Source organism: Streptomyces atroolivaceus (assembly GCF_000717025.1).
Classification (GTDB): Bacteria; Actinomycetota; Actinomycetes; order Streptomycetales; family Streptomycetaceae; genus Streptomyces; species Streptomyces atroolivaceus.
Window position 1 is genome coordinate 57,672 of sequence record NZ_JNXG01000017.1, and the last position, 57,117, is coordinate 114,788.

52 protein-coding genes, 1 pseudogene and 1 riboswitch (2 of these 54 running past the window's edge) are annotated in these 57,117 nt (G+C 71.3%); of the genes and pseudogenes, 11 read left to right on the forward strand and 42 right to left on the reverse strand.

The genetic code is table 11. The annotated features are described in order from the left end of the window. Positions 1-1,161: the 3' portion of an AAA family ATPase gene (locus OO67_RS27215; protein ID WP_033304258.1), read on the forward strand. 747 nt of this gene lie to the left of the window's left edge; 1,161 of the gene's 1,908 nt are visible here — the last part of the coding sequence; the start codon falls outside the window, past its left edge; the stop codon is at positions 1,159-1,161. A gap of 60 nt (positions 1,162-1,221) precedes the next feature. Here OO67_RS27215 and OO67_RS27220 read toward each other — a convergent pair whose 3' ends face one another. The 11 genes from OO67_RS27220 to OO67_RS27270 all read right to left on the reverse strand — a co-directional run bounded on the left by OO67_RS27220 (position 1,222) and on the right by OO67_RS27270 (position 11,359). Then, a complete protein-coding gene (locus OO67_RS27220; RefSeq protein ID WP_033304259.1) occupies positions 1,222-2,307 on the reverse strand; it encodes a hemolysin family protein in 1,086 nt (361 codons plus the stop codon). Next, positions 2,304-3,680, reverse strand: a complete 1,377-nt coding sequence (locus tag OO67_RS27225) for a hemolysin family protein (RefSeq protein WP_033304261.1) — start codon at positions 3,678-3,680, stop codon at positions 2,304-2,306. Before OO67_RS27225 ends, OO67_RS27220 begins: the two co-directional genes overlap by 4 nt. 188 nt (positions 3,681-3,868) lie before the next feature. Then, positions 3,869-4,348, reverse strand: coding sequence for a PH domain-containing protein (locus OO67_RS27230; RefSeq protein ID WP_033304262.1), 480 nt, complete (start codon positions 4,346-4,348; stop codon positions 3,869-3,871). A 38-nt stretch (positions 4,349-4,386) separates the two neighbouring features. Next, positions 4,387-5,235: an ATP phosphoribosyltransferase gene (gene hisG / locus OO67_RS27235; protein WP_033304264.1), complete on the reverse strand. Its 849-nt coding sequence runs from the start codon at positions 5,233-5,235 to the stop codon at positions 4,387-4,389. Positions 5,236-5,288: 53 nt separating this feature from the next. Then, positions 5,289-5,561, reverse strand: coding sequence for a phosphoribosyl-ATP diphosphatase (locus OO67_RS27240; protein WP_033304265.1), 273 nt, complete (start codon positions 5,559-5,561; stop codon positions 5,289-5,291). Positions 5,562-5,596: 35 nt separating this feature from the next. After that, positions 5,597-6,082: a 6,7-dimethyl-8-ribityllumazine synthase gene (ribH, locus tag OO67_RS27245; RefSeq protein ID WP_033304266.1), complete on the reverse strand. Its 486-nt coding sequence runs from the start codon at positions 6,080-6,082 to the stop codon at positions 5,597-5,599. A gap of 41 nt (positions 6,083-6,123) precedes the next feature. Beyond that, positions 6,124-7,410 carry a bifunctional 3,4-dihydroxy-2-butanone-4-phosphate synthase/GTP cyclohydrolase II gene (locus OO67_RS27250; RefSeq protein WP_033304268.1) on the reverse strand — a complete coding sequence of 429 codons (1,287 nt, stop codon included), beginning with the start codon at positions 7,408-7,410 and terminating at the stop codon, positions 6,124-6,126. Then, positions 7,407-8,051: a nicotinamide mononucleotide transporter family protein gene (locus OO67_RS27255; RefSeq protein ID WP_033304270.1), complete on the reverse strand. Its 645-nt coding sequence runs from the start codon at positions 8,049-8,051 to the stop codon at positions 7,407-7,409. Before OO67_RS27255 ends, OO67_RS27250 begins: the two co-directional genes overlap by 4 nt. Further along, positions 8,048-8,668: a riboflavin synthase gene (locus tag OO67_RS27260; RefSeq protein WP_033304273.1), complete on the reverse strand. Its 621-nt coding sequence runs from the start codon at positions 8,666-8,668 to the stop codon at positions 8,048-8,050. The genes OO67_RS27255 and OO67_RS27260 overlap by 4 nt, the downstream gene beginning before the upstream one ends. Next, on the reverse strand, positions 8,669-9,769 hold the full coding sequence (ribD, locus tag OO67_RS27265; protein ID WP_033304274.1) for a bifunctional diaminohydroxyphosphoribosylaminopyrimidine deaminase/5-amino-6-(5-phosphoribosylamino)uracil reductase RibD: 1,101 nt from the start codon (positions 9,767-9,769) through the stop codon (positions 8,669-8,671). 161 nt (positions 9,770-9,930) lie between these two features. After that, a riboswitch (FMN riboswitch) is annotated at positions 9,931-10,061 on the reverse strand. 89 nt (positions 10,062-10,150) lie between these two features. Further along, positions 10,151-11,359 (reverse strand): ROK family transcriptional regulator, encoded by a 1,209-nt coding sequence (locus OO67_RS27270; protein WP_033304276.1) that lies wholly within the window; start codon positions 11,357-11,359, stop codon positions 10,151-10,153. 142 nt (positions 11,360-11,501) lie between these two features. On the opposite strand from OO67_RS27270, the gene OO67_RS27275 reads away from it, so the two are divergent. After that, positions 11,502-12,731, forward strand: a complete 1,230-nt coding sequence (locus OO67_RS27275; protein ID WP_033304278.1) for an MFS transporter — start codon at positions 11,502-11,504, stop codon at positions 12,729-12,731. A 222-nt stretch (positions 12,732-12,953) separates the two neighbouring features. Next, positions 12,954-14,345, forward strand: coding sequence for a uracil-xanthine permease family protein (locus tag OO67_RS27280; RefSeq protein WP_033304279.1), 1,392 nt, complete (start codon positions 12,954-12,956; stop codon positions 14,343-14,345). 150 nt (positions 14,346-14,495) lie between these two features. On the opposite strand, the pseudogene OO67_RS37250 reads toward OO67_RS27280, so the two are convergent. Continuing rightward, positions 14,496-15,053, reverse strand: a pseudogene (locus OO67_RS37250) (glycoside hydrolase family 6 protein); the annotation flags it as partial. On the opposite strand from OO67_RS37250, the gene OO67_RS27285 reads away from it, so the two are divergent. After that, a complete protein-coding gene (locus OO67_RS27285) occupies positions 15,052-15,762 on the forward strand; it encodes a DUF5995 family protein (RefSeq protein WP_033304280.1) in 711 nt (236 codons plus the stop codon). The pseudogene OO67_RS37250 and the gene OO67_RS27285 overlap by 2 nt on opposite strands. A gap of 29 nt (positions 15,763-15,791) precedes the next feature. On the opposite strand, the gene OO67_RS27290 is transcribed toward OO67_RS27285, so the two are convergent. The 5 genes from OO67_RS27290 to OO67_RS27310 all read right to left on the reverse strand — a co-directional run bounded on the left by OO67_RS27290 (position 15,792) and on the right by OO67_RS27310 (position 22,332). Continuing rightward, positions 15,792-17,483: a flavin monoamine oxidase family protein gene (locus tag OO67_RS27290; RefSeq protein ID WP_033304281.1), complete on the reverse strand. Its 1,692-nt coding sequence runs from the start codon at positions 17,481-17,483 to the stop codon at positions 15,792-15,794. Positions 17,484-17,532: 49 nt separating this feature from the next. Further along, a complete protein-coding gene (locus OO67_RS27295) occupies positions 17,533-18,330 on the reverse strand; it encodes a carbon-nitrogen hydrolase family protein (protein WP_033304283.1) in 798 nt (265 codons plus the stop codon). A gap of 308 nt (positions 18,331-18,638) precedes the next feature. Next, on the reverse strand, positions 18,639-19,094 hold the full coding sequence (locus OO67_RS27300) for an Lrp/AsnC family transcriptional regulator (protein ID WP_033304285.1): 456 nt from the start codon (positions 19,092-19,094) through the stop codon (positions 18,639-18,641). A gap of 111 nt (positions 19,095-19,205) precedes the next feature. Beyond that, complete coding sequence (locus OO67_RS27305) at positions 19,206-20,666, reverse strand: aldehyde dehydrogenase family protein (RefSeq protein ID WP_033304287.1); 1,461 nt, start codon at positions 20,664-20,666, stop codon at positions 19,206-19,208. Between the two features lie 199 nt (positions 20,667-20,865). Then, the gene (locus tag OO67_RS27310; protein ID WP_033304289.1) at positions 20,866-22,332 is read right to left on the reverse strand and encodes a GuaB1 family IMP dehydrogenase-related protein; all 1,467 of its coding nucleotides are present in this window, start codon (positions 22,330-22,332) and stop codon (positions 20,866-20,868) included. Between the two features lie 294 nt (positions 22,333-22,626). Between OO67_RS27310 and OO67_RS27315 the strand changes: the two genes are divergently transcribed. Continuing rightward, positions 22,627-23,679 carry a terpene synthase family protein gene (locus OO67_RS27315; protein WP_033304291.1) on the forward strand — a complete coding sequence of 351 codons (1,053 nt, stop codon included), beginning with the start codon at positions 22,627-22,629 and terminating at the stop codon, positions 23,677-23,679. Positions 23,680-23,784: 105 nt separating this feature from the next. Here OO67_RS27315 and OO67_RS27320 read toward each other — a convergent pair whose 3' ends face one another. Next, positions 23,785-24,777: a sugar-binding transcriptional regulator gene (locus tag OO67_RS27320; protein ID WP_051709906.1), complete on the reverse strand. Its 993-nt coding sequence runs from the start codon at positions 24,775-24,777 to the stop codon at positions 23,785-23,787. Positions 24,778-24,906: 129 nt separating this feature from the next. Then, on the reverse strand, positions 24,907-25,590 hold the full coding sequence (rpe, locus tag OO67_RS27325) for a ribulose-phosphate 3-epimerase (protein ID WP_033304293.1): 684 nt from the start codon (positions 25,588-25,590) through the stop codon (positions 24,907-24,909). A gap of 671 nt (positions 25,591-26,261) precedes the next feature. Here rpe and OO67_RS27330 point away from each other — a divergent pair. The 4 genes from OO67_RS27330 to OO67_RS27345 all read left to right on the forward strand — a co-directional run bounded on the left by OO67_RS27330 (position 26,262) and on the right by OO67_RS27345 (position 30,161). Then, a complete protein-coding gene (locus OO67_RS27330) occupies positions 26,262-27,146 on the forward strand; it encodes an ABC transporter permease (protein WP_033304294.1) in 885 nt (294 codons plus the stop codon). Between the two features lie 75 nt (positions 27,147-27,221). Continuing rightward, complete coding sequence (locus tag OO67_RS27335) at positions 27,222-28,277, forward strand: taurine ABC transporter substrate-binding protein (protein WP_033304295.1); 1,056 nt, start codon at positions 27,222-27,224, stop codon at positions 28,275-28,277. Next, the gene (locus OO67_RS27340) at positions 28,261-29,163 is read left to right on the forward strand and encodes an ABC transporter ATP-binding protein (RefSeq protein ID WP_382056226.1); all 903 of its coding nucleotides are present in this window, start codon (positions 28,261-28,263) and stop codon (positions 29,161-29,163) included. The genes OO67_RS27335 and OO67_RS27340 overlap by 17 nt, the downstream gene beginning before the upstream one ends. A 62-nt stretch (positions 29,164-29,225) precedes the next feature. Beyond that, a complete protein-coding gene (locus OO67_RS27345) occupies positions 29,226-30,161 on the forward strand; it encodes a TauD/TfdA dioxygenase family protein (RefSeq protein WP_033304299.1) in 936 nt (311 codons plus the stop codon). A gap of 32 nt (positions 30,162-30,193) precedes the next feature. Here the strand turns inward: OO67_RS27345 and OO67_RS27350 are convergent, their stop codons facing one another. Both OO67_RS27350 and fmt read right to left on the reverse strand, forming a co-directional pair. Further along, positions 30,194-31,627, reverse strand: coding sequence for an RsmB/NOP family class I SAM-dependent RNA methyltransferase (locus OO67_RS27350; protein ID WP_033304301.1), 1,434 nt, complete (start codon positions 31,625-31,627; stop codon positions 30,194-30,196). 79 nt (positions 31,628-31,706) lie between these two features. Continuing rightward, complete coding sequence (fmt, locus tag OO67_RS27355; RefSeq protein WP_033304302.1) at positions 31,707-32,639, reverse strand: methionyl-tRNA formyltransferase; 933 nt, start codon at positions 32,637-32,639, stop codon at positions 31,707-31,709. A gap of 259 nt (positions 32,640-32,898) precedes the next feature. On the opposite strand from fmt, the gene OO67_RS27360 reads away from it, so the two are divergent. Next, positions 32,899-33,411 (forward strand): hypothetical protein, encoded by a 513-nt coding sequence (locus OO67_RS27360; protein WP_033304303.1) that lies wholly within the window; start codon positions 32,899-32,901, stop codon positions 33,409-33,411. 200 nt (positions 33,412-33,611) lie between these two features. Here OO67_RS27360 and OO67_RS27365 read toward each other — a convergent pair whose 3' ends face one another. The 14 genes from OO67_RS27365 to pyrR form a co-directional block, all read right to left on the reverse strand. After that, positions 33,612-35,750, reverse strand: coding sequence for a primosomal protein N' (locus OO67_RS27365; protein ID WP_033304305.1), 2,139 nt, complete (start codon positions 35,748-35,750; stop codon positions 33,612-33,614). A 120-nt stretch (positions 35,751-35,870) separates the two neighbouring features. Then, positions 35,871-37,079: a methionine adenosyltransferase gene (gene metK / locus OO67_RS27370; RefSeq protein ID WP_033304307.1), complete on the reverse strand. Its 1,209-nt coding sequence runs from the start codon at positions 37,077-37,079 to the stop codon at positions 35,871-35,873. Between the two features lie 240 nt (positions 37,080-37,319). Continuing rightward, on the reverse strand, positions 37,320-38,522 hold the full coding sequence (coaBC, locus tag OO67_RS27375; protein ID WP_033304309.1) for a bifunctional phosphopantothenoylcysteine decarboxylase/phosphopantothenate--cysteine ligase CoaBC: 1,203 nt from the start codon (positions 38,520-38,522) through the stop codon (positions 37,320-37,322). A gap of 177 nt (positions 38,523-38,699) precedes the next feature. After that, on the reverse strand, positions 38,700-38,972 hold the full coding sequence (gene rpoZ, locus OO67_RS27380) for a DNA-directed RNA polymerase subunit omega (protein ID WP_003970369.1): 273 nt from the start codon (positions 38,970-38,972) through the stop codon (positions 38,700-38,702). 102 nt (positions 38,973-39,074) lie between these two features. Next, entirely contained in the window at positions 39,075-39,692 is a 618-nt protein-coding gene (gmk, locus tag OO67_RS27385) for a guanylate kinase (RefSeq protein WP_051709907.1), read from the reverse strand. Between the two features lie 38 nt (positions 39,693-39,730). Continuing rightward, positions 39,731-40,054 carry an integration host factor gene (locus OO67_RS27390; RefSeq protein ID WP_014157387.1) on the reverse strand — a complete coding sequence of 108 codons (324 nt, stop codon included), beginning with the start codon at positions 40,052-40,054 and terminating at the stop codon, positions 39,731-39,733. A 244-nt stretch (positions 40,055-40,298) separates the two neighbouring features. Next, the gene (gene pyrF, locus OO67_RS27395) at positions 40,299-41,138 is read right to left on the reverse strand and encodes an orotidine-5'-phosphate decarboxylase (RefSeq protein ID WP_033304313.1); all 840 of its coding nucleotides are present in this window, start codon (positions 41,136-41,138) and stop codon (positions 40,299-40,301) included. Further along, entirely contained in the window at positions 41,135-42,244 is a 1,110-nt protein-coding gene (locus tag OO67_RS27400) for a quinone-dependent dihydroorotate dehydrogenase (protein WP_033304315.1), read from the reverse strand. Before OO67_RS27400 ends, pyrF begins: the two co-directional genes overlap by 4 nt. 56 nt (positions 42,245-42,300) lie before the next feature. Beyond that, positions 42,301-45,609: a carbamoyl-phosphate synthase large subunit gene (gene carB, locus OO67_RS27405; RefSeq protein WP_033304317.1), complete on the reverse strand. Its 3,309-nt coding sequence runs from the start codon at positions 45,607-45,609 to the stop codon at positions 42,301-42,303. Continuing rightward, positions 45,602-46,744 carry a glutamine-hydrolyzing carbamoyl-phosphate synthase small subunit gene (carA, locus tag OO67_RS27410; RefSeq protein WP_033304319.1) on the reverse strand — a complete coding sequence of 381 codons (1,143 nt, stop codon included), beginning with the start codon at positions 46,742-46,744 and terminating at the stop codon, positions 45,602-45,604. The genes carB and carA overlap by 8 nt, the downstream gene beginning before the upstream one ends. Continuing rightward, entirely contained in the window at positions 46,741-47,364 is a 624-nt protein-coding gene (locus OO67_RS27415; RefSeq protein WP_033304321.1) for a PH-like domain-containing protein, read from the reverse strand. The genes carA and OO67_RS27415 overlap by 4 nt, the downstream gene beginning before the upstream one ends. Next, positions 47,361-48,647 (reverse strand): dihydroorotase, encoded by a 1,287-nt coding sequence (locus OO67_RS27420; protein ID WP_033304322.1) that lies wholly within the window; start codon positions 48,645-48,647, stop codon positions 47,361-47,363. Before OO67_RS27420 ends, OO67_RS27415 begins: the two co-directional genes overlap by 4 nt. 2 nt (positions 48,648-48,649) lie before the next feature. Next, positions 48,650-49,666 carry an aspartate carbamoyltransferase catalytic subunit gene (locus OO67_RS27425; protein WP_051709910.1) on the reverse strand — a complete coding sequence of 339 codons (1,017 nt, stop codon included), beginning with the start codon at positions 49,664-49,666 and terminating at the stop codon, positions 48,650-48,652. 90 nt (positions 49,667-49,756) lie between these two features. Next, positions 49,757-50,341, reverse strand: a complete 585-nt coding sequence (gene pyrR, locus OO67_RS27430; protein ID WP_033304324.1) for a bifunctional pyr operon transcriptional regulator/uracil phosphoribosyltransferase PyrR — start codon at positions 50,339-50,341, stop codon at positions 49,757-49,759. Between the two features lie 221 nt (positions 50,342-50,562). Between pyrR and bldD the strand changes: the two genes are divergently transcribed. After that, positions 50,563-51,063, forward strand: a complete 501-nt coding sequence (gene bldD / locus OO67_RS27435) for a transcriptional regulator BldD (protein WP_014157378.1) — start codon at positions 50,563-50,565, stop codon at positions 51,061-51,063. Between the two features lie 153 nt (positions 51,064-51,216). Here bldD and nusB read toward each other — a convergent pair whose 3' ends face one another. The 7 genes from nusB to aroC form a co-directional block, all read right to left on the reverse strand. Next, positions 51,217-51,648: a transcription antitermination factor NusB gene (gene nusB / locus OO67_RS27440; RefSeq protein WP_031097763.1), complete on the reverse strand. Its 432-nt coding sequence runs from the start codon at positions 51,646-51,648 to the stop codon at positions 51,217-51,219. Positions 51,649-51,650: 2 nt separating this feature from the next. Beyond that, positions 51,651-52,217 (reverse strand): elongation factor P, encoded by a 567-nt coding sequence (efp, locus tag OO67_RS27445; RefSeq protein ID WP_007453234.1) that lies wholly within the window; start codon positions 52,215-52,217, stop codon positions 51,651-51,653. Between the two features lie 73 nt (positions 52,218-52,290). After that, on the reverse strand, positions 52,291-53,397 hold the full coding sequence (locus tag OO67_RS27450) for a M24 family metallopeptidase (protein WP_033304326.1): 1,107 nt from the start codon (positions 53,395-53,397) through the stop codon (positions 52,291-52,293). Positions 53,398-53,466: 69 nt separating this feature from the next. After that, positions 53,467-54,285, reverse strand: a complete 819-nt coding sequence (locus OO67_RS27455) for a Pro-rich N-terminal domain-containing protein (protein WP_033304327.1) — start codon at positions 54,283-54,285, stop codon at positions 53,467-53,469. Between the two features lie 108 nt (positions 54,286-54,393). Next, on the reverse strand, positions 54,394-54,837 hold the full coding sequence (gene aroQ / locus OO67_RS27460; protein WP_033304329.1) for a type II 3-dehydroquinate dehydratase: 444 nt from the start codon (positions 54,835-54,837) through the stop codon (positions 54,394-54,396). Further along, the gene (aroB, locus tag OO67_RS27465; protein ID WP_078598311.1) at positions 54,834-56,480 is read right to left on the reverse strand and encodes a 3-dehydroquinate synthase; all 1,647 of its coding nucleotides are present in this window, start codon (positions 56,478-56,480) and stop codon (positions 54,834-54,836) included. Before aroB ends, aroQ begins: the two co-directional genes overlap by 4 nt. Further along, positions 56,477-57,117: the 3' portion of a chorismate synthase gene (aroC, locus tag OO67_RS27470; RefSeq protein ID WP_033304331.1), read on the reverse strand. 544 nt of this gene lie beyond the right edge of the window; 641 of the gene's 1,185 nt are visible here — the last part of the coding sequence; its start codon lies off the right edge, out of view — the gene reads right to left on this strand; it ends in the stop codon at positions 56,477-56,479. Before aroC ends, aroB begins: the two co-directional genes overlap by 4 nt.

Below are 57,117 nucleotides of genomic sequence, written 5' to 3' on the forward strand. Positions count from 1 at the left end.
ATCTCCGAGGGGGACGGCTACGACGAGGCCGCCGACCTGGCCGCTTTCTCACTGGCCGGCATCGGTTCGGACGGCACGGGCGTGGAGACCCGGACGGACGGGGACACGGCGCTCGGCACCGACCTGGTGGACGGCCGTGAGCCCTGGCTGGGCGGCGACCCGCAGGCCCTGCCCGGGGCCGTGGTGCCACCGTCCGGGCCCGGTGGTGACGGGGCGCGGACGAAGCCCGGGGCGCCGAGGGCCACCGCCTTCCCGGCGGGACCGAGCGACCCGGTGATGCTGGAGGAGGCCTTGGCGGCACTCGAGCGCATGGTCGGACTCGAACCCGTGAAGCGCCAGGTCAAGGCCCTGTCCGCACAGCTGAACATGGCGCGTCTGCGTGCGGAGCAGGGGCTCCCGGTGCAGCCGCCGAAGCGCCACTTCGTCTTCTCCGGCCCGTCCGGGACGGGCAAGACCACGGTCGCCCGCATCCTGGGCAGGGTGTTCTACGCCCTCGGGCTGCTGGGCGGCGACCATCTGGTGGAGGCCCAACGGTCGGACCTGGTGGGCGAGTTCCTCGGTCAGACAGCGGTGAAGGCCAATGAGCTGATCGATTCGGCGCTCGGCGGGGTGCTGTTCGTGGACGAGGCGTACAGCCTCTCCAACTCCGGTTACAGCAAGGGCGACGCGTACGGCGACGAGGCCCTGCAGGTCCTTCTCAAGCGGGCCGAGGACAACAGGGACCATCTGGTCGTCATCCTCGCCGGTTATCCCGAGGGCATGGACCGGCTGCTCTCCACCAACCCGGGGCTCTCCTCGCGCTTCACCACGCGGGTCGACTTCCCGAGCTACCGCCCTCTCGAACTCACCGCGATCGGCGGGGTGCTGGCCGCCGAGAACGGCGACGTGTGGGACGAGGAGTCCCTCGACGAGCTGCGCAGCATCAGTGGCCACGTGGTCGACCAGGGCTGGATCGACGAGCTGGGCAACGGCCGTTTCCTGCGCACCCTCTACGAGAAGAGCTGCGCCTACCGTGATCTGAGGCTGTCCGGCTACGCCGCCGCGCCGACCCGGGAGGATCTGGCCACCCTGCGGCTGCCGGATCTCATGCAGGCCTACGGCGAGGTGCTGTCGGGGCGGGGGCCGGTCGACCGGGGGAAGCAGGAGCCCGGGGCCCTGTGACGTCGCCGGCGGACGGCCCCGGCGGGGCCGCCCGGCGGCGCAGTGGATCCCCCCCGGTGGTCACCCCAGGGGAGCCATGGCCTTCGGCGCCTCCACCGTGCGGCGGGGCACCGTGACACGGTGGGCCGGGTCGCGGACCTCGCCCACGAGCTTCTCCAGGACGTCCTCCATGGCGACCAGGCCGAGCACCCTGCCCGACGCGTCGGCGACCTGCGCCAGATGCGTGGCAGCGCGGCGCATGACCGTCAGGGCGTCGTCCAGAGGGAGTTCGGCCCGTACGGTCGCCATCGGGCGCCAGATCTGCTGCGGGACCGCACGATCGCCGTCCTCCAGCTCCAGCACGTCCTTGACGTGCAGATAGCCCATGAACGGGCCGCCTCCCTCCGCGCGGACGGGAAAGCGCGAGTAGCCGGTCCGTACCGTCAGCTCCTCCACCCGGCGAGGGGTGACGGAGGGGCCCACCGTCACCAGGGACGCCCGGTCCAGCAGGACGTCGGTGACAGGCCTGCTGCCCAGTTCGAGGGCGTCCCCGAGACGCTCCTGCGCCTCGGGTTCCAGCAGGCCGGCCAGGCCCGCGTCCTCCACCAGACGGTTGAGCTGCTCACTGGTGAAGACGGCCTCGACCTCGTCCTTCGGCTCGACCTTGAAGAGCCGCAGCACGAGCCTCGCGCAGGCCCCGAGGGCGGAGGTGACCGGCCGGCAGAGCCGGGCGAAACCGACCAGTCCGGGGCTGAGCCACATCGCGGTCCTCTCGGGGGCCGCCATCGCCAGGTTCTTCGGGACCATCTCGCCGATGACGAGGTGGAGGAAGACCACGGAGACGAGCGCCACCGCGAAGCCGAGCGGGTGGACGAGCCCTTCGGGCACGTGCGCCGCGTGGAAGACCGGCTCCAGGAGGTGGGCGACCGTCGGTTCCGCGACCGCGCCGAGCGTGAGGGAGCAGATGGTGATGCCGAACTGGGCGGCGGCCATCATCTGTGGCAGGTTCTCGAGCCCGTGCAGGACCTGTCCGGCCCGGCTCGACCCGGCTGCCGCGAGAGGTTCGACCTGGCTGCGCCGTACGGAGACGAGCGCGAACTCGGCTCCGACGAAGAAGCCGTTCGCCAGCACGAGGAGGCCGGCGAACACCAGCTGTACGAGGCTCATCGCACGGCCTCCAGCAGGTCCTGGGTGAGCCGCTCCGGCCGTGCCACCGAAGACGCCGACGGGTCCGTCAGACGGACGAAACGGACCTGCTCGGCCCGGTAGTGGCCGACCTGACGGACGGCGATCCGCCAGCCGGGCAGTTCGGCCCGGTCACCGGGTGCGGGGATGCGCCCCAGGAGGTCGGCGACCAGACCCGCCACGGTCTCGTAGGGCCCTTCGGGTACGTCGAGGCCTATCCGCCGCAGGGTCAGTACCCGGGTGCTGCCCTCCACGTCCCAGCCGGCCCTTCCGTCGTCGGCGACGACGGGTGTCAGCTCGGGACGGTCCGCGCCCTCCGCGTCGTGCTCGTCGCGGACCTCGCCCACGAGTTCCTCGACGATGTCCTCGAGGGTGACGACACCGGCGGTGCCGCCGTACTCGTCGACCACGACGGCTATCGGCTGCTCGCTGCGCAGCTGCTGGAGCAGCTGCTCGACGGGCAGGGTCTCCGGCACCAGGAGCGGCGCCACCGCGATCCGGCTCACCGGGGTCCGCTGCCGGTCCTGGGAGGGGACGGCCAGGGCGTTCTTGAGGTGGACCATGCCGACCACCTCGTCGATGCGGTCCCGGTATACGGGAAAGCGGGACAGGCCGGTGGCCCGCGTGAGGTTGAGGACGTCCGCGGCCGTCGCCGACGCCTGAAGCGCGCTGACCTTCACCCGGGGGGTCATGACGTGCTGTGCGGTGAGACCCGCGAGGGAGAGGGTCCGCACGAAGAGGTCGGCGGTGTCCTGCTCCAGGGTGCCGGCCTCGGCGGAGTGCCGGGCCAGCGAGACCAGCTCGCCCGGCGTCCTGGCGGAGGCGAGTTCGTCCGTCGGTTCGACGCCCAGCAGCCTGACCAGCCGGTTGGCGACGGCGTTGAGGGCGGTGATCACCGGTCGCAGAAGGGTGGAGAAGAGGTGCTGGGGGCCGGCGACGAACCGGGCGACCTGGAGCGGCCGGGAGACCGCCCAGTTCTTCGGCACGAGCTCGCCGATCACCATCTGGACGGCGGAGGCGAACAGCATGCCGATCACGACGCTCACCCCGGGAACGGCCCCGTGGGGCAGTCCGGTGGCGGTGAGCGGTCCGGCAAGCAGCTGGGCGAGTGCGGGTTCGGCGAGCATGCCGACGACCAGCGACGTGATGGTGATGCCGAGCTGGGTGCCGGAGAGCTGGAAGGAGAGCTCACGCAGGGCGGCGACGACGGTGCGGGCCCGGCGGTCGCCTTCGGCGGCGGCGCGTTCGGCGTCCGGCCGTTCCACCGTGACGAGCCCGAATTCGGCTGCCACGAAGAACCCGTTGGCGAGGATGAGAAGGAATGCCGCGAGGAGCAGCAACAGGGGGGTGGTCATGCCGCCGCCTCCGGGGAGAGGGCGGCGCAGGTACTACCGGACGATCCGTCCATTGCTGGAGGGAGTCACTCCTTGGGTCGCAGGAATATGCCCCGCGGGCCTCGGAGGGCCCATGGCGCGGGGCGGGGCGCACCCGGTGCGCCACCGGTCCCAGAATAATCGGGATCGGGCCGGACGGGGCAGGGGGCTCAGCCGTTCTCCGTGGCGTCGTTCACTCCACTGCCGTGGAATTCGACGAGGGCGCGGAGCGTGCGGGCGTCGCGGATGGCCCGGCCTTTGGCGAGCCCGGGCTGGATGCCGAGTGCGGGCATGCTCGTTCCGTCGCTGAGGTCGAGGAAGACCCACGGGTCACCGGCGCGCAGGTTGACGCGGAGGATCTCCGCCCAGGCCAGTCGGCGGGTACGGGTGATGTTGACGACCGTCACGCCTGCCGCGTCGGCGGTGATGTGGGGCCTGCCGAGCAGGGCGAGGACACCGAAGAAGAGCAGGGCGACGAAGACGAAGCTGGTCCGCTCCCCCGGGCTGAGGTTCTCCAGTATCACCGCGACGGCGGAGATGACGACGAACGTCGCCGCCCCCACGGCCAGCAGGACCACTCGGGTGAGGGTGGGCCTGAAGGTGGCCGGGAGTGCGGGGAGTTCGGTCGGCCGGGGCTCGGGGGCGGACATGGCGGCGCTGTCGTCCTTCGGAGTGCTGTGTGCGGCTGTCAGAGGCGGCAGGCGTGGATGGCCGTCGTGAGGATGGCGCGCGCGCCCAGTTCGTACAGGTCGTCCATGATCCGCTGGGCCTCCTTGGCCGCGACCATGGACCGGACGGCGACCCAGCCCTCGTGGTGCAGGGGGGAGATGGTCGGCGACTCCAGGCCCGGGGTGAGGGCGACCGCGCGCTCCAGGTGCTCGACGCGGCAGTCGTAGTCCATCATCACGTAGGAGCGGGCGACCAGGACGCCCTGCAGCCGGCGCAGGAACTGCTGCACCTTGGGGTCCTCGGTGTCGGCGCCCTTGCGACGGATCACGACGGCTTCCGACTTCATGATCGGCTCGCCGATGACCTCCAGCCCGGCATTGCGCAGGCTGGTGCCGGTCTCGACGACATCGGCGATGACCTGGGCGACACCGAGTTCGATGGCCGTCTCGACCGCGCCGTCGAGGTGCACGACGGAGGCCTCGACGCCGGCGTCGGCGAGGTGGGCCGCCACGATGCCCTCGTAGGAGGTGGCGATCGTCATGCCGTCGAAGTCCTTGGGACCGGTGGCCGTGCCGGGCTTGGTGGCGTAGCGGAAGGTCGAGCGCGCGAAGCCGAGCTGGAGGATCTCCTCGGCCTCGGCCCCGGAGTCCTGCAGCAGGTCGCGCCCGGTGATGCCGATGTCCAGGCGGCCGGAGCTCACGTAGATCGCGATGTCCCGCGGACGCAGGTAGAAGAACTCGACCTCGTTCGTGGGGTCGACCAGGACGAGTTCCTTCGACTCCTTGCGCTGCTGGTAGCCGGCCTCATGGAGCATCGCCATCGCAGGCCCGGAGAGTGAACCCTTGTTGGGAACGGCGATGCGCAGCATGAAGTCGGGTTTCCTTTGTGCGGAGGAGTGTTCGGGACGTGCGGGGGCGTGGCTCAGAGGTGCGCGTAGACGTCGTCGAGGGAGATCCCGCGGGCGACCATCATCACCTGGACGTGGTAGAGCAGTTGCGAGATCTCCTCGGCGGCGGCTTCCTTGCCCTCGTACTCGGCGGCCATCCAGACCTCGGCGGCCTCCTCGACGACCTTCTTGCCGATGGCATGCACACCCTTGTCGACCAGCTCGGCGGTGCGGGAGGTGGAGGGGTCGCCGTCGGCGGCCTTGCGCTGCAGCTCGGCGAAGAGCTCTTCGAAGGTTTTGTTGGCCATGATGGTCCTTAGAATACGGGGTCCCGGAGCGCCGGTCAGCGCCAGGGTTCGCTGACGGTGCGCAGCGTGGCGGCGGTGGCCACGGCGGCGGTGACCGCTTCGTGCCCCTTGTCCTCGTTGGAGCCCTCGAGTCCGGCCCGGTCCAGAGCCTGTTCCTCGTTGTCACAGGTGAGCACACCGAAGCCGACGGGAACACCGGTGTCGACCGTGACCTGGGTCAGGCCGTTGGTCACGCCCTGGGACACGTATTCGAAGTGCGGGGTGCCACCGCGGATGATCACCCCGAGGGCGACGATCGCGTCGTAGCCGCGACCGGCGAGCACCTTGGCGACCACCGGGAGCTCGAAGCTGCCGGGGACCCGCAGCAGGGTCGGTTCGTCGATGCCCAGGTCGCGCAGCGCGCGCAGGGCACCGTCGACGAGTCCGTCCATGACCTGCTCGTGCCACTGGGCGGCGATCACCGCCACCCGCAGGTCTCCGCAGTTGCGTACGGACAGTTCGGGTGCGCCCTTGCCGCTCATGTCTCTCCTGTGTGTTCGCGCGTTCGTGTGTGCGTCGGTGCTTACTGGTTGCCGCAGGCCGACGCCGAGGCGTCGAGCCAGGGCAGGTCGTGCCCCATCCGGTCCCGCTTGGTGCGCAGGTACCGCAGGTTGTGCTCACCCGCCTGTACGGGCATGGGCTCACGCCCGGTGATCTCGAGCCCGTGCCGGACGAGCGCGGCGGTCTTGTCCGGGTTGTTGGTCATCAGACGCAGGGTGCGCACGCCGAGGTCCCGCAGGATCTGGGCACCGGCCGCGTAGTCCCGGGCGTCGGCGGGCAGTCCGAGTTCGAGATTGGCGTCGAGGGTGTCGGAGCCGCGCTCCTGGAGTTCGTACGCCCGCATCTTGGACAGCAGGCCGATGCCTCGGCCCTCGTGGCCGCGCAGGTAGACGACGACCCCGCGGCCCTCGGCCGTGACGCGTTCCATGGAGGTGTGCAGTTGGGGTCCGCAGTCGCAGCGCTGGGACTGGAAGATGTCACCGGTCAGGCATTCGGAGTGGACCCGGACGAGGACGTCCTGGCCGTCACCGATGTCACCGTGGACGAGCGCCACGTGCTCGACGCCGTCGACGGTGGAGCGGTAGCCGTACGCGGTGAACGGGCCGAAGGCCGTGGGCAGCCGGACCTCGGCCTCACGGCGCACGGTGGGCTCGGAACCGCGGCGGTAGGCGATCAGGTCCTCGATGGAGATGATCGTGAGGCCGTGCTTGCGGGCGAACGGGACGAGTTCCGGCAGCCGCAGCATCACCCCGTCCTCGCCGGCGATCTCGACGATGGCACCCGCGGGGCGCAGTCCGGCGAGCCTGGCCAGGTCCACGGCGGCCTCGGTGTGGCCGTTGCGGACGAGGACTCCGCCGGCGCGGGCGCGGAGCGGGAAGACGTGGCCGGGACGTACGAAGTCGCCGGGACCCGCCTTGCCCCCTGCCAGCATCCGGAGGGTGGTGGCGCGGTCGGCCGCGGAGATGCCGGTGGTCACCCCGTGCGCCGCGGAGGCGTCCACGGAGACGGTGAAGGCCGTCTGCATCGACTCGGTGTTGTGCGTGACCATCTGCGGGAGTTCGAGCCGTTCCAGCTCGTCGTCCTCCATCGGCGCGCAGATCAGGCCGCGGCACTCGCTCATCATGAAGGCGACGATCTCGGGCGTCGCCTTCTCGGCGGCGATGACGAGGTCGCCCTCGTTCTCCCGGTCCTCGTCGTCGACGACCACGACGGGCCGTCCGGCGGCGATGTCGCGGACCGCCTGTTCGACGGGGTCGAGCGCGAGGTCCTCGAGGGTGCGGTCGTGCAACCAGGTGGGCTGGGCAGTCATGCCGTGGCTCCTTCCAGAGCGGGTGTCCGCGTACGCAGCCACCAGTCGCGCATGCCCCACAGGACGAGGGCCCCGTAGACGACGTAGATGAGACCGGAGAAGGCGAGGCCGCTGTGGAAGTTGAGCGGTACGCCGACGAGGTCGACGAGCAGCCAGGCGAACCAGAACTCGACCATGCCCCGAGCCTGGGCGATCATCGCCACCAGCGTGCCGGCGAAGATGTAGGCGTCCGCCCACGGGCTCCAGGAGAGCGACGGGAAGGCGGTGAACAGTCCGCCGACCGCGAGGGTGCCGAGCACGGCGCCGCCCACCAGGTACCCGCGCTCGCGCCAGGTCGCGAAGCGCACGGCGATCGATCCGTCCTGCGCCTGCTGCCTGCCGCGGGTCCACTGCTGCCAGCCCCAGACGGCGACGGCGACGACGATCAGCTGCTTGCCGACGCTGCCCGCCTGCTGCACGGAGACGTTGGCGGCGATCAGGACGACGCCGGACAGGAGCTGGGCGGGCCAGGTCCAGACCGACCGGAGCCAGCCGAGCGCGAGGGCGATCAGGCCGATCGTGTTGCCGAGCATGTCCGACCAGATGATGTGCTGTCCGAAGGCGGTGAACGCCTCCGAGTTCAGCCAGTCCAGAGCGCTCATGCGACCGGCCCCCCGGATCGCGGCACGACCCCGTGGCCGAGCAGGCGTTCGACGTACTTGGCGAGGACGTCCACCTCGAGGTTGACCGGGTCGCCGGGCTCCTTGATGCCGAGCGTGGTCAGCGCGAGGGTGGTGGGGATGAGACTGATCGTGAAGTAGTCGGAGCCCGCGTCGACCACGGTCAGGCTCACCCCGTCGACGGTGATCGAGCCCTTCTCCACCACGTAACGGCTCAGTCCCTGGGGCAGCGAGACCGTGACGATCTCCCAGTTCTCGGAGACCTTGCGCTCCACGATGTGGCCCGTGCCGTCCACGTGCCCCTGGACGATGTGCCCGCCGAGGCGGCCACCGAGGGCCATGGGGCGCTCCAGGTTGACCCGGGAGCCTGCCGCCAGCGCGCCGAGGCTGGAGCGGTCCAGCGTCTCGGCCATGACGTCGGCGGTGAACTCGTTCTCCCCGAGGTCCACGACGGTGAGGCAGACGCCGTTGACGGCGATGGAGTCGCCGTGCTTGGCGCCCTCGGTCACCACAGGGCCGCGCAGTCGGAAGCGGGAGGCGTCGTCGAGCTTCTCGACGGCAGTGACCTCACCCAGTTCTTCGACGATTCCGGTGAACACTCAGTTTCCCTTCCGAGCAGGAACAGGGACGGCGGTGATGCGCAGATCAGGGCCGATACGGACGGACTCGGTCACGTGGAGGCGCAACGCCTGGGAGATGGTGGAGATTCCGGCGTCGGCGAGAGCCGCGGGGCCCGCGCCGAGGAGGACCGGGGCGAGATAGCCGACGACGGTGTCGACCGCTCCCGCGGAGACGAAGGAGCCGGCCAGGACCGGCCCGCCTTCGAGGAGGACGGAACGGATTCCCCGGCCGTGGAGGGCGGCGAGCAGCGCGTCGATGTCCAGGCCGGGCCCCTGGGCGGCGCGCGGCAGGCGCAGCACGGCGTCCTCGGGGAGGTGGCCGGCCTCGGCGTCGTCGGCGACCGCGATCAGGGTGGGCGCGGTCGGGTCGAGGACCCGGGCGCCGGGCCGCACGGCGGTGGCGCCGGTGTCGACGACCACCCGGAGCGGCTGGGTGGCGCCCTCGATGCCGCGCACGCCCAGCTGGGGGTCGTCGGCACGGGCGGTTCCGGAGCCGACCACCACGGCGTCGGCCTCCGCGCGCAGCCGGTGGACGTCGGCGCGGGCCTCGGGGGACGTGATCCAGCGGCTGGTGGCGTCGGCGGCGGCGATCCGGCCGTCGAGGGTCGCCGCGTACTTCCACAGGACGTACGGGCGGCCGAGGCGGACCGAGGTGAGCCAGGCGCTGTTGCCGGCCTCCGCCTCGTCGGCGAGGAGGCCCTGCTCCACCTGGACGCCTGCGGCACGCAGGGTGTCCGCGCCGCCCGTGGCCTGCGGATTCGGGTCGCCCACCGCGTAGACGACACGGTGGACGCCGGCCTCGACGAGTGCCTGGGCACAGGGGCCGGTGCGGCCGGTGTGGTTACAGGGTTCGAGGGTGACGCAGGCGGTGCCGCCCCGGGCCCGCTCGCCGGCCTCACGCAGGGCGTGGATCTCGGCGTGCGGCCCTCCGGCGCGCTGGTGGAAGCCTTCGCCGGCCTGTTCCCCGGCGGCGTCGAGGATGACGCAGCCGACGACCGGATTCGGGCTGGTGGCGCCGAGTCCGCGGGCTGCGAGCGTGATCGCCCGCCGCATGGCGGTTCTTTCGGCTGCGGTGGCCACCGGGTCCTCCTGCCTCTTCGGGCACGGACTCCGGGGCCTGTCGACGACGACAGATGAAACGGAACGCAACAGGGGAACGCCGTAAACCGAAGACACGGATGTGGTCGTCCCGGGACTTCCCGGAACGCATCCGCCTACGGCGGCGTACCTGTGACGGCCCGCCGCGCACTGCCTCCCATCCGGACTTTCACCGTCGGTCCAGGAATCTCACCTGGTCAACCGGCCGCTGGATGCGGACGGGTCGCGGACTATAACCGCCGGTTCGGAATTACACCGACCCCGGAGTGCGCTGCTGCTGGTACAGAACACATTCTGCCACGGTCCGCCCTGGTCCATACGGGTGCCCTCTGTGGAACAGCTCACAGAGGGACGCGTACGGCGTCACGGGGTGTGACGCCCCGCTCCGAAGAGGGCGTCCTGCGCGGCGTCCCGGGCGGCGAACAGCCCGCCGCGCAGGACCGCGCCGCCGCCCAGCGTCCCGGCCCTGACCTCCGTGCGCAGCGGTGACATCCGGGCCAGTCGCTCCTCCACCAGCGCGGCGAGCGCGACGCCGCCGGCGCGCCCGACCTCGCCGGCCAGGACGAGGCAGCCGGGGTCGAGCACGGAGACGACGGAAGCGGCTCCGATCGCGAGGCGGTCCGCGAGTGCCGCCAGGAAGGCCTCACCGCCCGCGTCACCGGCGCGCAGCGCGGCCCGGACGGCGAACGCGGCGGCGGGGTCCTGCTCCTGCGCCCCTCCCGTCGGGGGCTCCCCCGCCTGGATGCCGTGGTCCGTGGCCAGCCCGCAGACGGCGGCGGATCCCACCAAGGAGTGAAAACCCCCCTCGCAATTGACCGCCGAAGGGACCCCCGCGGTCCCGGGGACCGGCAGGAAACCGATCTCCCCCGCCCCGCCCGACGCGCCGCGGCGCAGCTTGCCGTCGAGCATGACGGCGGCGCCGATGCCGTGGCCGAGCCAGAGCAGGACGAAGGTGTCACGGTCGCGGGCGGCGCCGATGCGGTGCTCGGCGACGGCGGCGAGATTGGTCTCGTTCTCCACGAGGACGGTGGCGGGCAGGCGCGCCTGGAGTTCCCTGACCAGGCCCCGGTGCCAGGCGGGAAGCCCGGCGGTGTTCCGGAGCTCACCGGTGACGGGGTCGATCAGGCCGGGGGCGCCGATGCCGACGCTGTGCAGCGGGGCCGTGCCCGCGGTGCGGGCGGTGCGCTCCAGCATCGCGACGGCCCGCTCGACCGCGGGCCGCGTCCCGGTGTCACTGCCGATGGGCAGGGTCGCCTCGGCGAGCGTCACGCCGAGCAGATCCGCGACGGCCACGGCCACGCTGTCCGTACGCACGTCCAGGGCGGCCAGATGCGCCCGGTCGGCGACGATCCCGTACAGGCGGGCGTTGGGTCCGCGGCGGTCCGAGCCGCTCTCCCCGACGACCCGGACGAGGCCGGCGTCCTGCAACCGGTCCACCAGATCGGCGACCGTGGGCCGGGACAGGCCCGTCAGGGTCTTCAGCTGAGTGGCCGTCAGCGGGCCGTCCTGCTGGAGGAGCCGCAGGGCGAGCCGGTCGTTGATGGCCCTGGCGGTGCTCGGGGATGCGGGCATGCCGGGATCCTTCCAGATCGCTGACGGTCCATCGCCATGGGGTTATTTATCAGGCAGGGTTCCTGATAGTTTACGCCCCGCAACGCGCGACGCCCTCCGGAGGACACCGGCGGGCAGGGATCTTCAGGGGAGGGCACGGCGTATGACGAAGGATCCAGCGGTTTCGGTCATCGGCACGGAGCAGGTCAGGCGGGCGAGGTACGCGGTCGCCGCGGTCTTCGCCGTGCACGGGGCGGTGACCGGCAGTTTCGCGACCCGGGTCCCGTGGATCCAGGACCACGCATCGGTGAGCGCGGGTGAGCTCGGTCTCGCACTCGCCTTCCCCGCCATCGGCGCCTCGCTGGCCATGCCACTGGCGAGCGGCGTCAGTCACCGTTTCGGGGCCCGGACGGCCCTGCGCGGGCTGTTGGCACTCTGGACACTGGCGCTGATCCTGCCGGCCCTGGCCCCGAACCTGCTCACACTCTGCCTCGCGCTGTTCGTGTACGGCGCGGCCGCGGGGATGTCGGACGTGGCGATGAACGCGCTCGGCGTAGAGGTGGAGAACCGCCTCGACAAGTCGATCATGTCCGGGCTGCACGGCATGTGGAGCGTGGGCGCCCTGATCGGTTCGGCGGCGGGCACGGTCGCGGCCCACGTGGGCGCCGACGCCCGGTTGCACCACACCCTGGCCGCGCTGGTGCTGACAGCGCTCGGCCTGGCCGCCTGCCAGGGCGTCCTGGACCTGCGCAGCGAGCCCGACGAGGAGCCGCCGCCGCGCTTCACCCTGCCGCCGAAGTCCGCACTGGTCATCGGAGCGGTGGGCTTCTGCGCGGTGTTCGCCGAGGGGGCCAGCATGGACTGGTCGGCTGTCTACCTCCGGGACGTCATGGGCAGCTCGGCCGGGCTCGCCGCGGCGTCGACCACGGCGTTCGCCCTCATGATGGCCATCGCCCGGATCGCCGGCGACAAGGTCGTCGACCGTTTCGGCGCGGTCCGGACCGTGCGGGTCGGAGGCGTCCTGGCCACGGCCGGTGGGCTGCTCGTGGTCCTGTCACCCGGCCCCGCCCTGGCGCTCACCGGCTTCGGGCTGCTGGGCCTGGGCGTGGCGGTCGTCGTTCCGCTGGCGTTCGCCGCGGCCGGACGCAGCGGCTCGAACCCGAGCCGGGCCATCGCGGGCGTCGCCACGATCACGTACACCTCCGGGCTCATCGCCCCGTCCGCGATCGGCTCGCTGGCGGAGGCGACCTCGCTGCTCGTGTCGTTCGGTCTGGTGACGGTGCTGGCCTTCGGGCTCGTCCTGGGGGCCGGGGTGCTGCGGGCAGGCGACCGCAAGGTCGCGGAAGGCGGCGCCCCGCGGCCGGCGCCGACCCGGAGCCCGGCAGGCAGCTGACGCCCGGCCCACGGCGGGAGGGTAGGGACCGCAGCGGTCGGCGGGCGGGCGACGGCCGGGCGGAACGCGTGGTTCCGCCCGCGGCGGGGGTGGGCGGAACGGGTGGTCCCGCCCGCGGCGGGGCCGAGCGCGAGGGCACGGCGCTGCGGCACTAACATGGCTCTGATCTTTTCCGCGGGTGGACCCCCAGGGCGCACCGCACACACCAATCAGGGAGCGACCATGGGCCTCGGCGTGCGCTGGACCTTGCACGGCGACGGAAAGACGCCCGCACCGGGGGCCGTGGTGCGCCCCGACGAGCGGCTCTCCTGGCCCCGCACGTTCGGCCTGGGTGCCCAGCACGTGGTGGCCATGTTCGGCGCGTCCTTCGTGGCGCCCGTCCTGATGGGCCTCGACCCGAACCTCGCCATCATGATGTCCGGCGTCGCCACCGCCATCTTCCTCCTGGCGACGAAGGGCAGGGTGCCCAGCTACCTGGGGTGCTCGCTCTCCTTCGTCGGCGTGGCCGCCACGATCCGGGCCAGTGGCGGCAGCAGTGCGACCGTCACGGGCGCGGTGCTGGTGGTCGGTGCCGTGCTGTTCCTGGTGGGGCTCGTGGTGCAGCGGTTCGGCGCGCGGATCATCCACGCGGCGATGCCCCCCGTGGTGACCGGGGCCGTCGTGATGCTGATCGGCTTCAACCTGGCGCCCGTCACCGCGTCGACGTACTGGCCGCAGGACCAGTGGACGGCCCTCCTGGTGATGCTGTTCACGGGCCTGGCCGTGGTCTGCCTGCGCGGGTTCTTCTCCCGTATCGCGATCTTCCTCGGGCTCGTCTTCGGCTATGTCCTTTCATGGGTGCTCGACCTGGTCCTCGGGAAGATCCACTCCCCGGCCGGCGGCGCCGAGGCCGTCGACCACTGGCGGCTGGACCTGTCGGCCGTGGGGAACGCGGACTGGATCGGGCTGCCGTCCTTCCACGCGCCGAGCTTCGAGTGGTCGGCGATCCTGGTCGCGCTGCCGGTCGTCATCGCCCTCATCGCCGAGAACGCCGGGCATGTGAAGGCGGTCGGCGAGATGACCGGCGACTCCCTCGACGACAAGCTGGGCACCGCGATCGCCGCGGACGGCGCCGCCTCGATGCTGTCCACGGCCGTCGGCGGCCCGCCCAACACCACGTACTCCGAGAACATCGGGGTGATGGCGGCGACCCGGGTCTACTCCACCGCCGCCTACTGGGCCGCGGCCTGCTTCGCACTGCTCTTCGGCCTGTGCCCCAAGTTCGGCGCGGTCGTGGCCGCGATCCCCGGCGGCGTGCTCGGCGGCATCACCGTCATCCTGTACGGCATGATCGGCCTGCTGGGCGCCCAGATCTGGCTGAACGCCAAGGTCGACCTGCGCAATCCCCTCAACCTCGTGCCCGCCGCCGCGGGCATCATCATCGGCGTCGGCGGTGTCAGCCTGAAGATCACCGACAACTTCGAGCTGAGCGGGATCGCCCTCGGCACGCTCGTCGTGATCACCGGCTATCACGCACTGCGGGCCTTCGCCCCCGCGCACCTCAAGACCCAGGAGCCCCTGCTCGACTCGGGAACGTCCCAGTACGACGACGAACCGCCGGCCGGGAAGTCCTGACGAAGCGAACGGCCGCTCCCGACCCGGCGGTACCCGCTCAGCCCGTGGCCGGCTCGTACGCGTGGTCGGGGGCGAACGAACCCGCCGGGCCTTGCGGCCGTCCGACTCCCCCGGCAGCCTCACCCACAGGTAGGCGTCGATCCGGGCCAGGCCGGAGACCGTCGTCGGGGTCCTGCCGAGTGCCCGGCCGGCGGGGTCGCACCACTCGCCGGCCTTCGGCGCCCCGTTGCCGTTGCGGCTGGTGTCGATGACGGCGCCCAGCCCAGGCCGTCCGCCCAGCGCGGCGATCACCCGCCGGGCGTACGCGGTCTCGTCGGCCGTGCTGTGGACGTCGGACACGTTGGTGAAGATGCCGTCGCCACTGGTGGCCGCGCCCGCCTCGCGGAGCGCCACCGCCTGTTTCTCGACGACGTCCCGGCCGGAGTGCCCGCCGTCGAGGTAGACCCTGGCCCCCGGTTTCGCCGCGTGCAGGGTCCGGCCCGCCCGGGCCAGGGACGCGAAGCGGTCGGTTCGCTGTGCGGCGGAGAGCCAGTCGGACCGGGCGATCGCGTCCGGCTCCAGGATCACGACGACCGGTCCGCTGCCGGGTCCTGCGGCGAAGTCCTTCATCCACGCGTCCCCTCCCCCGGCGCCGGTGTTCGTCCGATCCGATGACGTCACCGGCCCGTCGGCGCCCTGGCGAGCCCATGACTGCGACGCTGCCCGCATGGACCGGATCGAGCAGTTCGCAGTTCCGGCCGGCACGGCCGGCCCGGTGACCGATGTCGGAGCGGTGATCGGGCGGATGCGTGCGTTCCGCTCCGGCTGGCCGCCCGGCGACGGGGTGGCAATCTTCAACCAGGTCTATCTGACGGTCACGGAGACCGTCTCCCAGCACATCGCGGACGGAGCGTTCCGGGACCGGAAGGCCGTCGCCGCACTGGACGTGCGCTTCGCCGAGCACTATCTGACGGCGGTCGACACGGCCGTCTCGGGCGGCAGTCCGCCCGCGTGCTGGCGCCCTCTGTTCCAGTACCGGCGCCATCCGGGCGTACACCCCCTGCAGTTCGCACTGGCCGGTATCAACGCGCACATCGGACACGATCTCGCGCTGGCCGTCGTGGACACCTGCCGTACGCTCGGCTGCGCTCCGGCGGACCTGAAGGAGGAGTTCGACCGGGTGGGCGATCTTCTCGTGATGCTGGAGGAGCAGATCCGCGAAGATCTGATGCCGGGTCCCGATCTGCTGGAGGTCGCCGATCCGCTCATCCATCTCGCGGGGTCCTGGAGTCTGGAGCGGGCCCGCGATGCCTCGTGGACGGCGGCCCGGATGCTGTGGCAGCTGCGTGGGGTGCCGCCGTTGGCCGAGGAGTTCAGGGCGCGCATGGATGCCGGAACCGGGCTGGTGGGGCGCTTCCTGCTCACTCCGTGCCGCTGAAGCGCTGCGCCCCTTACGAGCTCCTCCCTTCAGCCCTCCGGGAGCTCGACCGGCGCGATCTCGTCGAAGACGTCGCCCGGGCCGGGGTTCGTCGGGTCCGTCTCCCCGCCGAACTGCGCCATCACGCCCCACACCGCGTTCAGCGCGGTCTGCACGGCTCCCTCGGCCCAGCCCGCCGTCCATGAGATGTCGTCGCCCGCGAGGAACAGGCCGCGCTTGTCGGCGGGCAGCCGGTCCTGCATGAAGTGGGTGAACAGGCGTCGCTGGTAGCGGTAGTGGCCGGGCAGGTTGGCCTTGAAGGCACCCATGAAGTACGGCTCGTTCTCCCAGGAGACGGTGACCGGGTTGCCGATGACGTGCTTGCGGATGTCGACGCCCGGATAGATCTCGCCGAGCGACTTGAGCATGACGTCCATGCGCTCGTTCGGGGAGAGCGGCAGCCACTTCAGGCTGTCGTCGCACCAGGTGTAGGAGAGGCAGATGACGGCCGGCTTGTCGGGGCCGTCGTCCAGGAGGTACGTCCCCCGGGTCATCCGGTCCGTGAGCGTCATGGACATCGTGTCCCTGCCGGTGGCCTCGTCCTTGTCCAGCCAGAACGGCCGGTCGACGGGCACGAACAGCTTGGACGACTCCATGTAGTGGGTGCGCTCCATCGCCGTCCAGTGGTCGATCGGGAAGAGCGCGTCGTCGCAGGCGATCTTGGAGAGCAGCAGCCAGGACTGACCGGTGAAGACCGCCGCCCGGTAGGTGCGGATGTCACCGGTGGCGTCGGTGACCGTGATCCGGTTCCCGGCGGTGCGGTCGAGCCGTGTCACGGCGGTACGCGGCTCCCCGTCGTGCAGGGAGGAGAGCGACGTGCCGAGCGGCCAGTGCACGATCTTTCGCGGTTCACGGTCCCACAGGCGCAGCGGCAGCTGCTGGCTGCCGCCGACGATCCCCCGGTGGTGGTCGTCGGCCTCGGTGTAGACGACGCGGAGGATCTCCAGGATCGAGTTGGGGAAGTCGGTGTCCCAGCCGCCGGTGCCGAAGCCGACCTGCCCGAAGATCTCGCGGTGCCGGAACGAGGCGAAGGCGTCGGATCCGCACAGGAAGCCGTAGAAGGTCTGGTCGTCGAGCTTCTCGACGAGCTTCGCCCAGATCTCCCGGATGCGCGGTACGTCGCGCTCGCGCATCGCGCGGTTCATGTCGGAGAAGTCCGCGCCCTCCTCCAGGCAGGAGTTCCAGGCGTCCATCACCTCGCGGTAAACGGGCGGCAGGTCGTCGATGGTCCGCGCGTAGTGGGACTCGCCCTTGAGGTCGACGACGGTCGACGGAGTGGCCGGGGAGAGGGGGTTGGGGAACGGCTTGGTCTCCAGACCCACCAGGTCGATGTAGTGCTGGAGCGCCGTGGACGAGGGCGGGAAGCGCATGGCGCCCATCTCGGCCGTCAGCGAGGGGTCGCAGCCGTCGAAGCCCACGGTGCGCAGCCGGCCACCGATCCGGTCCGCCTCGTAGACCACGGGCTTCAGGCCCATCTTCATGAGTTCGTACGCGGCGATGATTCCGGAGAGCCCTCCGCCGATGACGGCCACCTCGGCACCGTGCTCGGTCGCCGGTATCTGCCCGATTCCCGCCGGGTGGGCGAGGTAGTCGTCGTAGGCGTACGGGAAGTCCGGCCCGAACATGGTGATCGGCGGCTGCGCGTCGGTGTGCTGGACGGCGTTGGGCACCGTGGACGTCATGGGGTACGGACTCCTAGCGGGGGAAGAGCGTCGGACGGGGGCGGGATGCTCAGACCAGAGAGCCGTACAGGCCGGGGAGGCGGTCCTCGAGATACGGGTTGGCGGCGCGTGACCCGGCGAGCAGCCCGGGGTCGACCTCACCGACGAGCAGTTCCTCGCCCCGGCCTGCGCGGGCGCGGACCGTGCCGTCGGGGCCGGCCAGGCAGCTGAGCCCCGTGAAGTCGAACTCGCCTTCTCTGCCTGCCCTGTTGACGTAGGCGATGTAGAGCTGGCTCTCGAAGGCGCGGACGGGTACGACGGCTTCGGCGACGAACGGGAAGGGGTGCATCAGCGCGGTCGGGACCAGCAACAGCTCGGTACCGGCCAGGGCGTGCGCGCGCACGTTCTCCGGGAACTCGACGTCGTAGCAGATCAGCAGCCCGATCTTCACGCCGTCCAGCTCGGCCTGCACCACGGGACGCTCACCGGGGGTGAACCACTCCTCCTCGAAGCTGCCGAAGAGGTGCGTCTTGCGGTAGTTGGCGAGTGGCGCCCCGTCGGGGCCCATGAGCTGCGCCGCGTTGAAGACCGCCTCGCCGGCGCGCTCCGGATAGCCGTAGTGGACGGCGAGGCCGCGTCGTGCGCAGATCTCGGCGACCGCTTGCGCGGCGGGTCCGTCCGCGGGCTCGGCGAGCTCGGGGACGGCGTCTCCGATGGCGTAGCCGGTGAGGAACAGCTCCGGGCAGACCAGCAGCCTGGCCCCCGCGGCGGCGGCCCGCGCGGCGGCCCCGTCGAGCGTGGCGAGGTTGTCGTCCACGGAGCCGGCTCGTCCGGAGCTCTGGAGCAGGGCGGTGCGCAACGGCGGCATGGCTGACCTCGGGCGGGACGAGCGGGGTGGGGAGACGTATTGAAGGTACGGCGCGGAGATCACCGCCGACAAGACGCGATTGTTGCGCACACACCGTCGATCCGTTGCGCGGAAAGGGGCTCGGGCGGCGATTCGTTGCATGAGGCGTCTTCGCAGGTCAGGCGAGTGATGTCGGTCTCGTCCCGTGGGCGTCGGCCGGCCCCGGAGCCGGGCTCCCGCGACACCCGGCCTCTGCCCCCGGCACCGGCACCGGCCCGCCCTCAGGCCGGCCCACCCTCAGGCCGGCCCACCCTCAGGCCGTCGGACCCTCAGGCCGGAGGGCCCGACGAGTACCGCCGCAGCAGCGGGGAGAGGACCAGGACCGACTTGGTCCGCTCGACGTACGGCTCGCCGGCGATCCGCTCCAGCACCTGCTCGAAGTGCCGCATGTCGGCGGCGAAGACCTGCACGATCGCGTCTGCGTCGCCCGTCACCGTGGACGCGGACGCGATCTCCGGATAGGCGGCCAGGCCCCGCTTGATGGCTTCGGGAGCGGTGTTGCGGCTGCAGTAGATCTCGATGAACCCCTCGGTCTCCCAGCCGAGCGCCGCCGGGTCGACCCGCACGGTGAAGCCCGTGATGGCGCCTTCGGCGCGCAGCCGGTCCACACGGCGTTTCACCGCGGGTGCGGAGAGGCCGATGAGGGCGCCGATGTCCGCGTAGGAGCGACGGGCGTCCTCGGCGAGGGCGTGGACGATGCGTTCGTCGAGATCGTTCAGGCGCACTTCGGGTGGGTCACTTCTCTGCGGCGGGAGGGTCCGGGGGCGGCACGGGCCGCCCCCGAAGTAGACCACGGGCGCCCCGGGCGGAGCGCGCTCACCGCGGGGAGCGGCAGGTCAGAAGGGGAACTGCGAACGGCCGTGCTGGACCGAGATCCACTTCTGCGTGGTGAACGCCTCGAGCATCGACTCGCCGTTCAGCCGCCCCAGGCCCGAGTTCTTCTCCCCGCCGAAGGGAACGATGGGCTCGTCGTGGACGGTGCCGTCGTTGATGTGGATCATGCCGGTCCGGATCTGCTGCCCCACCCGTACGCCGCGCTCGATGTTGCCGGTGTGGACGGCGCCGCTCAGCCCGTACGGGGTGTCGTTGGCGATCCGCACGGCCTCGTCCTCACCGTCGAAGGGGATCAGCAGGGCCACCGGCCCGAATATCTCCTGCCGCAGGACGGGAGAGTCGTCGGCGAGGCCGGTCAGGACGGACGGACTCACCACATTGCCTTCGGCCCGGCCGTGCAGCAGTGCCGTGGCGCCGGCCTCCACGGTCTCGTCGACGAGCTTGGCCACCGCGTCGGCCTGCGATGAGCTGATCAGCGGACCGATGTGCGTCGCGGGGTCGGCCGGGTCGCCCACCCGCAGTGAAGCGACCTTGGCGACGAACTTCTCGGTGAACTCCTGCTCCACCGAGCGGTCCACCAGGATGCGGTTGGCCGCCATGCACACCTGGCCCTGGTGGATGAAGCGGCTGAAGACGGCAGCGTCGACGGCGTAGTCGACGTCGGCGTCGTCCAGGACGATCAGCGCGCTGTTGCCGCCCAGTTCGAGCACCGCGCGCTTGAGGTTGGCCGCGCAGACCGTCGCGACGTGACGGCCGATCCTGTCCGAGCCGGTGAAGGAGATGACCTGCGGGACCGGGTGCTCCAGCAGGCTGTCGCCGATCTCGGCGATGTCGGTGACCACCACGTTCAGCAGCCCGGCGGGCAGCCCCGCCTCCTCGAACACCTTGGCGATCAGCGTGCCTCCGCAGACCGGGGTGTTCTGGTGCGGCTTGAGGACCACGGCGTTGCCGAGGGCCAGCGCGGGTGCGACCGACTTGAGCGACAGCAGGAAGGGGAAGTTGAAGGGACTGATGACGCCCACGACGCCCACGGGCAGCCGGTAGACGCGGTTCTCCTTGCCCTCGGTCGGCGAGGGGAGTATCTGCCCCGTGGAGCGCAGGGTGAGCTGGACCGCCTCGCGCAGGAACTCCTTCGCGAGGTGCAGTTCGAAGCCCGCCTTCAGCCGGGTGCCGCCGAGCTCCGCGACGATCGCCTCGCCGATCTCGGCCTCGCGCTCCTCGACGACGCGCAGCGCCTTCTCCAGCACGGCCCGCCTGGCGTACGGGTTCGTGTCCGCCCATTCCGGCTGCGCCCGCTCGGCGGCCCGGTAGGCCTGGTCCACCTCTCCGGCCGTCGCGACGGTGATCGACGCGAGCTTCTCACCGCTGTACGGGTTGAAGTCGATGATGTCCCAGGACCCCTTCCCCGGCCTCCACTCGCCGTCGATGTACTGCTGGGCCAGGTCGGTGAAGAAGGATGTCATGAAGTCCCTTACCGCAGAGGGGGCGGGCAGCTGATTGCGGCTCATATTACTTATGCTTCAACCATGTTGAAGAGGTACCGGAGTGCTCGCATGTGACGAGGACCGGCCTCCATGACCTCGGGCGCGCATGCGAAGTGCCCCTCCCGGCGCGAACACCGGAAAGGGCACCCATGATGCGGGGCCCAGCGGCCCCGCGACATCAACTCCAGCTGGCGTGGAGCGGCTTGCCCTCCGCATAACCGGCGGCGCTCTGCACACCCACGACCGCCTTCTCGGCGAACTCCTCCAGCGAGGACGCGCCCGCGTAGGTGCACGAGGAGCGGACACCGGCGATGATCGAGTCGACCAGGTCCTCCACACCGGGGCGGGTGGGGTCGAGGAACATCCGCGAGGTGGAGATCCCTTCCTCGAACAGGCCCTTGCGGGCCCTGTCGTAGGCGGACTCCTCCGAGGTGCGGTTCTTGACCGCGCGCGCCGAGGCCATGCCGAACGACTCCTTGTAGTACCGCCCGTCGGCGGACTGCTGGAGGTCACCGGGCGACTCGTAGGTACCGGCGAACCAGGAACCGATCATGACGTTGGAAGCGCCCGCGGCGAGCGCCATCGCCACGTCGCGCGGGTGCCGGACACCGCCGTCGGCCCAGACGTGCTTGCCGTGCTTCTTCGCCTCGGCGGCACATTCCAGTACGGCGGAGAACTGCGGCCTGCCCACGCCGGTCATCATCCGGGTGGTGCACATCGCGCCGGGACCCACACCGACCTTGATGATGTCGGCGCCGGCCTCGATCAGGTCACGCACGCCCTCTGCCGCCACGACGTTACCCGCGACGATCGGCACCTCCGGGCCGAGCGCCCGGACGGCGGCGACCGCGCTGATCATGGATTCCTGGTGGCCGTGCGCGGTGTCCACGACGAGGGTGTCGACGCCGGCGTCGAGGAGCTGCTTGGCCTTGCCGGCCACGTCGCCGTTGATGCCGACGGCCGCCGCGATCCGCAGCTTGCCGTCCGCGTCGACCGCGGGGGTGTAGAGCGTCGCGCGCAGCGCCGCCTTGCGGGTGAGGATGCCGACGAGCCGGCCGTCCGCGTCGACCGCCGGAGCGAGCTTGCGATTGGCGCCGTCGAGCTTGGTGAAGGCCTCGCGCGGGTCGATGTCCGCGTCCAGCAGGACCAGGTCCTTGGACATGACCTCGGACAGCTGGGTGAAGCGGTCGACGCCGGTCAGGTCGTGCTCGGTGACGACGCCGACGGGCCGGTGCCCGGCGTCCACGACGACGCCGGCCCCGTGGGCCCGCTTGTGCAGGAGGGACAGTGCGTCGCCGACGGTCTGGCCGGGGGCCAGCACGATCGGCGTGTCGAGCACGAGGTGACGGTTCTTGACCCAGCCGATGACCTCGGTGACGACCTCGATCGGAATGTCCTGGGGGATCACGACCAGGCCGCCGCGCCGGGCGATGGTTTCGGCCATCCGGCGGCCCGCGATGGCGGTCATGTTCGCCACGACGAGCGGAATGGTGGTGCCGCTGCCGTCCGGCGAGGAGAGATCCACGGCCTGCCGGGACCCCACCGCGGAGCGGCCGGGAACCATGAAGACATCGTCGTACGTCAGGTCGTAGGGGACCGAGGGAGAGGTCGTGTAGCGACCGGTACCGGGCTCAAGAAAACGCATAACACCCATTTTTTCATACGAAACGGTGCAGGTCGTTTCCACGAAAACACAGCAATGAGCCCCCACGTTCGTCAGTTCCTCCAAGGAGGCTGTCCGGGGGGCCGGGCAAGTGGAACCTGCCTTACCCATGGACCCTACCCGAACAGGAATCGCTCCTTCGTGATCACTATCCCTGGACCGGGTGACGAGGGGTCAGGTAGCTTCAAAACCGCAGGTCTCTGCGGTAGGCGCGATGCCGCCCACGAGCCCGGAACACCTGTCACGCGTTTGACCGGAGAGGATGGGGATCCGCCTGTGGAAAGCGAACTGCCCGACATCTACTGCCCGTTCCCCCGGCGCAGCAACTCGCACGTACCTCACACCCGTGAACACCTCGACACCTGGACGCGGCGCACCGGCCTGATCCATCGGGAATCGGCCAGGCGGCGTTTCGCCCAGGCGGACTTCGGCGCCTTCGTGGGCATGGTCTACCCGACGGCGAACAGCGAGCACCTCGATCTGGTCGCCGACTGGTTCGTCTGGCTCTTCCTCGTCGACGACCAGCTGGACGACGGACACCTGGGGCGCAGCCCCGACCGTGTGCGCGAGGTGGTGGAGCGGATGCGCGCCGTGGTCGAGGGTACGGCGCCCGGTCCCCGTCCGGACGAGGAGGCCCCCGCCGCACTCGTCGCCCTGGCGGACCTGTGGGAACGTACGGTTCCGGAGGCCTCCCCCCACTGGCGCGCCCGTTTCACCTGGCACCTGATGACGTACCTGACGACCGCCACCACCTGGGAGGCGGGGAACCGCGCCGACGGGGTCGTACCGTCGGAGGCCACGTACATCGCCAAGCGACGGCACACCGGGGCGATCCACGTGTGCATGGATCTGATCGAGATCGTCGTCGGCATCGGGGCGCCCGAGTCGATCCACAACGACGCCCGGTTCATCACGGCGCTGGAGGCGTCCTGCAACGTCGTGTGCTGGGCGAACGACGTCTACTCCTACGAGAAGGAACAGCTCCTGGGCGAGATCCACAATCTCGTCCACCTGGTCCGTCACCACCGCGGCTACGGGAAGCGCCAGGCACTCGAGCACGTGTGCGCGGAGATAGCCGCGGAGACGAAGCGGTTCCTCGCCGCCGAGAGCGAGCTGCTCGACCTGTACCCGGAACTGGCGGGCCTGCTGGTGCCCTATCTCGACGGGATGCGGAGCTGGATGCGCGGGAATCTGGACTGGTCGCGGCAGACCCCCCGCTACAACCCGGCGGACGTCAGCCAGTACGCGGAGCCCGCGGCCTACCTGGAGGAGTCCGTGCTCGGCGTCGGCGCGGACCACGCACCGCTGGGCGCGGGTGACAGCCGCTGAGGACGGCACGGCGGAGGCCGGGCACCCTGTGGTGCCCGGCCTCCGCCGTGCTCGGGGGGCGGTCGTCCCGGGATCGGTCGTGATCACGGTCGGACGTGCCTGGGATCAGTCGTCCGGGTCGGCACGCTCCAGTGCGGGCCGCTGACCGGCGGCGGACTCCGTCAGGAGGAAGTCGGCCGCCGCCGTGTCCGTGACGAGGCTGGTGACCAGACCCGAGCGCAGCACCGCGCCGATCGCCGCCGCCTTGCGCTGGCCCCCGGCGATGGCCACCACCTCGGGGATCCGGCGCAGCCTGTCGGCCTCCACGGTGATGCACCGCTCACCGAGGTCCCGGCCGACCCTTCGTCCGTCCGCGTCGAAGAGGTGGGCGGACATCTCCGCCGCCACGCCGAGCGAGGCGTAGTGGCCCCGCTCCTCGTCCGAGAGCATGTCGTGGACGGTCGAGATGCCGGGTTCCCAGGATCCGATGGAGACCGCGGCGACGGTCACCTTGTCGAAGTACTCGAAAGCGCGGGCGATACCCGTCTGGTGCCGCAGCGCGGCCGCCGTCGCCGGGTCGGGCAGAAGCATCGGAGCGTAGATGGGGTGCGCCTCACCGCCGGACACCTGAGCGGCCCGGCGGACCGCCTCGACCGAGCCGCGCTCGGCCGTGCCGGCGTCGTAGACCCCGGTCAGCTGTACGACCGTGCACGGGGGCAGCCGGTCGAGGGCCGCCGCCATGTGGATGGTGGAGCGGCCCCAGGCCAGCCCCAGCACATCGCCCTCGTTCACCAGCTCGCCGAGCAGATCGGCCGCGACCTCACCCAGGTTCTCCGGATCGGCGGCGTCGTCCTGCTCCTCCGCCGGGGATTCGACCACGACAGCGTGCCGCAGGCCGTAACGGGCCCGGAGCGCGTCGGAGCGCTCCGCGTCCAGCTCCGCCGGTACCCGGATCTCGATCCGTACGAGATCACGCTCGAGGGCCGTCTCCAGAACCCGGGCCACCTTGAAGCGGCTGACGCCGAACTCCTCGGCGATCTGGATCTTCGACTTTCCCTCGAGGTAGAACCGGCGGGCCATGGCCGCCGCCTGCACCAGCTCCGCGGGTCCCATCCGCATGGCTGACCGACCCGCCGAGATGCCAGACACCGCGATCTCCTCACTGTTCACACGCTCGTACGCCGTTCATCCTGTCAGATCCGGCGATCCTTGATCAGGCCCGTCGGGCCACGTTCATCTGAGCTTTGTTCAGTGGCCGCATGCCCAGGGTGCGGAAGCCGTGACGGTGTCCGCCTGGGCACGCAGCGCCCGCACCGCCTCGGCCGGGTCCTCGGCCCCGTAGACCGCCGACCCGGCGACGAACACATCCGCGCCGGCCTCGGCGCAGCGCTCGATGGTGGCGGCCGAGACCCCGCCGTCGACCTGCAGCCACAGCTCGAGACCGTGCTTCGAGATCAGCTCACGGGTGCGGCGGATCTTCGGCAGCATGATGTCCAGGAAGGCCTGGCCCCCGAAGCCGGGCTCCACCGTCATGATCAGCAGCATGTCGAGCTCGGGGAGCAGGTCCTCGTACGGCTCGATGGGTGTGGCGGGCTTGAGCGCCATGGAGGCGCGGGCGCCCTTCGCCCTGATCTCCCGGGCCAGCCGAACGGGCGCGGCCGCGGCCTCCGCGTGGAAGGTGACCGAGCCGGCACCGGCCTCGACGTACTGCGGCGCCCAGCGGTCCGCGTCCTCGATCATGAGATGGCAGTCCAGCGGGGTGTCCGTGGCCTTGCTCAGCGCCTCCACGATGGGCACGCCGAGTGTCAGGTTGGGCACGAAGTGGTTGTCCATGACATCGACATGGAGCCAGTCGGCGCCTTCCACCGCCTTCGCCTCCTCGGCGAGACGGGCGAAGTCGGCGGACAGGATGCTGGGGTTGATCTGGGCCATGTACCCAAGCCTGCCATGCTCGGCGCCACTTCCTCGCCCAGGTGCGCTCCAAAGCCTCACGGGATCATTACGGTTCGCACGGTCCCCGGTCTTTTCTCCCCCTCGGATCCGCTTTCCGGGCCCGGGCCGCCCACGGGATCCGCCGGAAGGGGCAGCCCCCTCCGCCGGTCCCACCGCCCCTGGTCCGCCCCGCCCCGCCCCGGGGAGCGGGCTCGACGGCCGGCGGGCGAGCCCCGGAGCCGGTGACCCGCTGCGGTCCGTACCAGGGCGCGGACAGCCCCTGGTGCCGGCCATGAGGCTGTGTTAGAAACTCCCCGTGACCAGCGACCAGTTCCTGAAGGAGCGCCTCAGCATCGATCTCTGCCGTGTGACCAGCTGCTCCTGTTGAGCCTGGCCCGGCAGCGCTGAGCGCTACCTGAACTGTGCGGCGTCGTCCGCCCGCCTTCCGGCCGCCCCTCGGGTGAGCCGGCGGTCCCCTCCAGAGCCCTGTCCGTGAGCCCGGACCGGACGGTCACCGTCCGCGTACGCCGGATCGGTCATTCACGTTCTGCGGGGGCCTTCCTCCCCACGTTGCCCGCGGGCGCTGTCGTCCGCGCTCCGCAACCCCTTGCCCGGCCCTGCCTGCCCTCCCGGCGGCCCTGCGCCCGCGGCACCTCTCGACGGAGTCCGCCATGACCTCACCCGCCACCACGGAGAAGCAGCCGTCCCGCCCGGCGCTCTCCGGTGAACCCGCTTCCCCGCCCACTGCGCGCCGCCGCTCGCCGGAGAGGGCCGCGCGGCTGCGCAGGGTGGGGCTGCGGCTGCTCGCGCTGATCGTGCTGCTCGCGCTCTGGCAGCTCGTCACCGCACTGCGGCTGTGGTCACCGTTGCTGGTACCGCCGCCGTCGGCCGTCTGGGACGCGCTCGTCGAGACGTCCGGCACCCACGACGGGGTGCGCGGCTATCAGGGCCACACCCTGATCGAGCATCTGGGCATCAGCCTGCGCCGGATCGCCATCGGCGCGGGCGCCGGTGTCCTGGCCGGACTCGTGGCCGGGGTGCTGATGGGCACGCTGCCGTGGGTGCGGGTGGTGTTCGAACCGGCGGTGGCCTTCCTCCGTACCCTGCCGCCGCTCGCCTACTTCAGCCTGCTGATCATCTGGTTCGGCATCGACGAGGCGCCCAAGCTGTGGCTGCTGGCGATCGCCGCCATGCCGCCCGTGGCCGTGGCCACCGCGTCCGCCGTCGCCTCCGCGCCCGCCTCGCTGGTCGAGGCCGCGCGGGCCATCGGGGCACGCCGCTCGCAGGTGGTGACCTCCGTCGTCCTGCCGTCCGCGCTGCCGGAGATCCTGGTCGGCGTACGGCTGGCGTTCGGGATCGCCTACTCCTCGGTGGTCGCCGCCGAGACCGTCAACGGACTGCCCGGCATCGGCGGCATGATCCGCGACGCCCAGCGCTACAACCAGTCCGACGTGGTCGTCCTCGGACTCTTCGCGATCGGCGTCTCCGGCCTGTTGATCGATGCCCTGCTGCGGGGCGCCGAGAACCGGCTCGCGCCCTGGCGCCGGCTTTCGTGACCGCCCTGCCCCGTACCACCGCTCCGGCTCCCTCCCCGTGCCGATCCCCACGAACAACGAACGAAGGACTACGCCATGCCCGGTACACGCGGTCCGCACCGCACCTCCATGCTCGTCGCGGCTCTGGGAGCACTCGTCGTGGTCACCGCCTGCGGTACCGGCGGCGGCGGAGGCGGTGACGACCAGGGCGACGGCAGAACGATCCGGATCGGCTACCAGGCCTTCCCCAGCGGCGACCTGATCGTGAAGGAGAAGGGCCTGCTGGAGAAGGCCCTGCCGGACCACACGATCAAGTGGATCAAATTCGACTCCGGCGCGACCATCAACACCGCCTTCGTGGCCGGATCGGTCGATCTGGCCGCGATCGGCTCCAGTCCGGTGGCGCGCGGTCTCTCCGAGCCGCTGAACATCCCCTACCAGGTCACCTGGGTGCTGGATGTCGCGGGTGACAACGAGGCGTTGGTGGCCCGTGACGGCTCCGGCATCAAGGACGTCAAGGATCTCGCGGGCCGCAAGGTCGCCACACCGTTCAGCTCCACCTCGCACTACAGCCTGCTCGCCGCGCTCGACAAGTCGGGCGTGGACGCGTCGAAGGTCGATCTGCTCGACCTCGAACCGCAGGACATCGTCGCGGCCTGGTCGCGCGGGGACATCGACGCGGCGTACGTCTGGCTGCCCACACTCGACGAACTCGGCAAGACCGGCAAGACCCTGGTGTCCAGCCGGGAACTGGCCGAGGCCGGCAAGCCCACGCTCGACCTGGGGGTGGCGTCCACCGCCTTCATCAAGAAACAGCCCGAGGTCGTCACCGCCTGGCGCAAGGCCCAGGCACAGGCGCTGGACCTGATCCATGACGACCCGTCGGCCGCCGCCGAGGCCGTCGGCAAGCAGCTCGGGGTCAGCCCCCAGGACGCCGCCGCCCAGCTGAAGCAGGGCATCTTCCTCAAGCCGGCCGACCAGGCCGACGACAAGTGGCTGGGCCGCCCGGGCCAGGTCGGCGGCCTGGCGGAGAACCTGCGGAGCGCGGCGGAGTTCCTGGCCGGGCAGAAGCAGATCCCGGCCGCACCGGAACTCTCGGAGCTGGAGAAGGCCGTGTACGTGGAAGGGCTCAGCGATGCAGTCTCCCGATGACCTCCGAGCCGATGGCCCTCGAGCGGATGACCCTCGAGCCGATGGCCGTCGAGCCGACGAGCGGGGCAGCACCCGAGAAGTCGCTCCGGAAGAGCCCCGGGCCGGTACGGCAACCGTCCCGCCCGCCGTGGCCGTACGTGAGGTGACCCACCGCTACGGGCGGGGCTCGGACGCCGTGACGGCCCTCGGACCGCTGTCGCTCGACATCCCGGCCGGTGAGTTCCTGGTGCTCGTGGGCCCGTCCGGGAGCGGGAAGAGCACGCTGCTGCGGCTGATCGCCGGTTTCGAGGAGGCCTCGAACGGCCACGTCACGGTGCACGGCCGGAAGCCGGAGCCGGGACGCCAGGCGGGAGTCGTCTTCCAGCAGCCGCGGCTGTTCCCCTGGCACACGGTCGGCGAGAACGTCTCCCTGGCGCTCCGCTACGCCGGAGTCCCCCGGGCCGAGCGCCCCGCGCGCGTCGAGGAGTTGCTGGACCGGGTCGGGCTGGCCGGCACCGCACGACGCAGGACCTGGCAGATATCGGGCGGCCAGCAGCAGCGGGTGGCCATCGCCCGGGCCCTGGCCGGCGGCAGGGACCTGCTGCTGCTCGACGAGCCGTTCGCCGCCCTGGACGCGCTCACGCGTGAGCGGCTCCAGGAAGACCTGCGGACGGTGAGCGCCCGGACGGGGATCACCTCGGTCTTCGTCACGCACAGCGTGGACGAGGCCGTCTTCCTCGGTACCCGCGCGGTCGTCCTGAGCGCCGGTCCGGGCACCGTCGCACTCGACGTCCCCATCCCCCTGCCCCGCACCGGGAGCGACGACCCGGACGGGCTGCGGGGGCTGCCCGAGTACGCCGCGCTGCGCGCCGAGATCGGCGCGGCGGTACGCGAAGCGGCCCGCTGAGCCGAAGGGACCGCCCGTCCCGGGCGGGCGGCCCCGCAACCCCCACGCAGACAGGAGTCCCCATGTCCCTCACCGCATCCATCGGTTCCGCCCCCGCGCTGCGCGCCTCCCGGCTGCCTCCGGACGGGCTGTACGAAGGTCCCCGCGAGCTGCGCAGGCTGGCGCCGGGACAACCCGACCGGCCCTACACGCTGTTCGACGTCGTACCGCTCGGCCCGGTGATCGGGGCCGAGGTCAGGGGTGTCGACCTGACCCGTCCGCTCGTGCCCGCGGTGCGCGAGGAGCTCGACAGGGCGCTGCTGGAGTGGAAGGTGCTCTTCTTCCGCGGGCAGCACCCCAGCTCGGCCGAGCAGCGGGCCTTCGCCCGCAACTGGGGCGAGCTGGAGACGAACCCGCTGCTGGCAACCGGGGACGACCCGGAGGTGGCGCGCTTCGACCGCGCGTCCGCGCCGAGCTTCGAGAACGTCTGGCACACCGATGTGACGTTCCGCGAGCGGCCGGCGCTCGGCGCCGTCCTCCACCTGCGTGAGGTGCCGCCGTACGGCGGCGACACGATGTGGGCGGACATGGCTGCCGCGTACGACAATCTCCCGCCGGAGGTGAAGGGGCGTCTGGAAGGGGCGCGTGCGGTGCACGACTTCGTGCCGGGTTTCGCGCGGTTCACCCCCGAGGAGCGGCTGGCCCCCTTCCAGGACCGCTTCCCGCCGGTGGAGCACCCGGTGGTGCGGACGCATCCCGGCACCGGACGCCGGATGCTCTTCGTCAACACCTCGTTCACCACCCGGATCGTCGGGTGGGACCGGGAGGAGAGTGACCGGATGCTGCGCCTGCTGTTCCAGCAGGCGCATGTGCCCGAGTACCAAGTGCGCTTCACCTGGCGCGCGGGGGACGTCGCGTTCTGGGACAACCGGGCGACCCAGCACTACGCGGTGAACGACTACGCCCCGCACCGCAGGGTGGCCGAGCGGGTCGCCGTGGCGGGTGACCGTCCGCGCTGACCGGACGGCCCGCGCGGGGCTGCGCCGCCCGGTCAGCCCGTGCGGCGCAGCAGGGCCAGGTACATCGCGTCCGTGCCGTGCAGATGCGGCCACAGCTGGACGTCCGGCCCGTCACCCAGCGCGGGCACACCCGGGAGGAGCGGGCGGGCGTCGATCCACTCCGCCTGGGCGGGCGCTCCGCCGCGCCCCTTGAGTACGTCCTCGACGACGACCCGGGTCTCGGCGAGGTGCGGCGAGCAGGTCGCGTAGCCGACCACCCCGCCGATCCGTACGGCCTTCAACGCCTCGCGCAGCAGGCCGCGTTGCAGCGGGCCGAAGCTCTCCAGGTCCTCCGGGCGGCGGCGCCAGCGGGATTCCGGGCGCCGGCGCAGCGCGCCGAGGCCGGAACAGGGCACGTCCACGAGGACCCGGTCGAAGGAGCCCGGCCGCCACGGTGGCCGGGTCCCGTCAGCGGTGATCACCTGGTACGGCCCCGGGTTGCCCGCCAGCGCTCGCTCGACGAGCCGGGCACGGTGCGGCTGCTTCTCCGCGGCGAGCAGGGTGGCCCCGCGTCCGGCGGCGAGCGCGGCCAGCAGCGCGGCCTTGCCGCCCGGACCGGCGCAGCCGTCGAGCCACCGGGTGTCCTCGCCTTCGACCGGAGCGTCGGCCAGTGCGGCGGCGACGAGCTGGCTGCCCTCGTCCTGCACACCCGCGCTGCCGTCCCTTACGGCGGCCAGGGCTCCGGGCTCGCCGCCCTCGGCCATCCGCACGGCGTACGGCGACCAGCGGCCGGGGAGACCGCTCTCCTCGCCCAGGGCGTCCAGCAGCTCCTCGGTGGTGGAGCGGCCGGGGCGGGCGACCAGCGTCACCTCCGGCCGTTCGTTGTCCGCCTCCAGCAGGTCCTCGATCCCGGCGCGGCCGCCACCCAGGGCGTCCCAGAGGGCGGTGACGATCCACCGGGGGTGCGAGTGGACGACGGAGAGGTTCTCCTCGGCGTCCTCCTCGTACGGGGGTGCCACGCGCTCCACCCATCCGTCGAGGTCGTGCGCGGAGACCTTGCGCAGCACCGCGTTGACGAACTTGGCTCGGCCCTCCCCCAGCACCACCCGCGCCAGCTCCACACTGGCGGAGACGGCCGCATGGGTCGGGATGCGGGTGCCGAGCAGCTGGTGGACACCCATGTTGAGCACGTCGAGCACCGGCGGGTCGACCTCGCGCAGCGGCCGGTCGATGCAGGCTGCGACGATCGCGTCGTAGGTGCCCTGGCGGCGCAGGGTCCCGTAGACCAGCTCGGTCGCCAGCGCCGCGTCCCTGCCCTCGAAGTCGCCCTTGGCGCGCGCCTTCTTCAGCAGCGGGGGAAGCACGAGGTTGGCATAGGCGTCCCGCTCGTCGACGGCCCTGAGCACCTCGAAGGCGAGGAACCGCACCGGATCCTTCTTGGGGCGGCGGTGGGGCTTGGCGGGACGGCGACGCTGCTGGTCGTTCACGTGAAAGGTGCTCCGCTGATGGTGAGGGGGCTAACCCGTCCAGCGTACGTCGCCGCCTCCGCAGGCCGGAATCGAAGCCTCAGGTACCCAGCAGCTCGCCGTGGGCGATGCGCACGCCGCGGGCCCAGTCGGCGGCCCTCATCGGCTTCTTGCCCTGCGGCTGGACCCAGAGGAGCTCCACGGCGTGCGAGCCGGTGCCCACGTACACGTTGTTCTTGCCCGCGGACAGCTCGCCCGGCGCCAGATCGGTGCGGTCCAGGACGGGCGCGGCCTGCACCAGCTTGAGGCGCTCCCCACGGAAGAGGGTCCATGCCCCGGGAGCGGGGGTGCAGCCGCGCACCACCCGGTCGACCCGGAGCGCGGGCGCGGACCACTGCACCTGTGCGTCCTCGACGCTGATCTTGGGCGCGAGTGTCACGCCCTCGGCAGGCTGCGGGACGGCGTGCAGGGTGCCGTCCTCGATGCCGTCCATGGTCGCGGCGAGCAGCCCGGCACCCGCGAAGGCGAGGCGGGTGAGCAGGTCACCGCTGGTGTCGGTGGGCCGGACCTCCTCGGTCAGGACTCCGTACACCGGTCCCGAGTCCAGTCCTTCCTCGATCAGGAAGGTCGACGCGCCGGTGACCTCGTCCCCTGCCATCACCGCGTGCTGCACGGGCGCCGCCCCGCGCCAGGCGGGCAGCAGCGAGAAGTGCAGGTTGACCCAGCCCCGCGCGGGCACGTCAAGCGCGGTCTTCGGGAGCAGGGCACCGTACGCCACCACGGGGCAGCAGTCCGGTGCGATCTCCCGCAGCCGCGCCAGGAAGTCCTCGTCGCGCGGCCTGGCGGGCTTGAGCACCTCGATGCCCGCCTCTTCCGCACGTTCGGCCACGGGGCTGGCGATCAGCCGGCGTCCCCGCCCGGCCGGTGCGTCGGGGCGGGTCACCACCGCGGCCACCTCATGGCGGTCGGAGGCGATCAGGGCGTCCAGAGCGGGAACGGCGACCTCGGGGGTGCCTGCGAAGACGAGCTTCATGGGTGGCGGACTGCCTCTCGGGCCGGAACGTACGTGGCGAGCAGCACACCAGTCTAAGGGCTGCTCCGGAGGCCTCGCCCGGCCAGGCCCGGCCGACGGGCAGGGGGCGTACGCACGTCCGTGCGCCCCGCGCATATGCACATACGCCCCCGTTGCGTGACCACATGGCCGGGTGACGCGTTGGTCAAGTGAGATTGACCGAAGTGGGCCGCCGCCGCGCGGTCCGATCCCTTTCAACGCCGGTTCGAGAGGCTTGTTCATGGCCGACCACGCAACCCACGACGCCCAAGCGCGTGCCAGCCTGCACCTGCTGGTGCGGGACATCGAGCGGGTCCGGCGGCAGGTGGACGCGCTGCGTACGCTCACTGCGCAGCTCGGCAACGTCTACCGTCCGCGCCGCTCCGGCCCGTCAGCGGGCTTCGTCGTCTACGGCAGGGCCCCGGCCCCCACGGTCCGGCTCGCACAGGAGCTACGGGACAGCGTCGAGACGCTGGTCACCGCGGCGGTGGACTTCGACCGTTCGCTGGGCTTTTCGTGGGACGCGGTGGGCTCCGCCCTCGGGGTCACCAAGCAGGCGGTGCACCGCCGGTACGGCGCCCGCCGCACCACTCCGCAGCCGGGGTCGGTGGAGACCGCTCCCGACAACGCGAACCGCGCGGTGCCCGCCACGCAGGGCTCCTCCCCCGTCCTGCCGGCCGTGCCCGCGGCCCGCTCCATGCCGCCTCAGCCGTCCGACCGCCCCGGCGCCTTCCCCGGCCCCCGCAACGGCTGACGGCGGCGGCCTGCGACTGGGCCCCGGTGGGCGGCGCCGACGGGTGGGGACCGCGGCCGGGCCTGCGACTTCGGACGGCAGCGGAGACAGGGCGCTCCCGAGCAGCCCGTCGCGGCGACCGAGGACGCACACCACCGGACAGCGGCCACCGGACGCGTGGCCCCCGGGTGACTTCCGGCCCCCTCGCCCGCTCCGGCCCGTCAGCCGATGTCCGGCGGATCGATCCTGATGCGTACCGGGTCGCCGCTACTCCTGGCCGTCCGCGCCGCCTGCGCCGCCTTCAGGGCGGACGCCAGCGCCGCCCCCCGGCCGGGCGGGACCCTGACCAGCGCCCGCTCCCAGGTCTCGCCGGGCGGGGCGTCCCCCTGTCTGCGGGGCCTGCCCGGAGTCGCTCCCGGCACCGGTCCGAGCACCTCCGCCTCGGGCGGCAGCTCCGCCCCGGCGAGGTACGCGGCCACGGCCTCCGGCGGGCCGGTCACCGAGGCCATCCGGGACACCGGTGGGAAGCCGAGTTCGGCGCGTTCCGCGAGCTCCCGACGGGCGTGGCCGACCGGGTCCCACCTGACCAGGGCCTGCACGGGCCGCAGGGTCGGCTCGGCGACGATCACCACCGTCCCGCCGTCCGGCTGCCCCCGCACCAGCGCTGCGGCGGCCGTCCAGCGCCGCAGCGCCTCCTCTCCCGCCCGGAGGTCGGGCCGGCCGACCATTGCCCAGCCGTCCAGCAGCAGCGCCGCCGCGTAACCGCCCTCGGCGACCGGCTCCGCCCCGGGGGTGCTGACGACGAGTGCGGGCCCGTCGGGGACGGAGTCCAGCACATGGTCCCGCCCGGACGTCCGTACCGGGACGGCGGGAAAGGCGCGTCCGAGCTCCTCGGCGGTCCTGCGGGCCCCCACGATCTGGGCCCGCAGCCGCACCCCTCCGCAGGCGGCGCAGCTCCAGGCCGTCTCGGCCCGCCCGCACCAGGCGCATACGAGGTCCTGCTGGTCCGGTGCCTGGAGCGGCCCGGCGCAGTGCCGGCACCGCGCGGGTTCACGGCAGCGCTCGCAGGCCAGCCTGGGCGCGTACCCCCTGCGCGGCACCTGGACGAGCACCGGTCCGGTGCGCAGGCCGTCACGCACGGTCTGCCAGGCCAGGCTGGGCAACCGCGCCGAGCGGGCCGCGCCGTCCCGCGCGAGCTCCCCGTCGCCGACGGTACGTACGAGGGGGGCCGCGATCCGCAGCTGGTCCCGGTCCGCACGCAAGGGGAGGGCCCAGCCGCTCTCGACCAGCTGGGCGGCCTCCACCGTGCAGCTCGTCCCGCCAAGGAGGAACGCGCAGCGGCCGTGTGCCGCCCGCAGCTCCAGGACCTCCCTCACGTGCGGGAAGGGGGCGTTGTCGTCGCTGTGGCTGGAGTCCCCGTCGTCCCAGAGGGCCACCAGGCCCAGGTCGGCAACCGGGGCGAACATCGCGGCCCGCGTCCCGACCACCGCGCGCACGGAGCCGCGCGCCACCGCCAGCCACTGGCGGTAGCGCTTCTCCGGTCCCGAGTCGGCGGTCAGCAGCGCGTGGTGCCCGTCCCCCAGCACGTCGGTGAGCGCGGCGTCGACCCGTCCCGCGCTCCGTCCGTCCGGTACGACGACGAGCGCGCCCCGGCCCGAGGCCAGGGTCGCTGCCATGGCGCGGGCGATCTCCTCGGGCCAGTGCGGTCCGGGCAGAGCCGTCCACACGGCCCGGGGCGCCCCGCCCTCGGCCAGCGCCCGCAGGAAGCCGGGGCCCTGTGCGTAGCGCTCCCAGGTCCCGGGAGCGGGGGCGGGGGGCGGCGGCAGCGGTGCGGGCGAGGGTCTGCCCTCGGCGCGGCCGTTCCTGGGCGGCACCGCGAGCTGCAGTACGTCGGCGAGGCTGCCGGCGTAGCGGTCGGCCACGGCCCTCGAGAGCTCCAGCAGCTCCGGTCCCAGCACGCGCTCGGGCGAGACGACGTAGGCGAGGGCCGCCAGGGCTCCCTGGTAGTCCGACGACTCCCGCCGCTCGATGAGGAAGCCGTCGATCAGCCCGCCGCCCTCGCGCCTCCCGCCGCGGACCTGGCGTCCTCCGGCCCCGAAACGCACCCGGACCCGGACGCCGGGCTGCGCGTCCGCGTCGAGCTCCTCGGGGACGGCGTAGTCGAAGTACTGGTCGAGGTGGAGTGCGCCCTTGTTCACCAGGACGCGGGCGACCGGAAGCTTCCCGGCGAGGGCGGCGCCCCGCCAGGTCCGGGGCTTGGCGCGGGGCACCTTGGCCCGGCGCACCGTCTCCCGGATGAGCGCAAGCTGCTCCGGTGCCCCGGAAGCGGGCTCGTCGGACCGCTCGTCGTCGCTGCTCACAGCCACATTCCTACCAGACGCCACTGACACGTCCCGGCCCTCGGGAACAGCCGCACGCACCGGGGCCCGGACACCGTGTGCGGTGTCCGGGCCCCGGACCGAGGATCGCGGGCGTGGGTGCTAGAGCCCCGCGGCCTGGCGGAGCGCCTCCACGCGGTCCGTGCGCTCCCACGTGAAGTCGGGGAGCTCGCGGCCGAAGTGCCCGTACGCCGCGGTCTGGGCGTAGATCGGGCGGAGCAGGTCGAGGTCGCGGATGATCGCGGCCGGGCGGAGGTCGAAGACCTCACCGATGGCGTTCTCGATCTTCTCCGTCTCGACCGCCGCGGTGCCGAAGGTCTCCACGAACAGGCCCACCGGTTCGGCCTTGCCGATCGCGTAGGCGACCTGGACCTCGCAGCGGGTGGCGAGCCCGGCCGCCACGACGTTCTTGGCGACCCAGCGCATGGCGTAGGCGGCCGAGCGGTCGACCTTGGACGGGTCCTTGCCGGAGAAGGCGCCGCCGCCGTGGCGGGCCATGCCGCCGTAGGTGTCGATGATGATCTTGCGGCCGGTGAGGCCGGCGTCGCCCATCGGGCCGCCGATCTCGAAGCGGCCGGTCGGGTTCACCAGCAGGCGGTAGCCCTCGGTGTCCAGCTTGATGCCGTCCTCGATGAGCTGCGACAGGACGTGCTCGACGACGAACTCGCGGATGTCGGGCGCGAGCAGCGAGTCCAGGTCGATGTCGGAGGCGTGCTGCGAGGAGACGACGACCGTGTCGAGGCGGACGGCCTTGTCGCCGTCGTACTCGATGGTGACCTGGGTCTTGCCGTCGGGGCGCAGGTAGGGGATGGTCCCGTTCTTGCGGACCTCCGAGAGCCTGCGCGAGAGCCGGTGCGCGAGGTGGATCGGCAGAGGCATCAGCTCGGGCGTCTCGTCGCAGGCGTAGCCGAACATCAGCCCCTGGTCGCCGGCGCCCTGCTTGTCGAGCTCGTCCTCATCGCCCTCGACACGCTTCTCGTACGCGGTGTCGACACCCTGGGCGATGTCCGGGGACTGCGCCCCGATGGAGACCGAGACGCCGCAGGAGGCTCCGTCGAAGCCCTTCTTGGAGGAGTCGTAGCCGATCTCCAGCACCTTGTTGCGCACGAGGTTGGGGATGTCGGCGTAGGCCTTGGTCGTGACCTCACCCGCGACGTGCACCAGACCAGTGGTGATCAAGGTCTCGACGGCGACGCGCGAGGAGGGGTCCTCACGCAGGAGCGCGTCGAGAATCGTGTCGCTGATCTGGTCAGCGATCTTGTCGGGGTGGCCCTCGGTAACGGACTCCGAGGTGAAGAGACGGCGGGACACATCGCTCCCTGGGGTTGCAGCGGCTGCTGGCTGATCATTTGTGGAACTCCGGGAGCTGCGCCCGGCACATTCCGTCGACCAGTTTATCGGTCGCTTCCGGTGATTGGGTCACGCGTCTCGCCCCTTGGGAGGTCTGTGACCTGCGGCACTGTTGACAGCAGTACGACAATCACTCCTTCCGTGTGCGAGTTATAGCTGTTTGTCGTGACTTCCTTCTCGCCGGGGCGGCGCTTACGCAATCTAACCGAAACGCGCCGCCACCAGGTCCCATACCGTGTCAGCAAGCGCTTCCTTCGGCCCGTACGGCACAGCGGTCTCCCCGCCGTCGGCCCCGAGAACGACCGCCTCGTTCTCCTCGGACCCGAAGGTCTTGCGCTCCCCCACCTCGTTCACGACGAGCAGGTCGCATCCCTTGCGGCGCAGCTTCGCGCGGCCGTTGGCCAAGACGTCGTCGGTCTCGGCGGCGAAGCCGACGACGATCTGCCCGGGCCGGGCCCGGTCCGCGGCGACCTCGGCGAGGATGTCGGGATTGCGGACGAGGGCGACGGGGGCCGGTTCCTGCCCGTCCTTCTTCTTGATCTTCCCGGTCGCGTAGGCGGCGGGCCGGAAGTCCGCGACCGCCGCGGCCATCACCACCACATCGGCGTCCTCCGCGGCCTTCAGCACGGCCTCGCGCAGCTGCACGGCGGTCCCGGCGCGCAGGACGTCCGCGCCCGCGGGGTCGGGAAGACCCGTGTTGGCCTCGACGAGCGTCACCCTGGCGCCCCGCGCGACGGCGGTGCGGGCGAGGGCGTAGCCCTGCTTGCCCGAGGACCGGTTGCCCAGGTAGCGCACCGGATCGAGCGGCTCACGGGTGCCGCCCGCACTGATCACCACGTGACGGCCCGCGAGATCGGGGACGCCGGGACCTCGGGCCAGGACACGCCGGCAGACCTCGAAGATCTCCCCCGGGTCCGGCAGCCGTCCCTTACCCGTGTCCGCACCGGTGAGCCTGCCGACGGCGGGCTCGACGACGACGGCGCCGCGGCGGCGCAGGGTGGCGACGTTCTCCTGCGTGGCGGGGTGCTCCCACATCTCGGTGTGCATCGCGGGCGCGAAGACGACCGGACAGCGCGCGGTGAGCAGCGTGTTGGTGAGGAGGTCGTCGGCCAGGCCGTGGGCGGCCTTGGCGAGCATGTCGGCGGTTGCGGGGGCGACCACGACGAGATCGGCCGCCTGGCCGGTCCGGACGTGCGGCACCTCGTGCACGCTCTCCCAGACCTCGGTCGACACGGGGTTCCCGGAGAGGGCCGACCAGGTGGCCGCCCCGACGAAGTTCAGCGACGCCTCGGTCGGAACGACCCGTACGTCGTGGCCGGACTCGGTCAGCCTGCGCAGCAGTTCGCACGCCTTGTAAGCGGCGATGCCTCCGCTGACCCCCAGGACGACCTTCGGCTTCTCCACTGCGTCTCCCCGCACTCGTGTCTCCGCGCACTGACGTGCGGCCTCATGACGTACGTACCCATGCTGCCTCACCGCCCGGGGTGCGCTCCGGCGGGTCCGGGGCCGGACACACCACAGGCCCGGCGGGTACCGGCCGCCGGGCCTGTGGTGAAGGTGCGTTTCCTGCCTGCCGCCTGCTTACTGCGCGGGGCCCTCGATGGCCTCGGAGGTCAGCAGGCCCGCGTTGATCTCGCGGAGCGCGATCGAGAGCGGCTTCTCGTGCACGTGGGTGTCGACGAGCGGACCGACGTACTCGAGGAGGCCTTCACCGAGCTGCGAGTAGTACGCGTTGATCTGACGCGCGCGCTTGGCGGCGTAGATCACAAGGCTGTACTTCGAGTCGGTGGCCTCGAGGAGCTCATCAATCGGCGGGTTGATGATGCCCTCGGGCGTGGTGATGGAAGAGGACACTCTCTGCCTTCCGAAGGGGATAGAGATCAAAGAGATCTTTGATCATGCTGGTTCCGCAGTGGTGATGCTCTGCGTCCGCGGACCGGTCGAGGACCGGTGAGGTCAGTCGTCGGTACCGCGGAGGCCGGAAGCCTGCAGCATCAACGTTAGCAGCTCGCGTGCCACGTCCTCGACGGAGGTGTTGACGAGCGTCGTGTCGAACTCCGCCTCGGCGGCCAGCTCGACCTTCGCGGCGGCGAGCCGTCGCTCGATCACGTCGGGCGCCTCGGTCCCGCGGCCCGTGAGCCGGCGCACCAGCTCGTCCCAGCCGGGCGGCGCGAGGAAGACCAGCTGTGCCTCGGGCATCGACTGGCGGACCAGCCGTGCGCCCTGGAGGTCGATCTCGAGCAGTACGGGCTCGCCCGCCTCCAGGCGGTCGAGCACGGCCCGGCGGGGCGTGCCGTAGCGGTTGCCCGCGAACTCGGCCCACTCCAGCAGCTCGCCGTTGGCGATCAGCTTGTCGAACTCCTCGTCGTCCACGAAGAAGTAGTGGACACCGTTGCGTTCGCCGGGGCGGGGCTTACGGGTCGTCGCCGACACCGAGAGCCAGACCTCGGGGTGAACCTTGCGCATATGAGCGACGACCGTGCTCTTGCCGACCCCGGAGGGGCCGGAGAGCACGGTCAGCCGCGGACGTACGTCCGGGGGTACGGGGGACGTCCCCCGGGATGTTGCAGCCATGGGGCGATTATCCAGGTTCTCAGGGGTGCCTGAGAACGTCAGGCGGCGCTGCCGCCGAACTCACGCTCCAGGGATGCGATCTGGTTGGAGCCAAGACCCCGGACCCGGCGGCTCTCGGAGATGCCGAGCCGCTCCATGATCTGCTTGGCGCGGACCTTGCCCACGCCCGGCAGGGACTCGAGAAGAGCGGAGACCTTCATCTTGCCGATGACGTCGTTCTCCTGGCCCTGCTTGATGACCTCATGGAGCGAGGCGCCGGAGTGCTTGAGTCGATTCTTGACCTCGGCCCGCTCCCGGCGAGCCGCGGCGGCCTTTTCGAGCGCGGCTGCGCGCTGTTCAGGGGTAAGGGGCGGAAGAGCCACGCCTACGTCACCTCGGATGTCGATCTGTCGGATACGGACCGGCGAGGAACCTGGCGGTTCCACACCTGGTGAGCAACGAACAACCTGTGCTCGTTGGCTCTCGACGGAGACTAGCGGCCATGACCGCCTGAGTCAGCGAGAACAGCGGAAAAGTCCTGGTCAGCCTCAGACGACCCGGACATTCCAGCCAAAACAACCCGGAATTCTGGTCAGGATTCCGCGAACAGGCTGTTACGTGGCATCGTCAGCTTTCCGGGACGGCCGTACGGACCTCGTCCGCGAACCGTCCGGCGGCTTCGCGCAGCCCTGACGCGTCCGGTCCGTGGCGCAGCACGCCCCGGCTCACGCTCGGCACGACGTTGCGCACCGCGGCGCCGAAGACGCGGGGCAGGTCCGCCGGGGTGGCGCCCTGGGCGCCGATGCCGGGAGCCAGCAGCGGACCGTTGACCGACAGGTCGACCCCCACGTCCCCGAGCGTGGCACCGACGACCGCACCGACGGAACCGAGCGGAGTGGCCCCCGCGTTCTCGGCGGCCATGTGGTCGAGCATCACCTGGGCCAGTGACCGCCCGTCCGCTGCGGTGGCGCGCTGCACCTCCGCCCCCTCCGGGTTGGAGGTGAGGGCGAGCACGAACACACCCGCGCCGGAGACCTCGGCGGCGTGGAGCGCCGGGCGCAGCGAGCCGAAGCCGAGGTACGGCGAGACGGTGACCGCGTCCGAGAACAGCGGCGAGTCCTTGTCGAGGTAGGTGGCCGCGTAGGCGCCCATCGTGGAGCCGATGTCGCCGCGCTTGGCGTCCATGAGCACGAGGGCCCCCGCCGCGCGGGACTCCTCGACGGCCTTCTCCAGGACGGCGATGCCGCGCGAGCCGAAGCGCTCGAAGAACGCCGACTGCGGTTTGAGCACGGCGACCCGGTCGGCCAGTGCCTCGACGACCGTGCGCGTGAAGCGCTCGAGGCCGGCGACGTCGTCGTTCAGGCCCCAGGAGGTCAGCAGGGAGGCGTGCGGGTCGATGCCGACGCAGAGCGGACCGCGGGTGTCCATGGCGTGGCGCAGGCGCGCGCCGAAGGGTTCGAGGGTCACTGCATGACCTTCCGTGTCTCGGCGCCGACGGCTTCGGCGAGGGTGGCGTACGGGGATGCGGCCAGGCGGGCGGCCAGGCCCTTGTGGATCGCGCGGGCGTAGAACGGGCCCTCGTAGATGAAGGCGCTGTAACCCTGGACGAGCGTGGCACCGGCCAGGATGCGCTGCCAGGCGTCCTCGGCGGTCTCGATGCCCCCGACGCCCACCAGGGTGATCCGGGTCCCCACGCGGGCGTACAGGCGGCTCAGGACCTCCAGGGAGCGCTCCTTGAGGGGTGCGCCGGAGAGTCCACCGGTCTCCCGGGCCAGGGAGGCGTCGGACTTCAGGCCGAGGCCGTCGCGGGCGATGGTGGTGTTGGTGGCGATGATGCCGTCCAGACCGAGCTCGACGGCGAGGTCGGCGACCGCGTCCACGTCCTCGTCCGCGAGGTCCGGGGCGATCTTGACGAGCAGCGGGACCCGCCGGCCGGTGACGGTCCGGTCGGCGGCCTCGCGCACCGCGGTGAGCAGCGGGCGCAGTGCCTCGGTGGCCTGGAGGTTGCGCAGGCCGGGCGTGTTGGGAGAGGAGACGTTCACGACGAGGTAGTCGGCGTGGGCGGCCAGCCGCTCGGTGGACTTCACGTAGTCGCCCACGGCTTCGTCCTCGGGGACGACCTTGGTCTTGCCGATGTTGACGCCGACGGTCGTACGGAAGACCGGGGTGCGGGCGGCGAGGCGCTCGGCCACGGCCGCGGAGCCCTCGTTGTTGAAGCCCATGCGGTTGATCAGCGCCCGGTCCGCGACGAGGCGGAACAGCCGCTTCTTCGGGTTGCCGGGCTGCGGCTCACCGGTGACGGTGCCGATCTCGATGTGGTCGAAGCCGAGCATCGACATGCCGTCGATCGCCACGGCGTTCTTGTCGAAGCCGGCGGCGAGCCCGAAGGGACCGTGCATCCGCAGGCCGAGCGCCTCGGTGCGCAGCTCCTTGTGGCGGGGGGCGAGCGCGGCGGCCACGAAGGTGCGCAGCACGGGCGTACGGGCGGCGAGCCGGATCCAGCGGAAGGCCAGGTGGTGGGCCTGTTCCGGGTCCATCCGCTTGAAGACCAGCTGGAAGAAGAGTTTGTACATCACGGTGTCCTCATGAAGAGGGGGACACCGTTTCCGGTGTCCCCCTGCTGGGCTTCCTAGTCGCGGGCCGCGATCAGATGTTCCGCGTGTTCCTGGAGGGAACGTACGCCGACGCCGCCGTGGTTGAGCGCGTCGATCCCCTGGACGGCGGCGGCCAGCGCCTGGACCGTCGTCAGGCACGGCACGGACCGCGCGACGGCCGCGGTGCGGATCTCGTAGCCGTCGAGCCGGCCGCCCGTTCCGTACGGGGTGTTGACGATGAGGTCGACCTCGCCGTCGTGGATCAGCTGGACGATGGTCTTCTCGCCGGCCGGGCCCTCGCCCTCGGACTGCTTGCGCACGACCGTGGCGTTGATGCCGTTGCGCTTGAGCACCTCGGCGGTACCGGACGTGGCCATCAGTTCGAAGCCGTGCGCGACGAGCTCGCGCGCCGGGAAGATCATCGAGCGCTTGTCGCGGTTGGCGACGGAGATGAAGGCACGCCCCTTGGTGGGCAGCGGGCCGTAGGCGCCGGCCTGCGACTTGGCGTACGCCGTGCCGAAGACCGAGTCGATGCCCATGACCTCACCGGTGGAGCGCATCTCCGGACCGAGGACCGTGTCGACACCGCGTCCGTGGATGTCGCGGAAGCGCGACCACGGCATGACGGCCTCCTTGACGGAGATCGGCGCGTCCAGCGGCAGGGTGCCGCCGTCACCCTCCTTCGGCAGCATGCCCTCCGCGCGGAGTTCCGCGACGGTCGCGCCCAGCGAGATGCGGGCGGCGGCCTTCGCGAGCGGGACGGCGGTCGCCTTCGAGGTGAAGGGGACGGTCCGCGAGGCGCGCGGGTTGGCCTCGAGGACGTAGAGGATGTCGCCGGAGAGCGCGAACTGGATGTTGATCAGCCCGCGCACGCCGACGCCCTTGGCGATGCCCTCGGTGGAGGCGCGCAGCCGCTTGATGTCGTAGCCGCCGAGGGTGATCGGGGGGAGCGCGCAGGCGGAGTCGCCGGAGTGGATGCCGGCCTCCTCGATGTGCTCCATGACACCGCCGAGGTAGAGCTCGGTCCCGTCGTAGAGCGCGTCGACGTCGATCTCGATCGCGTCGTCGAGGAAACGGTCGACCAGGACCGGCCGGGTGGGGCTGATCTCGGTGGACTCGGCGATGTAGGCGGAGAGGCGGGTCTCGTCGTAGACGATCTCCATGCCGCGGCCGCCGAGCACGTACGACGGGCGTACGAGGACGGGGTAGCCGATCTCGTCGGCGATCGCCTTGGCCTCGGCGAAGGTGGTGGCGGTGCCGTGCTTCGGCGCCGGCAGGCCGGCCTCGGCGAGCACGCGACCGAAGGCGCCGCGGTCCTCGGCGGCGTGGATGGCCTCGGGGGAGGTCCCCACGACCGGGACGCCGTTGTCCTTGAGGGCCTGCGCGAGGCCGAGCGGGGTCTGGCCGCCGAGCTGGACGATGACACCGGCGATCGGGCCGGCCAGCGACTCGGCGTGCACGATCTCCAGGACGTCCTCGAGCGTGAGCGGCTCGAAGTACAGCCGGTCGGAGGTGTCGTAGTCCGTGGAGACGGTCTCCGGGTTGCAGTTGACCATCACGGTCTCGTAGCCCGCGTCGCTCAGGGCGAAGGAGGCGTGGACGCACGAGTAGTCGAACTCGATGCCCTGGCCGATGCGGTTCGGGCCGGAGCCGAGGATGATCACCGCGGGCTTGGTGCGGGGCGCGACCTCGCTCTCCTCGTCGTAACTGGAGTAGAAGTACGGCGTCTTCGCGGCGAACTCGGCGGCGCAGGTGTCGACCGTCTTGTAGACCGGGCGGATGCCCAGCGCGTGCCGGACCTCGCGCACGACGTCCTCGCGCAGGCCGCGGATCTCGCCGATCTGGGCGTCGGAGAAGCCGTGCCGCTTGGCCTCGGCGAGCAGGTCGATGTCGAGGCGCTCGGTGGCGGCCAGCTCGTCGGCGATCTCCTTGAGCAGGAAGAGCTGGTCGACGAACCAGGGGTCGATCTTCGTGGAGTCGAAGACCTCCTCCTGGGTGGCGCCGGCCCGGATCGCCTGCATGACGGTGTTGATGCGGCCGTCCGTGGGGCGGACCGCCTCGGCGAGCAGCTCGTCCTTGTCGCCGGGCTCACCGGTGAAGGCGAACTGCGAACCCTTCTTCTCCAGGGAGCGCAGTGCCTTCTGGAGCGCCTCGGTGAAGTTCCGGCCGATCGCCATGGCCTCGCCCACCGACTTCATGGTGGTGGTGAGGGTGGAGTCGGCGGAGGGGAACTTCTCGAAGGCGAAGCGCGGGGCCTTGACCACGACGTAGTCGAGGGTCGGCTCGAAGGAGGCCGGCGTCTTCTCGGTGATGTCGTTGGGGATCTCGTCGAGCGTGTAGCCGACGGCCAGCTTGGCGGCGATCTTGGCGATCGGGAAGCCGGTGGCCTTGGAGGCGAGTGCCGAGGACCGGGAGACGCGCGGGTTCATCTCGATCACGATGATCCGGCCGTCGGCCGGGTCGATCGCGAACTGGATGTTGCAGCCGCCGGTGTCGACGCCGACCTCGCGGATGATCGCGATGCCGATGTCACGCAGCCGCTGGTACTCGCGGTCGGTGAGGGTCATCGCCGGGGCGACCGTGATGGAGTCACCGGTGTGGACGCCCATCGGGTCGAAGTTCTCGATGGAGCAGACGACCACGACGTTGTCGTTCTTGTCGCGCATCAGCTCCAGCTCGTACTCCTTCCAGCCGAGGATGGACTCCTCCAGGAGCACCTCGGTGGTCGGCGAGAGCGTGAGGCCCTGCCCGGCGATGCGGCGCAGCTCCTCCTCGTCGTGGGCGAAGCCCGAGCCGGCGCCGCCCATGGTGAAGGAGGGGCGGACGACGACGGGGTAGCCGCCGAGGGTGTCGACGCCGGCGATGACGTCGTCCATCGTGTGGCAGATGACGGAGCGGGCGGACTCGCCGTAACCGATCTTCGCCTTGACGGCCTCCACGACGCCCTTGAAGAGGTCGCGGTCCTCGCCCTTGTTGATGGCCTCGACGTTGGCACCGATGAGCTCGACGCCGTACTTCTCCAGGACGCCGTTCTCGTGCATGGAGATCGCGGTGTTGAGCGCGGTCTGGCCGCCCAGGGTCGGGAGAAGCGCGTCGGGGCGCTCCTTGGCGATGATCTTCTCGACGAACTCGGGGGTGATCGGCTCGACGTACGTGGCGTCGGCGATCTCCGGGTCGGTCATGATCGTCGCCGGGTTGGAGTTCACCAGGATGACGCGCAGGCCCTCGGCCTTGAGCACGCGGCAGGCCTGGGTGCCGGAGTAGTCGAATTCGGCGGCCTGCCCGATGACGATCGGACCGGAGCCGATGACCAGGACGGACTGGATATCGGAGCGCTTAGGCACGCTGGCCCTCCATCAGGGTGACGAAACGGTCGAAGAGGTATGCGGCGTCGTGCGGGCCCGCGGCTGCTTCGGGGTGGTACTGGACGCTGAAGGCCGGCTGGTCGAGCAGCTGCAGTCCTTCGACGACCTGGTCGTTCAGGCATACGTGGGAGACCTCGGCGCGGCCGAACTCCGTGTCGGAGACCTTGTCGAGCGGAGCGTCGACGGCGAAGCCGTGGTTGTGCGCGGTGACCTCGACCTTGCCGGTCGTACGGTCCTGCACGGGCTGGTTGATGCCCCGGTGGCCGTACTTCAGCTTGTAGGTGCCGAAGCCGAGCGAGCGGCCCAGGATCTGGTTGCCGAAGCAGATGCCGAAGAGCGGGGTCTTCCGCTCCAGGACGCCGCGCATGACGGAGACCGGGTGGTCGGCGGTGGACGGGTCGCCGGGGCCGTTCGAGAAGAAGACGCCGTCGGGCCGGACCGCGTAGACCTCGTCGAGGGTGGCGGTGGCGGGCAGGACGTGCACCTCGATGCCGCGCTCGGCCATGCGGTGCGGGGTCATCCCCTTGATGCCGAGGTCGATCGCCGCGACGGTGAACTTCTTGGTGCCGACCGCGGGGACGACGTACGCCTCCTTGGTGGCGACCTCGGCCGCGAGGTCGGCGCCGCTCATCTCGGGCGCCTGGCGCACCTTGGCCAGCAGTATGCCTTCGTCCTGGATCGCGTTCCCGGAGAAGATGCCGACGCGCATCGCACCGCGCTCCCGCAGGTGGCGGGTGAGCGCGCGGGTGTCGATGCCGCTGATGCCGACGACACCCTGGCTCGCGAGCTCCTCGTCCAGTGTCCGGCGGGAGCGCCAGTTGGAGGGCACCCGGGCGGGGTCACGCACGACGTAACCGGACACCCAGATCCGCTTGGACTCGGGGTCCTCGTCGTTCACACCGGTGTTGCCGACGTGGGGCGCCGTCATCACGACGACCTGGCGGTGGTACGAGGGGTCGGTCAGCGTTTCCTGGTAGCCGGTCATGCCGGTCGAGAACACCGCCTCGCCGAAGGTCTCCCCCACGGCCCCGTAGGCGCGGCCGCGGAAGGAGCGGCCGTCCTCCAGGACGAGTACGGCGGGAGCTTTTCCGGCTCCCCGGGTGGAGATCGTCATCGTGCGGTGCCTTCCGTCGTGCTGGTGGTGGTGCTGGTGAGGTGGTCGCCGGCCGTGCCGGCGAGGTGGTTGACGGCGTCGACCCACGCCTGGTGCTCGGCCGCGTGGTCGGAGCGGAAGCCGGAGTCGATCATCTGGCCGCCGTGCGCCCAGGTGATGACCAGCAGGCCGCCCTCGGGCAGGACCTTGCCGGCGAGCGCCTTGTCGAGCCTGGCCTCGCGCAGTGCGGCGGCCGGTACGAAGAAGTCGGCCGCCCCGGGACGTACGACGTCCAGGCCCTGCGCGGTGAGGGTCAGCTCGACCCGGCTGCGGGTGCCGAGGCCGTGCGCGACGATCCGGTCGAGCCACTGCCCGGCTGTCGTCGACGCGTGGTAGCGGCCGGTCAGCGTGAGCAGCGTCTCACCGTCGGCGTACCCCTGGGGGGTGGCCGGGAGCTCGGGCAGGCCTGACTGCAGGCTCCCCCGCCACTTCCATCCCTGGCGCATCAGCCAGTAGACGAACGCGACGAAGACGAGCAGTCCGAGGACCCAGCTGATGCGGGCGGACCAGTCCGTCACTTCGGCCGACTTCTGTTCGGCGGCCAGGCGGTACAGCTGATAACTGGGGGTGAGTGTTGTCACGCGAGCTTCCCGTCGACGACCGTGGCACGGCCCCGCAGGAAGGTGTGGGTCACTCGGCCGGGCAGCTCGCGACCCTCGTACGGAGTGTTGCGGCTGCGCGAGGCGAAGCCCGCGGGGTCCACAGCTCCACGGTATGCCGGATCGACCAGGGTGAGGTTGGCGGGCTCACCCGCCGAGACGGGACGGCCGTGTCCTTCGAGCCTGCCGATGGCCGCGGGACGGAACGACATGCGGTCGGCGACGCCCGCCCAGTCGAGGAGCCCGGTGTCCACCATCGTCTGCTGGACCACGGAGAGCGCGGTCTCCAGGCCCACCATGCCCATGGCGGCGGCGGCCCACTCGCAGTCCTTGTCCTCGTGCGGGTGCGGCGCGTGGTCGGTGGCCACGCAGTCGATGGTGCCGTCGGCGAGCGCCTCGCGCAGGGCCATGACGTCGGCCTCGGTGCGCAGCGGCGGGTTCACCTTGTAGACCGGGTTGTAGGTGCGTACGAGTTCGTCGGTGAGCAGCAGGTGGTGCGGGGTGACCTCGGCGGTGACGTTCCAGCCCTTGGACTTGGCCCAGCGGATGATCTCCACGGAACCGGCGGTCGACAGGTGGCAGATGTGTACCCGGGAGCCGACGTGGGCGGCGAGGAGGACGTCGCGGGCGATGATCGACTCCTCGGCGACGGCGGGCCAGCCGCCGAGACCGAGCTCGGCCGAGACGACGCCCTCGTTCATCTGGGCGCCCTCGGTGAGGCGGGGCTCCTGGGCGTGCTGGGCGACGACGCCGTCGAAGGCCTTCACGTACTCCAGGGCACGGCGCATGATCACGGCGTCGTCGACGCACTTGCCGTCGTCGGAGAAGACCTTCACTCCGGCGGCGGAGTCGTGCATGGCGCCGAGCTCGGCGAGCTGCTTGCCCTCCAGACCGACCGTGACGGCGCCGACCGGCTGCACGTCGCAGTAGCCGGACTCCCGGCCGAGCCGCCAGACCTGCTCGACGACACCGGCGGTGTCGGCGACGGGGAAGGTGTTGGCCATGGCGTGGACGGCGGTGAAGCCGCCGACCGCCGCCGCCCTCGTGCCGGTGAGGACCGTCTCGGAGTCCTCGCGGCCGGGCTCGCGCAGGTGGGTGTGCAGGTCGACGAGTCCGGGCAGCAGGATCTGGCCGGCCGCCTCGATCACGGTGGCGTCACCCCCGTCGATGCCGGTGCCGGTCTGCGCGACGGTCTCGCCGTCGATGAGGACGTCCTGCGGCTCGCCGCCGAGGACCTTCGCACCGCGGATCAGGATCTTGCTCATGGTTACTTGTTCTCCTCGGTACGGGCGGAGGCGGAGGGCAGAGCGGTCTCGGAACCGCCGAGCAGCAGGTACAGGACGGCCATGCGGGTGGAGACGCCGTTGGCGACCTGCTCGACGGCGGTGCAGCGGTCGGAGTCGGCGACCTCGGCCGTGATCTCCATGCCGCGGACCATCGGGCCGGGGTGCATCACGATGCTGTGCTCCGGCATCCTGGCCATGCGTTCGCCGTCCAGGCCGTAGCGGCGGGAGTACTCACGCTCGGTCGGGAAGTAGGCGGCGTTCATCCGTTCGCGCTGTACACGGAGCATCATCACCGCGTCCGACTTCGGCAGCACGTCGTCGAGGCGGTAGCTGACGTCGCAGGGCCACTGCTCGACGCCCACGGGGACCAGGGTGGGCGGGGCCACCAGGGTGACGTGCGCACCGAGCGTGTGCAGCAGGTGGACGTTGGACCGGGCCACACGGCTGTGCAGGATGTCGCCGACGATCGTGATCCGGCGGCCTTCGAGGTCGCGGCCGATTCCGGCGTCGGGTCCGACGAGCCTGCGGCGCATCGTGAACGCGTCCAGCAGCGCCTGGGTGGGGTGCTCGTGCGTCCCGTCGCCGGCGTTGACGACCGCGCTGTCGATCCAGCCCGAGGTCGCGAGGCGGTACGGGGCGCCGGAGGCGCCGTGCCGGATGACGACGGCGTCGGCGCCCATGGCCTCCAGGGTCAGGGCGGTGTCCTTGAGCGACTCGCCCTTGGAGACCGACGAGCCCTTCGCGGAGAAGTTGATGACATCGGCGGAGAGCCTCTTGGCGGCGGCCTCGAACGAGATCCGTGTCCGGGTCGAGTCCTCGAAGAAAAGGTTGACGACCGTTCGTCCACGCAGGGTGGGGAGTTTCTTGATCGGCCGGTCCGCGACCCGGGCCATCTCCTCGGCGGTGTCGAGGATCAGGACGGCGTCGTCGCGGGTGAGGTCTGCGGCCGAGATGAGGTGACGGGGGGTCCGGGGGTTGTCCCCGGGAGGGCGCAGCATCTGGGAGTCTCCGTGGAGGGTGGAGGGATCAGGCAGGCGGGCGTGCGGAGGCAGCCGTGCGGCCGGTGGGGCACACGGGACGGGGCTCGGCTACTGCTCGCCTGCCGGGACGGTCTGCTTGACGCCGAGCAGCACGGCGTCGCGGCCGTCCTCCTCGGCGAGCTGGACCCTGACCGTCTCCCGCAGCGACGTGGGGAGGTTCTTGCCGACGTAGTCGGCACGGATGGGGAGTTCGCGGTGACCCCGGTCGACGAGGACCGCGAGCTGTACGGCACGGGGCCGGCCGATGTCGCCGAGGGCGTCGAGTGCGGCACGGATCGTGCGGCCCGAGAAGAGCACGTCGTCGACCAGCACGACGAGACGGCCCTCGATGCCCTCACCGGGGATCTCGGTGCGTCCCAGGGCGCGCGCGGGGCGCATCCGCAGATCGTCGCGGTACATGGTGATGTCGAGCGACCCGACCGGCGTCTTCCGGCCGGTGATCTCTTCGAGCTTTCCGGCGAGCCGACGGGCGAGGAAGACCCCTCGCGTCGGGATGCCGAGGAGCACCACGTCGTCGGCGCCCTTGGCGCGTTCGACGATCTCGTGGGCGATTCGGGTCAGTACCCGGGCGATGTCGGGAGCCTCGAGAACGGGGCGTGCCGCATTGCCGGTGTCGTCATGCTGTGCGTCCATAAGAAACGGACCTCCTTCTCCGCCTCACCGGACGGATGTTAAAGGACGTCGAAATTGCGTCATCCACGTTACCAGGGCTTGTGCGAAGCCCAGGCCCCGCCCCCAGGAGGTGGCAGTCCGGACCTTTCGGCTTGACGCAGCCAAGTAACGCTGCGTAACCTCACAGTGAGTTACCAGCCACGCGGCCCAGCCGCAGAATGTTCCAGCGTCCGGGGAGCCTTATGTCCAGCGAATACGCCAAGCAGCTCGGGGCCAAGCTCCGCGCCATCCGCACCCAGCAGGGCCTCTCCCTCCACGGCGTGGAGGAGAAGTCGCAGGGCCGCTGGAAGGCCGTCGTGGTCGGTTCCTACGAGCGCGGCGACCGTGCCGTGACCGTGCAGCGCCTTGCCGAGCTGGCCGACTTCTACGGCGTTCCGGTGCAGGAGCTGCTGCCCGGCACGACCCCCGGCGGTGCCGCCGAGCCCCCGCCGAAGCTGGTCCTCGACCTGGAGCGCCTCGCGCACGTACCGCCGGAGAAGGCCGGACCGCTGCAGCGTTACGCGGCGACGATCCAGAGCCAGCGCGGCGACTACAACGGCAAGGTGCTCTCCATCCGCCAGGACGACCTGCGCACCCTGGCCGTGATCTACGACCAGTCGCCGTCCGTGCTCACGGAGCAGCTCATCAGCTGGGGCGTGCTGGACGCCGACGCGCGTCGCGCGGTGGCCCACGACGAGGGCTGAGCGCCCCCCGAAGAAACGTACCGCCGGGCCGGCGGGGTCCCAGGACCCCGCCGGCCCGGCGTTTTCGTGTCCCATGGTCCCGGCCGGTACGCCGAAGGGCCCACGGTCGCATGAACCGTGGGCCCTTCTCGTTCGGCTCGACGCCGCCGGGCGCTACTGCTCCCGGCGGAGATTCGGCTTGAGGTCCTTGAACCGGGCCAGCAGGCCGTTCACGAAGGCCGGGGAGTCGTCCGTGGAGAACTCCTTGGCGAGCTGGACCGCCTCGTCGATCACCACGGCGTCGGGAGTCGAGTCCATCCAGATCAGCTCGTACGCACCGAGCCGCAGGATGCTCCGGTCGACGACCGGCATGCGGTCGATCTCCCAGTCCACGGCATAGGTGACGATGAGGTCGTCGATCCGGTCCGCGTACTGCGCGTACCCCTCGACCAGCTCCATCGTGAATTCACCGACCGGCGGCTGACGGTCGTCGGTCCGCGAGAGCCGCACCCAGTCCGCGAGGACCGTCTGCACGGACTCACCGCGCTGGTCGGCCTCGAAAAGGATCTGGAAGGCGCGCTTGCGGGCCTTGTTCCGGGCAGCCACGGTTAGCTGTTCACCCGGCCGAGGTAGTCGCCCGAACGGGTGTCGACCTTGATCTTCTCACCGGTGGAGATGAAGAGCGGGACACCGATCTCGTAACCGGTCTCCAGGGTGGCGGGCTTGGTGCCGCCGGTGGAGCGGTCGCCCTGGACGCCCGGGTCGGTGTGCTGGATGGTCAGCTCGACCGCGGCGGGCAGCTCGACGTACAGCACCTCGCCCTCGTGCTGCGCGACGGAGGCGGTGAAGCCCTCGATCAGGAAGTTGGCGGCGTCGCCGACGGCCTTGCGGTCGACCATGAGCTGGTCGTACGTGTCCATGTCCATGAAGACGAAGTACTCGCCGTCCATGTACGAGAACTGCATGTCGCGGCGGTCGATGGTGGCCGTCTCGACCTTCACGCCGGCGTTGAACGTCTTGTCGACGACCTTGCCGGAGAGCACGTTCTTGAGCTTGGTGCGCACGAAGGCGGGGCCCTTGCCGGGCTTGACGTGCTGGAACTCGACGACGGACCAGAGCTGGCCTCCGTCGAGCTTGAGCACCAGGCCGTTCTTGAGGTCGTTCGTGGAAGCCACGGTTGCGGAATCTCCTGGACTGAAGCTGGTGGACGACCGAGGATGCGCGCCGGAGACTCCGCGAGGAGTTCCCCTAGAGCGCGAGCAGCTCCTTGGTCGTAATGGTGAGTAGCTCGGGTCCGCCGTCCGCCTCGGGGCGCACGACGAGCGTGTCATCGATCCGGACACCGCCCCGGCCCGGGAGGTGGACCCCCGGTTCGACGGTGACCGGCACACAAGCGTCCAGTTTACCCATGGCTGCCGGTGCCAACTGCGGGTCCTCGTCGATTTCGAGTCCGACCCCGTGCCCGGTGCTGGGCTGGAGCCCTTCCGAGTGACCCGCGGAGTCCAGGAGATGGCGGGCCGCGCGGTCCACGTCACGGTAGGCGGCCCCGGGTACGAGAGCCTCCCGTCCGGCCCTCTGAGCGGCGAAAACAAGGTCGTAGAGCTCGATCTGCCAGTCCGCGGGACTGGTCCCGATGACGAACGTCCGGCCGATCTCGCAGCGGTAGCCGCGGTAGTTCGCCCCCAGGCGGACGGAAAGGAAATCACCCTCCTCGACCCTGCGGTCGGTGGGCCGGTGACGGACCTGCCCGGAATGGGGTCCCGTCCCCACCGAGGTGGCGAAGGCCGGCCCGTCGGCCCCGTGGTCCACGAGCCGGCGCTCCAGCTCCAGGGCGAGGTGGCGCTCGGTCCGTCCCACCAGGATGGATTCGAGGAGTTCACCGAGCGCCTGGTCGGTGATCTCCGCGGCGATCCGCAGGCAGGCGATCTCCTCCTCGTCCTTCACCAGTCGCAGCTGCTCCACCGTGCTGCCGAGGTCGCACAGGCGCAGCCGCGGGGCGACGGAGCTCATGGCGCGGTGGCGGGAGACGGTCAGATCGTGTTCCTCGACCGCCAGGGACTCGGCGTGCAGGCCACCCACGAGACCGGCCGCGGCGACGACCGGGTCGCCGTCGGCCTCGGGCAGGACGGTCAGCCGCAGCTGCTCGTCGGGGCGCCCGTGGGCGGGGTCCCCGGTCGGCGCGTGGGGGCAGAGCAGGACGTCCTCGCCGGGGCCGAGCAGCAGCACGGCGCCCGGCGGGGCCCCGCCCGCGAGATAGCGGACGTTGGCGGGGCGGGAGACCAGGGCGGCCGCGGATCCGGCGGCGGCGTACCGGTCACGCAGCAGCCCGCGTCGGACGGCGTACACCTCTGACATGTTTCCGAGCCTACGAGCACCGGCGGAGCCCCGCCCGGTCAGCGCACCCGACCGGGAAGCGCTCGGTCGCTACCAGGCCGGCGGGCTGGCTATGGAGCGGGCCAGGACGTCGTCGAGGACCCGTGCGGTCGTCTCCACGTCGTAGGTGGAGTTGTCGATGATCGGCAGGCCGGAGCCGTACCAGCCGGCCATGCGGCCGTGGATCCTGGCGACTTCCTCGTCGGAGAGCCTGCGGTTCCCGCTGCGGGCCGCGTTGCGCTCCAGGACGACCTCCAGGCCGGGCAGGAGGACCACGGGCAGCAGTCCGGGGCCCACATGGCGCTTCCATCCGCCGAGACCGACGACGGGCCGGTCGGGGAAGACCGCGTCGTCGAGGATGCAGGAGATGCCGTTGGCCAGGAAGTTGCGGGCGGCGAAGCCGCAGGTTCGCCGGGCCAGGCGGTACTGGGCCTCCGAATGGTCGTTCCATCCGGCCTGCGGGTCGGCGAAGCCGGAGCAGACCCATTCGCGGACGTCGTCCAGGGACACGTGCGCGGTGGGGACCCGGCGGCGGCCCGCCCAGAGCTTGGCGACCGTGGTCTTGCCCGCTCCGGCGGGTCCGATCAGGAGCACGGCCAGGGTCGCGGAGCCCGTGCCCGCCTCAGGGGGCGGGGCGGGCAGCGGGACGGGGCCGCCGGGCGGCAGCTGGATGTGTCCGGTGGTCTCCCGGGAGGGAGGGACCGGGGCGTGCTGGGGAGCGGGCGGCTGGGACGCCTGCGGCCCCGGCGCCATGGGAGGAGGAGGCGGCCCCGCTTGGCCGGGGTGGCCTGAGTGCTGGGCCTGGTGCGTCCACGGTCCGTTTCCGGGACCCTGGGGCGGCGGCAGCGGGGCCCCCACTGCGTGCTGCATCCGGTGCCACTCCGTCTCGTACAGGCAACTGGCGCTGGTCGAACGGCAACCGTACCCTCCCCGGCCGCCATGCGGTGAACGGGCGGGGAAGGTACGGAGTGCCCGGTGTCAGTCCGTCAGTTCGTCGGTCAGGGCCCGCAGGGCGAGCCGGTAGGAACCGATTCCGAACCCTGCCACGGTGCCGGTGGCCACGGGGGCGACCACCGAGGTGTGGCGGAATTCCTCCCGTGCGTACGGATTCGAGATGTGCACCTCGATCAGCGGGGCGGTGCGCTGGGCTGCCGCGTCACGCATTCCGTACGAGTAGTGCGTGAAGGCACCCGGGTTGAGAACGACCGGAATCGAACCGTCCGCCGCCTCGTGGAGCCAGCGGATCAGCTCGCCCTCGTCGTTGGTCTCCCGGACCTCGACATCGAGACCGAGTTCCTTGCCGAGGGCCTGACAGGCGTCGACCAGGCCGGCGTAGCTCGTCGCCCCGTAGACGTCGGGCTCGCGCGAGCCCAGACGTCCGAGGTTGGGCCCGTTGAGCACGAAGACCCTGCGGGTCGTCACGCGGAGACCTCCCCGTAGGCGGCGAGCAGGACCGCCGGGTCGGGGCCCTCCAGCACGGTGGGCTTGCCGATGCCGTCCAGGACGATGAAACGCAGCAGGTCGCCGCGGGACTTCTTGTCGACCTTCATGTTCTCCAGGAGCTTGGGCCACTGGTCACCGCGGTAGGTGAGCGGCAGCCCGACGGACTCCAGGACGGCGCGGTGGCGGTCGGCGGTGGCGTCGTCGAGGCGCCCGGCGAGCCGGCCCAGCTCCGCGGCGAAGACCATGCCGACCGAGACGGCCGCGCCGTGGCGCCACTTGTAGCGCTCGTTCTTCTCGATGGCGTGCGCCAGCGTGTGGCCGTAGTTGAGGATCTCCCGCAGGCCGGACTCCTTGAGGTCGCTGGAGACCACCTCGGCCTTGACCCGGATGGAGCGCTCGATCAGCTCGGCGGTGTGCGGTCCGGAGGGCGTGCGGGCGCCCTGGGGATCGGCCTCGACCAGGTCGAGGATCACCGGGTCGGCGATGAAGCCGGCCTTGATGATCTCGGCCATGCCGGAGACGTAGTCGTGGACCGGCAGCGAGTCCAGCGCTGCGAGGTCGCAGAGCACCCCGGCCGGCGGGTGGAAGGCGCCCACGAGGTTCTTGCCCTCGGCGGTGTTGATGCCGGTCTTGCCGCCCACCGCCGCGTCGACCATGGCGAGCACGGTCGTCGGCACGGCGATCCAGCGGACCCCGCGCAGCCAGGACGCGGCGACGAAGCCCGCCACATCGGTGGTGGCGCCGCCGCCGACGCCGACGATGACGTCGGTGCGGGTGAATCCGGTCTGGCCGAGCGCCTTCCAGCAGTAGGCGGCGACCTCGACGGTCTTGGCCTCCTCGGCGTTCGGCAGCTGGATCGCGATGGCCTCGTAGCCCTGGGCGGCGAGGTCCTCACGGACCGCCTCGCCGGTCTCCGCCAGCGCCTCGGGGTGCAGGACGGCGACCCGCTTGGCCCGGTCACCGATGAGGTTCGGCAGTTCGCCGAGGAGGCGGCGGCCGACGAGCACCTCGTACGGGTCGGTGCCCGCCGTGCCGGCGATCTGGATGCGCGTGGTGCCCTGCTCGGTCATGCGTGTCTTCTCCTGGCCGGACGGTACGGGCTCGCCGGTACGCTCCGGCAGCTCCAGTGCCTCGATGATCGCCTGCGCGACCTCTTCGGGAGTGCGTGCGTCGGTGGCGACGGTGACGGTCGCCACCTCTTCGTAGAGAGGGCGCCGGGCGTCCATGAGCTCGCGCCACTGGCGCCGCGGGTTGACGGCGAGAAGGGGGCGGGCCGTGTTCAGCCCGACCCTTCGGACGGCCTCGTCGACGTCCATCGAGAGATAGACGACCGGGAGGCCGCCGAGCAGGGCGCGGGTCTCCGCGTCGAGCACGGCGCCGCCGCCGAGGGCGAGGACGCCCGGGTGCTGCGCGATCGCGTCCCGCACGGCCTGCCGCTCCAGAGCGCGGAAGCGCTCCTCGCCGTCGTCGAAGAAGATCTCCGGGATCGCCTTGCCCGCGGTGGCCACGACGTCCGCGTCGGTGTCGCGGTAGGTGGTGCCCAGACGGCCGGCGAGCAGTTCACCCACCGTGGACTTGCCCACCCCCATGGGGCCGACCAGGACGATCAGCGGGCCGCTCACCGGATCTGGAGGTGGGAGAGGTACGACTGCACGTTGCGGTGGGTCTCGGCGACGCTGTCGCCGCCGAACTTCTCCGCCACCGCGTCGGCGAGGACCAGGGCGACCATCGCCTCGGCGACGATCCCGGCTGCCGGAACGGCGCACACGTCGGAACGCTGGTGGTGGGCCTTGGCCGCCTCGCCGGTCACCACGTCGATCGTGGCGAGCGCCCGGGGCACCGTGGCGATCGGCTTCATCGCGGCGCGGACGCGCAGCAGCTCACCGGTCGTCAGTCCGCCCTCGGTGCCGCCCGCGCGGCCGGACGCGCGCTTGATGCCGCCCTCGGTGGCCAGGATCTCGTCGTGCGCCTTGGAGCCGGGCACCCGGGCCAGGTCGAAGCCGTCGCCGACCTCGACGCCCTTGATGGCCTGGATGCCCATCAGCGCACCTGCCAGCCGGGCGTCCAGCCTGCGGTCCCAGTGCACGTGCGAGCCGAGGCCCACGGGGACGCCGTAGGCGAGCACCTCGACGACTCCCCCGAGGGTGTCGCCGTCCTTGTGCGCCTGGTCGATCTCCGCGACCATCGCCTTCGACGCGTCGGCGTCGAGGCAGCGCACGGGGTCGGCGTCGAGCCGCTCGACGTCGGAGGGCTTGGGGT

Coding starts and splice junctions, on each gene's coding strand:
- OO67_RS27220 (WP_033304259.1), bottom strand. CDS start 2,307: ATGAGCCTCGTACAGCTGGTGTTCGCCGGCCTCCTCGTGCTGGCGAAC.
- OO67_RS27225 (WP_033304261.1), bottom strand. CDS start 3,680: ATGACCACCCCCCTGTTGCTGCTCCTCGCGGCATTCCTTCTCATCCTC.
- OO67_RS27230 (WP_033304262.1), bottom strand. CDS start 4,348: ATGTCCGCCCCCGAGCCCCGGCCGACCGAACTCCCCGCACTCCCGGCC.
- hisG (WP_033304264.1), bottom strand. CDS start 5,235: ATGCTGCGCATCGCCGTTCCCAACAAGGGTTCACTCTCCGGGCCTGCG.
- OO67_RS27240 (WP_033304265.1), bottom strand. CDS start 5,561: ATGGCCAACAAAACCTTCGAAGAGCTCTTCGCCGAGCTGCAGCGCAAG.
- ribH (WP_033304266.1), bottom strand. CDS start 6,082: ATGAGCGGCAAGGGCGCACCCGAACTGTCCGTACGCAACTGCGGAGAC.
- OO67_RS27250 (WP_033304268.1), bottom strand. CDS start 7,410: ATGACTGCCCAGCCCACCTGGTTGCACGACCGCACCCTCGAGGACCTC.
- OO67_RS27255 (WP_033304270.1), bottom strand. CDS start 8,051: ATGAGCGCTCTGGACTGGCTGAACTCGGAGGCGTTCACCGCCTTCGGA.
- OO67_RS27270 (WP_033304276.1), bottom strand. CDS start 11,359: ATGCCCGCATCCCCGAGCACCGCCAGGGCCATCAACGACCGGCTCGCC.
- OO67_RS27275 (WP_033304278.1), top strand. CDS start 11,502: ATGACGAAGGATCCAGCGGTTTCGGTCATCGGCACGGAGCAGGTCAGG.
- OO67_RS27280 (WP_033304279.1), top strand. CDS start 12,954: ATGGGCCTCGGCGTGCGCTGGACCTTGCACGGCGACGGAAAGACGCCC.
- OO67_RS27285 (WP_033304280.1), top strand. CDS start 15,052: ATGGACCGGATCGAGCAGTTCGCAGTTCCGGCCGGCACGGCCGGCCCG.
- OO67_RS27290 (WP_033304281.1), bottom strand. CDS start 17,483: ATGACGTCCACGGTGCCCAACGCCGTCCAGCACACCGACGCGCAGCCG.
- OO67_RS27295 (WP_033304283.1), bottom strand. CDS start 18,330: ATGCCGCCGTTGCGCACCGCCCTGCTCCAGAGCTCCGGACGAGCCGGC.
- OO67_RS27305 (WP_033304287.1), bottom strand. CDS start 20,666: ATGACATCCTTCTTCACCGACCTGGCCCAGCAGTACATCGACGGCGAG.
- OO67_RS27310 (WP_033304289.1), bottom strand. CDS start 22,332: ATGCGTTTTCTTGAGCCCGGTACCGGTCGCTACACGACCTCTCCCTCG.
- OO67_RS27320 (WP_051709906.1), bottom strand. CDS start 24,777: ATGCGGATGGGACCCGCGGAGCTGGTGCAGGCGGCGGCCATGGCCCGC.
- rpe (WP_033304293.1), bottom strand. CDS start 25,590: ATGGCCCAGATCAACCCCAGCATCCTGTCCGCCGACTTCGCCCGTCTC.
- OO67_RS27330 (WP_033304294.1), top strand. CDS start 26,262: ATGACCTCACCCGCCACCACGGAGAAGCAGCCGTCCCGCCCGGCGCTC.
- OO67_RS27335 (WP_033304295.1), top strand. CDS start 27,222: ATGCCCGGTACACGCGGTCCGCACCGCACCTCCATGCTCGTCGCGGCT.
- OO67_RS27340 (WP_382056226.1), top strand. CDS start 28,261: ATGCAGTCTCCCGATGACCTCCGAGCCGATGGCCCTCGAGCGGATGAC.
- OO67_RS27345 (WP_033304299.1), top strand. CDS start 29,226: ATGTCCCTCACCGCATCCATCGGTTCCGCCCCCGCGCTGCGCGCCTCC.
- fmt (WP_033304302.1), bottom strand. CDS start 32,639: ATGAAGCTCGTCTTCGCAGGCACCCCCGAGGTCGCCGTTCCCGCTCTG.
- OO67_RS27360 (WP_033304303.1), top strand. CDS start 32,899: ATGGCCGACCACGCAACCCACGACGCCCAAGCGCGTGCCAGCCTGCAC.
- gmk (WP_051709907.1), bottom strand. CDS start 39,692: ATGGCTGCAACATCCCGGGGGACGTCCCCCGTACCCCCGGACGTACGT.
- OO67_RS27400 (WP_033304315.1), bottom strand. CDS start 42,244: ATGTACAAACTCTTCTTCCAGCTGGTCTTCAAGCGGATGGACCCGGAA.
- carA (WP_033304319.1), bottom strand. CDS start 46,744: ATGACGATCTCCACCCGGGGAGCCGGAAAAGCTCCCGCCGTACTCGTC.
- OO67_RS27420 (WP_033304322.1), bottom strand. CDS start 48,647: ATGAGCAAGATCCTGATCCGCGGTGCGAAGGTCCTCGGCGGCGAGCCG.
- OO67_RS27425 (WP_051709910.1), bottom strand. CDS start 49,666: ATGCTGCGCCCTCCCGGGGACAACCCCCGGACCCCCCGTCACCTCATC.
- pyrR (WP_033304324.1), bottom strand. CDS start 50,341: ATGGACGCACAGCATGACGACACCGGCAATGCGGCACGCCCCGTTCTC.
- bldD (WP_014157378.1), top strand. CDS start 50,563: ATGTCCAGCGAATACGCCAAGCAGCTCGGGGCCAAGCTCCGCGCCATC.
- OO67_RS27450 (WP_033304326.1), bottom strand. CDS start 53,397: ATGTCAGAGGTGTACGCCGTCCGACGCGGGCTGCTGCGTGACCGGTAC.
- OO67_RS27455 (WP_033304327.1), bottom strand. CDS start 54,285: ATGCAGCACGCAGTGGGGGCCCCGCTGCCGCCGCCCCAGGGTCCCGGA.